Annotated in this window: 50 protein-coding genes and 1 pseudogene (1 of these 51 running past the window's edge); 22 read left to right on the forward strand and 29 right to left on the reverse strand. The window is 74.1% G+C overall.

Annotation, left to right across the window (positions count from 1 at the left end):
• The 8 genes and pseudogenes from ACQZ2A_RS14205 to ACQZ2A_RS14240 all read right to left on the reverse strand — a co-directional run.
• A pseudogene (locus ACQZ2A_RS14205) lies at positions 1-642 on the reverse strand (hypothetical protein); the annotation flags it as partial.
• Between the two features lie 105 nt (positions 643-747).
• The gene (locus tag ACQZ2A_RS14210; protein WP_430212259.1) at positions 748-1242 is read right to left on the reverse strand and encodes a dsRBD fold-containing protein; all 495 of its coding nucleotides are present in this window, start codon (positions 1240-1242) and stop codon (positions 748-750) included.
• 120 nt (positions 1243-1362) lie between these two features.
• Positions 1363-3150 (reverse strand): glycoside hydrolase family 3 protein, encoded by a 1788-nt coding sequence (locus ACQZ2A_RS14215; protein WP_430212459.1) that lies wholly within the window; start codon positions 3148-3150, stop codon positions 1363-1365.
• Positions 3151-3242: 92 nt separating this feature from the next.
• On the reverse strand, positions 3243-4871 hold the full coding sequence (locus ACQZ2A_RS14220; protein WP_430212262.1) for a glucoamylase family protein: 1629 nt from the start codon (positions 4869-4871) through the stop codon (positions 3243-3245).
• Between the two features lie 50 nt (positions 4872-4921).
• Entirely contained in the window at positions 4922-5746 is an 825-nt protein-coding gene (locus ACQZ2A_RS14225) for a carbohydrate ABC transporter permease (RefSeq protein ID WP_430212264.1), read from the reverse strand.
• Positions 5746-6693 carry a carbohydrate ABC transporter permease gene (locus ACQZ2A_RS14230; protein WP_430212267.1) on the reverse strand — a complete coding sequence of 316 codons (948 nt, stop codon included), beginning with the start codon at positions 6691-6693 and terminating at the stop codon, positions 5746-5748. The genes ACQZ2A_RS14225 and ACQZ2A_RS14230 overlap by 1 nt, the downstream gene beginning before the upstream one ends.
• Before the next feature lies 1 nt (position 6694).
• Complete coding sequence (locus ACQZ2A_RS14235; protein ID WP_430212269.1) at positions 6695-7966, reverse strand: sugar ABC transporter substrate-binding protein; 1272 nt, start codon at positions 7964-7966, stop codon at positions 6695-6697.
• 46 nt (positions 7967-8012) lie between these two features.
• Complete coding sequence (locus ACQZ2A_RS14240; RefSeq protein ID WP_430212270.1) at positions 8013-9062, reverse strand: LacI family DNA-binding transcriptional regulator; 1050 nt, start codon at positions 9060-9062, stop codon at positions 8013-8015.
• A gap of 371 nt (positions 9063-9433) precedes the next feature.
• Between ACQZ2A_RS14240 and ACQZ2A_RS14245 the strand changes: the two genes are divergently transcribed.
• Positions 9434-9901, forward strand: coding sequence for an SRPBCC family protein (locus ACQZ2A_RS14245; protein WP_430212273.1), 468 nt, complete (start codon positions 9434-9436; stop codon positions 9899-9901).
• 66 nt (positions 9902-9967) lie between these two features.
• Here the strand turns inward: ACQZ2A_RS14245 and ACQZ2A_RS14250 are convergent, their stop codons facing one another.
• Complete coding sequence (locus tag ACQZ2A_RS14250; RefSeq protein ID WP_430212275.1) at positions 9968-10660, reverse strand: hypothetical protein; 693 nt, start codon at positions 10658-10660, stop codon at positions 9968-9970.
• A 141-nt stretch (positions 10661-10801) separates the two neighbouring features.
• On the opposite strand from ACQZ2A_RS14250, the gene ACQZ2A_RS14255 reads away from it, so the two are divergent.
• From ACQZ2A_RS14255 to ACQZ2A_RS14270, 4 genes are all read left to right on the forward strand, one after another.
• On the forward strand, positions 10802-12058 hold the full coding sequence (locus tag ACQZ2A_RS14255; protein WP_430212277.1) for a YibE/F family protein: 1257 nt from the start codon (positions 10802-10804) through the stop codon (positions 12056-12058).
• A gap of 89 nt (positions 12059-12147) precedes the next feature.
• Positions 12148-13401 carry an arginine deiminase gene (locus ACQZ2A_RS14260; RefSeq protein ID WP_430212279.1) on the forward strand — a complete coding sequence of 418 codons (1254 nt, stop codon included), beginning with the start codon at positions 12148-12150 and terminating at the stop codon, positions 13399-13401.
• A gap of 13 nt (positions 13402-13414) precedes the next feature.
• Positions 13415-14557: a glutamate--cysteine ligase gene (locus tag ACQZ2A_RS14265; RefSeq protein ID WP_430212281.1), complete on the forward strand. Its 1143-nt coding sequence runs from the start codon at positions 13415-13417 to the stop codon at positions 14555-14557.
• 54 nt (positions 14558-14611) lie between these two features.
• Complete coding sequence (locus ACQZ2A_RS14270; protein ID WP_430212283.1) at positions 14612-15559, forward strand: aminoglycoside phosphotransferase family protein; 948 nt, start codon at positions 14612-14614, stop codon at positions 15557-15559.
• A 1-nt stretch (position 15560) separates the two neighbouring features.
• On the opposite strand, the gene ACQZ2A_RS14275 is transcribed toward ACQZ2A_RS14270, so the two are convergent.
• From ACQZ2A_RS14275 to ACQZ2A_RS14295, 5 genes are all read right to left on the reverse strand, one after another.
• Entirely contained in the window at positions 15561-16229 is a 669-nt protein-coding gene (locus tag ACQZ2A_RS14275; RefSeq protein ID WP_430212285.1) for an SDR family oxidoreductase, read from the reverse strand.
• 183 nt (positions 16230-16412) lie between these two features.
• Entirely contained in the window at positions 16413-16838 is a 426-nt protein-coding gene (locus ACQZ2A_RS14280) for a hypothetical protein (RefSeq protein WP_430212287.1), read from the reverse strand.
• A complete protein-coding gene (locus ACQZ2A_RS14285) occupies positions 16835-17632 on the reverse strand; it encodes a YqjF family protein (RefSeq protein ID WP_430212289.1) in 798 nt (265 codons plus the stop codon). Before ACQZ2A_RS14285 ends, ACQZ2A_RS14280 begins: the two co-directional genes overlap by 4 nt.
• A 77-nt stretch (positions 17633-17709) precedes the next feature.
• Positions 17710-17901 (reverse strand): hypothetical protein, encoded by a 192-nt coding sequence (locus tag ACQZ2A_RS14290; RefSeq protein WP_430212291.1) that lies wholly within the window; start codon positions 17899-17901, stop codon positions 17710-17712.
• A 59-nt stretch (positions 17902-17960) separates the two neighbouring features.
• Entirely contained in the window at positions 17961-19664 is a 1704-nt protein-coding gene (locus ACQZ2A_RS14295; protein ID WP_430212292.1) for an FAD-dependent oxidoreductase, read from the reverse strand.
• A 134-nt stretch (positions 19665-19798) separates the two neighbouring features.
• Here ACQZ2A_RS14295 and ACQZ2A_RS14300 point away from each other — a divergent pair, with 134 nt between their 5' ends.
• Positions 19799-20080, forward strand: coding sequence for a DUF4287 domain-containing protein (locus tag ACQZ2A_RS14300; RefSeq protein ID WP_430212294.1), 282 nt, complete (start codon positions 19799-19801; stop codon positions 20078-20080).
• Positions 20081-20088: 8 nt separating this feature from the next.
• Positions 20089-20640, forward strand: a complete 552-nt coding sequence (locus ACQZ2A_RS14305; protein WP_430212296.1) for a dihydrofolate reductase family protein — start codon at positions 20089-20091, stop codon at positions 20638-20640.
• A 6-nt stretch (positions 20641-20646) separates the two neighbouring features.
• Here the strand turns inward: ACQZ2A_RS14305 and ACQZ2A_RS14310 are convergent, their stop codons facing one another.
• The 3 genes from ACQZ2A_RS14310 to ACQZ2A_RS14320 all read right to left on the reverse strand — a co-directional run bounded on the left by ACQZ2A_RS14310 (position 20647) and on the right by ACQZ2A_RS14320 (position 23053).
• Positions 20647-21546, reverse strand: a complete 900-nt coding sequence (locus tag ACQZ2A_RS14310) for an NAD-dependent epimerase/dehydratase family protein (protein WP_430212298.1) — start codon at positions 21544-21546, stop codon at positions 20647-20649.
• Between the two features lie 49 nt (positions 21547-21595).
• Positions 21596-22510, reverse strand: a complete 915-nt coding sequence (locus ACQZ2A_RS14315; protein ID WP_430212300.1) for an SDR family oxidoreductase — start codon at positions 22508-22510, stop codon at positions 21596-21598.
• A gap of 132 nt (positions 22511-22642) precedes the next feature.
• Entirely contained in the window at positions 22643-23053 is a 411-nt protein-coding gene (locus ACQZ2A_RS14320; protein WP_430212302.1) for a nitroreductase/quinone reductase family protein, read from the reverse strand.
• A gap of 218 nt (positions 23054-23271) precedes the next feature.
• Here ACQZ2A_RS14320 and ACQZ2A_RS14325 point away from each other — a divergent pair, with 218 nt between their 5' ends.
• A complete protein-coding gene (locus ACQZ2A_RS14325; RefSeq protein WP_430212305.1) occupies positions 23272-24903 on the forward strand; it encodes an HNH endonuclease signature motif containing protein in 1632 nt (543 codons plus the stop codon).
• A gap of 6 nt (positions 24904-24909) precedes the next feature.
• On the opposite strand, the gene ACQZ2A_RS14330 is transcribed toward ACQZ2A_RS14325, so the two are convergent.
• Both ACQZ2A_RS14330 and ACQZ2A_RS14335 read right to left on the reverse strand, forming a co-directional pair.
• Positions 24910-25323 carry a VOC family protein gene (locus tag ACQZ2A_RS14330; RefSeq protein WP_430212307.1) on the reverse strand — a complete coding sequence of 138 codons (414 nt, stop codon included), beginning with the start codon at positions 25321-25323 and terminating at the stop codon, positions 24910-24912.
• Positions 25324-25385: 62 nt separating this feature from the next.
• Entirely contained in the window at positions 25386-26777 is a 1392-nt protein-coding gene (locus ACQZ2A_RS14335; RefSeq protein WP_430212310.1) for a DUF429 domain-containing protein, read from the reverse strand.
• A gap of 98 nt (positions 26778-26875) precedes the next feature.
• On the opposite strand from ACQZ2A_RS14335, the gene ACQZ2A_RS14340 reads away from it, so the two are divergent.
• Positions 26876-27859, forward strand: coding sequence for an NAD(P)-dependent alcohol dehydrogenase (locus ACQZ2A_RS14340; protein WP_430212313.1), 984 nt, complete (start codon positions 26876-26878; stop codon positions 27857-27859).
• A gap of 76 nt (positions 27860-27935) precedes the next feature.
• Here ACQZ2A_RS14340 and ACQZ2A_RS14345 read toward each other — a convergent pair whose 3' ends face one another.
• Positions 27936-29333 (reverse strand): cation:dicarboxylate symporter family transporter, encoded by a 1398-nt coding sequence (locus ACQZ2A_RS14345; RefSeq protein WP_430212314.1) that lies wholly within the window; start codon positions 29331-29333, stop codon positions 27936-27938.
• A 117-nt stretch (positions 29334-29450) separates the two neighbouring features.
• Here ACQZ2A_RS14345 and ACQZ2A_RS14350 point away from each other — a divergent pair, with 117 nt between their 5' ends.
• Together ACQZ2A_RS14350 and ACQZ2A_RS14355 are read left to right on the forward strand one after the other, a co-directional pair.
• Positions 29451-31085 carry a sensor histidine kinase gene (locus ACQZ2A_RS14350; protein ID WP_430212316.1) on the forward strand — a complete coding sequence of 545 codons (1635 nt, stop codon included), beginning with the start codon at positions 29451-29453 and terminating at the stop codon, positions 31083-31085.
• The gene (locus ACQZ2A_RS14355; protein WP_430212318.1) at positions 31082-31786 is read left to right on the forward strand and encodes a response regulator; all 705 of its coding nucleotides are present in this window, start codon (positions 31082-31084) and stop codon (positions 31784-31786) included. Before ACQZ2A_RS14350 ends, ACQZ2A_RS14355 begins: the two co-directional genes overlap by 4 nt.
• On the opposite strand, the gene ACQZ2A_RS14360 is transcribed toward ACQZ2A_RS14355, so the two are convergent.
• Complete coding sequence (locus ACQZ2A_RS14360; RefSeq protein WP_430212321.1) at positions 31753-32337, reverse strand: dihydrofolate reductase family protein; 585 nt, start codon at positions 32335-32337, stop codon at positions 31753-31755. The two genes, ACQZ2A_RS14355 and ACQZ2A_RS14360, sit on opposite strands and share 34 nt — an antisense overlap.
• A gap of 172 nt (positions 32338-32509) precedes the next feature.
• Here ACQZ2A_RS14360 and ACQZ2A_RS14365 point away from each other — a divergent pair, with 172 nt between their 5' ends.
• Complete coding sequence (locus ACQZ2A_RS14365; RefSeq protein ID WP_430212324.1) at positions 32510-34927, forward strand: FdhF/YdeP family oxidoreductase; 2418 nt, start codon at positions 32510-32512, stop codon at positions 34925-34927.
• 2 nt (positions 34928-34929) lie between these two features.
• Here ACQZ2A_RS14365 and ACQZ2A_RS14370 read toward each other — a convergent pair whose 3' ends face one another.
• Positions 34930-35742 carry a TetR/AcrR family transcriptional regulator gene (locus tag ACQZ2A_RS14370; protein WP_430212326.1) on the reverse strand — a complete coding sequence of 271 codons (813 nt, stop codon included), beginning with the start codon at positions 35740-35742 and terminating at the stop codon, positions 34930-34932.
• A gap of 114 nt (positions 35743-35856) precedes the next feature.
• Between ACQZ2A_RS14370 and ACQZ2A_RS14375 the strand changes: the two genes are divergently transcribed.
• Positions 35857-37347: an MFS transporter gene (locus ACQZ2A_RS14375; RefSeq protein ID WP_430212328.1), complete on the forward strand. Its 1491-nt coding sequence runs from the start codon at positions 35857-35859 to the stop codon at positions 37345-37347.
• A 95-nt stretch (positions 37348-37442) separates the two neighbouring features.
• Here ACQZ2A_RS14375 and ACQZ2A_RS14380 read toward each other — a convergent pair whose 3' ends face one another.
• A complete protein-coding gene (locus ACQZ2A_RS14380) occupies positions 37443-38921 on the reverse strand; it encodes an MDR family MFS transporter (RefSeq protein WP_430212331.1) in 1479 nt (492 codons plus the stop codon).
• A 117-nt stretch (positions 38922-39038) separates the two neighbouring features.
• On the opposite strand from ACQZ2A_RS14380, the gene ACQZ2A_RS14385 reads away from it, so the two are divergent.
• Positions 39039-40067, forward strand: a complete 1029-nt coding sequence (locus ACQZ2A_RS14385; RefSeq protein WP_430212333.1) for a sigma-70 family RNA polymerase sigma factor — start codon at positions 39039-39041, stop codon at positions 40065-40067.
• Positions 40068-40069: 2 nt separating this feature from the next.
• A complete protein-coding gene (locus tag ACQZ2A_RS14390) occupies positions 40070-40651 on the forward strand; it encodes a maleylpyruvate isomerase family mycothiol-dependent enzyme (RefSeq protein WP_430212336.1) in 582 nt (193 codons plus the stop codon).
• Between the two features lie 10 nt (positions 40652-40661).
• On the opposite strand, the gene ACQZ2A_RS14395 is transcribed toward ACQZ2A_RS14390, so the two are convergent.
• Genes ACQZ2A_RS14395 through ACQZ2A_RS14405 form a run of 3 tightly spaced genes read right to left on the reverse strand, consistent with a single transcriptional unit; the run spans position 40662 to position 42978 of the window.
• Positions 40662-41543 (reverse strand): biotin-dependent carboxyltransferase family protein, encoded by an 882-nt coding sequence (locus tag ACQZ2A_RS14395; protein WP_430212339.1) that lies wholly within the window; start codon positions 41541-41543, stop codon positions 40662-40664.
• Complete coding sequence (locus ACQZ2A_RS14400; RefSeq protein WP_430212340.1) at positions 41540-42187, reverse strand: 5-oxoprolinase subunit B family protein; 648 nt, start codon at positions 42185-42187, stop codon at positions 41540-41542. The genes ACQZ2A_RS14395 and ACQZ2A_RS14400 overlap by 4 nt, the downstream gene beginning before the upstream one ends.
• Positions 42188-42210: 23 nt before the next feature.
• Entirely contained in the window at positions 42211-42978 is a 768-nt protein-coding gene (locus ACQZ2A_RS14405; RefSeq protein ID WP_430212343.1) for a LamB/YcsF family protein, read from the reverse strand.
• 123 nt (positions 42979-43101) lie between these two features.
• On the opposite strand from ACQZ2A_RS14405, the gene ACQZ2A_RS14410 reads away from it, so the two are divergent.
• Positions 43102-48420, forward strand: a complete 5319-nt coding sequence (locus ACQZ2A_RS14410) for a peroxidase family protein (RefSeq protein ID WP_430212346.1) — start codon at positions 43102-43104, stop codon at positions 48418-48420.
• 72 nt (positions 48421-48492) lie between these two features.
• Entirely contained in the window at positions 48493-48915 is a 423-nt protein-coding gene (locus ACQZ2A_RS14415) for a PPOX class F420-dependent oxidoreductase (protein WP_430212348.1), read from the forward strand.
• A gap of 75 nt (positions 48916-48990) precedes the next feature.
• On the opposite strand, the gene ACQZ2A_RS14420 is transcribed toward ACQZ2A_RS14415, so the two are convergent.
• The gene (locus ACQZ2A_RS14420; protein WP_166123762.1) at positions 48991-49197 is read right to left on the reverse strand and encodes a cold-shock protein; all 207 of its coding nucleotides are present in this window, start codon (positions 49195-49197) and stop codon (positions 48991-48993) included.
• A 190-nt stretch (positions 49198-49387) separates the two neighbouring features.
• Positions 49388-49786, reverse strand: a complete 399-nt coding sequence (locus ACQZ2A_RS14425) for an SRPBCC family protein (protein WP_430212350.1) — start codon at positions 49784-49786, stop codon at positions 49388-49390.
• 31 nt (positions 49787-49817) lie between these two features.
• On the opposite strand from ACQZ2A_RS14425, the gene ACQZ2A_RS14430 reads away from it, so the two are divergent.
• The 4 genes from ACQZ2A_RS14430 (at position 49818) to ACQZ2A_RS14445 (ending at position 54634) form a co-directional block, all read left to right on the forward strand.
• Positions 49818-51071: an FAD-dependent oxidoreductase gene (locus tag ACQZ2A_RS14430; RefSeq protein ID WP_430212353.1), complete on the forward strand. Its 1254-nt coding sequence runs from the start codon at positions 49818-49820 to the stop codon at positions 51069-51071.
• Positions 51068-52555 carry a cryptochrome/photolyase family protein gene (locus ACQZ2A_RS14435; RefSeq protein ID WP_430212356.1) on the forward strand — a complete coding sequence of 496 codons (1488 nt, stop codon included), beginning with the start codon at positions 51068-51070 and terminating at the stop codon, positions 52553-52555. Before ACQZ2A_RS14430 ends, ACQZ2A_RS14435 begins: the two co-directional genes overlap by 4 nt.
• A 53-nt stretch (positions 52556-52608) precedes the next feature.
• Entirely contained in the window at positions 52609-54063 is a 1455-nt protein-coding gene (gndA, locus tag ACQZ2A_RS14440; protein WP_430212358.1) for an NADP-dependent phosphogluconate dehydrogenase, read from the forward strand.
• An 85-nt stretch (positions 54064-54148) separates the two neighbouring features.
• Positions 54149-54634, forward strand: a complete 486-nt coding sequence (locus ACQZ2A_RS14445) for a pyridoxamine 5'-phosphate oxidase family protein (protein ID WP_430212359.1) — start codon at positions 54149-54151, stop codon at positions 54632-54634.
• Between the two features lie 55 nt (positions 54635-54689).
• Here ACQZ2A_RS14445 and ACQZ2A_RS14450 read toward each other — a convergent pair whose 3' ends face one another.
• Complete coding sequence (locus tag ACQZ2A_RS14450) at positions 54690-55580, reverse strand: LysR family transcriptional regulator (protein WP_430212362.1); 891 nt, start codon at positions 55578-55580, stop codon at positions 54690-54692.
• Between the two features lie 118 nt (positions 55581-55698).
• Between ACQZ2A_RS14450 and ACQZ2A_RS14455 the strand changes: the two genes are divergently transcribed.
• Positions 55699-55922, forward strand: partial view of a hemerythrin domain-containing protein gene (locus ACQZ2A_RS14455; protein ID WP_430212365.1) — the 5' end (the start) only. The gene runs 406 nt beyond the window's last position; 224 of the gene's 630 nt are visible here — the first part of the coding sequence; its start codon is at positions 55699-55701; the stop codon falls past the right edge of the window.

Genomic DNA, 55922 nt, shown 5'->3' on the forward strand with positions numbered 1-55922 from the left:
GAGGACGGCGGCCTGCGTGCGGGCGGAGGCCGCTGCCCGCTCGGCGGCCTGCCGGGCCGCGGACGCACGCGTCGTCGCGGCCTGCTCGTCGGCCCGCGCGGCGTCGAGGAACGCGCTGCGCGACGTCGCGGCCGCCGCGGACTCGGTGGCCCGGTCGAGGGCCCGGCTCGTGCGCCGGGCGTCGGAGTCGAGGACGACCTGGGCGTCGGCCATCGACCCGGGCGAGCCGGCGAGCACGAGCTCGAGCTGCGAGACCTCCCCGGTGGTGGTCCAGGCGCGGAACGCGGCGTCGGAGACGGCCCGGTGGGCCTGCTCGGCGTCCGCGCGGGCCGCGACGAGGGAGGCCGCGGCCTTGTCCGCCACGGCGGCGGCGCGGACGAGGTCCTGCTCGGCCGCACGCTGCGCGTCGACGGCCCGGGCGACCTCGAGCTGCAGCCGGGTCAGCCGGGCGCCGAGGGCGGCTTGGCGGGTCGTGAGGGCGGCCGCCTCCCGGTCGGCCGTCGCGGCGGCCGACCGGGCGGCCGCCACCGAGCCGGCGCTGGGCACGACGGGGTCGTCGGCCACGGCCGCGGGTGCCGCCGCCAGGACGAGGGTGAGGGCGGCCACGACGGGAGTCGCGCGCGCGACGGTTCGTCGGAGCACGCGTCGAGTGTCACATCCGTCCCACCAGTCCCGATGGTTCCGTGGCGTACCGGTCCTCAGCCGACGGTCAGGTGGAGCCGGACGTCGCCGGGAACGCGTCGTCCGTCAGCGGGGGCGCAGGTGCACGTCGTGCTCGCCGGTGGACCGCTCGATGTCGGCCTCGGCGTCGGCCGTGAGCCGGTCGGCGAGGCGGCGCAGCGCCCGGGCCACGGCCACCTCGTCGCCGATGTGGCTGCTCGGGGCGTCCTCGCCCGCCCGGCGGCTGGTCCCGCGCGCGGTCAGGGCGTCGGGGGAGTCCGCGAGCAGCGCGACCGTGGCCGTCGTGTCGTCGCCCTGCTCGAACAGCGTGACCCGGACCGTCCACTGGCGCAGCGTGCCGACGTCGGAGGTGCCGTCCGTCGCGGCGAGGGGCTCGGTGGTGGCGTCGACCCGCAGGACCGAGCCCGGCCCCGGGTAGATGCTGCTCGTGCGCCCGTCGTCCCACCGCACGGTGTACGGCGGGCCGTCGCCGGTCCCCGTCGCCACGACCACGCCGGAGCGCACCGGCTGGTCGACCTGTTCTCCGGCGAGGACGATGTGGTCTCCTGCACGTGCCCTCACGGCCGCCTCCTCGGGCCGGCGCCACCCGTGGGTGCGGCGCCGCGGCGGTGGCGAGGGCCGCCGGCGCCCACCCCGATCATCCTCCGCCGAAGGCTCGGGCGACAGGGGTGGGCGGTGGCCTCAGGCCAGGGTGAGTCCGTCCCCGAACCGGAAGAGGGCGTCCTCGCCGAAGCCCGGGACGTCCTCGGGGTGCCGGCGGACGGCCTCCATCGAGACCGGGACGTCGAAGGGCAGCCGCCCTTCGGGCGGGACCTGCCCGGTCAGGGCGGCCACCAGGGCGGCGTCGCTGCTGCCGTACGTCGCCGTGAGGCCGGCGCACAGCGGGACGAGCGGGGTGAGCACGGCCGGCCGGTCGAGGGAGACGTCGACGACCAGCGGGCAGGCGTCCGCCACCCGCTCCAGTCGCGAGACGAGCCCCGGGGGGAAGTCGAGCGACCCTTGGTGGAACCAGGCCTCGAGGAAGAGGTCGTCGCGGGGTTCGAAGGGGGCGCCGAGCCGGACCAGGGTGACCTCGGCCTCCGCAGGAGTGGCCACCGGTACGAGGCCGGCGACGACGAGCGCCTCGGGGGCGACACCCTCCGCGTGCACCCGGGTACCCGGGCGGAGCGGCAGGACGGGGCCCGCCCCGCCGACCGGCTCGTTGCGCAGCACGGTGACCGAGCGCGCCTGCGCCTCGAAGCCCGCGCGCCGGAACTCGTCGTTGCCGACCACGAGGGCGGCGGCGTCCTCGTGGACGAACGGGTCGTCGAACAGGCCGAGGCGGAACTTGACCCGCAGCAACCGGCGGGCGGAGTCGTCGATGCGCTCCTGCGTCACCCGCCCGGCCCGGACGAGGTCGAGCAGCAGCTCGACGCACTCCTCCCCGCCGAACTGGTCGGCGCCGGCGTGCAGGATCAGCTCCATCCGGCCGGCGGGGTCGAGGTGCTCGACCCCCCACGCCCGGGCGGGGAGCACCTGGTCCCCGACGTGGTTGTCGTTGACCAGCTCCCAGTCGGTGAGCACGACGCCGTCGAAGCCGAGGCCCTCGCGGAGCATCCCGGTGACGACCTGCCGGTTGTAGCCGAAGCCGACCTCCTCGACCGGCTCGCCGTCGACCTCGAGCCCCACCGGCATCCCGTAGTACGGCATGACGGCCGCGGCACCGGCGTCGACGGCGCGGGGGAACGGCTCGAGGTGGTCGGCGAACCGCCCTCCCTCGTAGACCTGTTCGCGTCCGTAGGGGAAGTGGGCGTCCTCGCCGTCCTTCTGCGGACCGCCACCGGGGAAGTGCTTGACCACGCAGGCCACGGCCTCCGGACCCAGCTCCGCACCCTGCTGGAAGCCCTCGAGGTAGGCCACGCCGAGGTCCCCGGCCAGCTGCGGGTCCTGCCCGAAGGTGCCGCACTGGCGCGCCCACCGCGGCTCGGTGGCCAGGTCGAGGGTCGGGTGCAGGGCCTCCCGGATGCCCACCGCCGTGTACTCGCGCCGCGCGATGTCGGCGAAGCGGCGCACGGCGTCCGCGTCGCGCAGGGCGGCCAGGCCCAGCGGCTCAGGCCACTGCGAGAACGACCCCGCCGCGAACGATGCCCCGGCGTTCTCGATGAACGCGTGCCGCGGGTCGGTGCTGACCGTCACGGGGATGCCGTGCGGCGTGCGCTCGGCCAGCCGCTGGAGCGCGTTGCTCCACCGGGCCGCCTGCCGGGCGTCCTCGAGCGCGTGGACGTTGAAGTGCGACAGGTGCTTCCGCAGCACCACCTCGCTCGTCGGTGACTTGCTGATGCGTCCCGGCTGCTCGAGCACGTCGCCGTCGGCACCGGCCTCGATGACCGTGTGGAACATCAGGCCGACCTTCTCCTCGAGCGAGAGCCGCCCGAGCAGGTCCTCGACGCGCTCCTCGACGGGCAGGCGCGGGTCCTCGTAGGGGTCCATCACGCCGTTGCCGTTGAGGTCGCGCCAGGCCGGGGTGTCGCCGTCGCCCGGGTGCGCGGCGACGGGGGCGTCGTGGAGGGTGGAGCCGGCCGTCACGCGAGACCCGCCCCGAACTCCTCCATGGCCAGCACGGGGCGCAGCCGCTTCTCGACCGACCTGGTGGAGAACGCCTTCCGCAGCACGTCACCGGCGAGGACGTTGCCGAGCGCGCCCATGACCATCGCCTGGTCGAGCGAGAGGTAGCGGCGGGCGATGGTGCCCGAGCGCACGGCCACGGCGTCGAAGAACCCGCCGCGGTCGTAGGCGCCGAGCTCGTGCTCGATCCTGGCCAGGTTGGCGAAGGCCTCGCGCGGCTCGTGCATCATCGCGAGGAACGCGGCGTGCGGCGTGACGACGCCGTCGCCGAAGGTCGGCGTCGCGTTCGTCGCCGGGCGGCACTCGCCGAAGCCGGGGTCGTAGTTGGTCATCTCCTGGTCGCTGAAGTAGCCGTCCGGGTTGAGGCCGAGCGCGTCGACGCCGTACTCGCGGTAGCCGCCGGCCGGGTTCGAGGCGGGCGAGAAGCCCCAGAAGCCGTACTTCGCCTCGAGCAGGCCGTGCTCGCGCTGGGCGCGCACGTGCAGCGGGTGGTTGCGTCCCCACGAGCGCGGGGCCCACCGGGCCTCGTCGACGAACACGTCGGGCATCAGCTCCTCGAACATCGACCCGCCCCACCCGGGGACGACGTGCATCCCGCGGTAGGTGTAGGCGCCCTCGAAGACCTCGAGCCCGAGGTAGGTGCGGGTCTCGCCGACCGGCTTCATCTCCGGCCAGGACCAGTCGCAGGTGTCGGGGAAGGTGCGCCACATCGCGAAGTACTGGCGCGCCGGGATCTGCCCGGTGAGGATGCCGAGGTAGCTCGTGATGCGGGTCTCGGACACGGTGGTGTCGTAGTGGTGGGTGGTCAGCCACACCGGGTCGCCGCCGATGTGGGTGCCCTGGTAGGTCCCGCCGGGTCGGCCGTCCTCCTTGGGGTAGAAGCCGCCGTGGATGAGGCCACCGGCCCGGACCTGGTGGGCCGGGTCGCTGTTGTCGTTGTAGAACGCGTCCCACCGCATGCGGCCGAAGACCTTGCGGGCCAAGGGCGCTGCGCCGCGGTCGGCGGACGCGACGACGAGCAGGGCCGCGCCGAGCCAGCCGTTGTCGATGCTCGAGCAGAACGGGACGACCGTGTCGCCGGAGTCCGGCCAGGTGGTGAGCGCCTCGCCCGTGGCCTCGTCGTACCAGTTGTAGTACATGCCGCTGGGGGTGTGGTGCTCCATCCGATCGACGCTGCGCAGGGTCTGCAGCAGCCGACGGGTGCACTCGCCCCGGCTGATGAGACCGAGCTCGCGCGCGACGACCGCGCTCCAGAGGTAGCCGCCGATGTTCGTCGGCGAGGTGTAGCCGCTGCGGTCGCCCCCGGCCAGGGACGCCTCGATGTTGTCGGCCGGCAGCCCGGTGCGCTCGTCGGTCATCGCGACGAGCGAACGCCAGGTGTCGGCGGCCCACCGGCGGGCGGTGCGGGTGCTCCACGCACCGTGCTTGCCCTCGCCGCGCAGGAACGCCGGTGCGGGAGAGCCGGTCAGGGCGTGGGCGGGCTGGGCCGCCGCGCCGCTGACGACGAGCCCGCCGAGGGCGGCCGCGCCGCCGACGAGCAGCTGGCGGCGCGAGGCCGCGGGGACGGAGAGGGTGCGAGGGGTCATGCGGGTGTCTCCAGACGGGGTGGTGGGGTGGGGTCCGGGGTGGCCGGGCCTCACTTGATGCCGGTCGTCGCGATGCCCTCGATGAAGCGTCGCTGGAAGACCATGAACACGACGAGCACGGGCAGGACGACGACGGTGGCGCCGGCGAGCAGGAGCCCGTACTGCGTGCTGTTCTGCCCGGTGCTGTAGAGCGCGAGCGCCACGGGCAGGGTGTAGGTGTCCTCGGTCTGGGCCACGACCAGTGGCCACAGGAAGTTGTTCCAGCTGCCGAGGAAGGTGAGGATGCCGAGCGTCGCCAGCGCGGGCCCGCACAGGGGCAGGATGATCCGCCCGAAGATGCGCAGCTCGCCCGCGCCGTCGACGCGCCCGGCGTCCACGAGGTCCCTCGGCAGCCCGAGGATGAACTGGCGCATCAGGAACACGCCGAACGGGCTGACGAGGAACGGCAGGAACAGCCCCGGCAGGGTGTTGACCAGGCCGGCGTTCGCGACGAGCACGAACAGCGGGACGAAGGTGACCACACCGGGGATCATCAGCGTCGTCATCACGACGACGAACAGCGCTCTCTTGCCGCGGAAGTCGAGCATCGCCAGGGCGTACCCGAGCGCCGAGCAGAAGAGCAGGTTGCCGGCCGTCACGACGACCGCGACGACGACGGAGTTCGTGAAGTAGCCGCCGAAGTCGAGCCGGCTGAACAGCTGGGTGTAGTTGTCCAGGCTCGCGGACTCGGGCCACCACGTGGGCGGCGCCGACCGCAGCTCGCCCTCGGACTTGAACGAGCCGAGGACCATCCAGGCGAACGGGGCGATGACGGCGACGAGGGCGACGGTCAGGACGCCGTAGAGCCACCAGGTGGAGCGGCGGGAGCCGAGCATCACTTCTCCTCTCGCAGCAGGCGGAACTGGATGGCGGTGACGACGGCGACGAGGACGAAGATGATGTAGCTGATCGACGCCGCGTAGCCGTAGTTGCCGAACCCGAACTGCTCGTACGTGTACATGGACATCGACTTCGTCGAGTTCAGCGGGCCGCCGCTCGTGAGAACGTAGGGCTCCTCGAAGAACTGCAGGTAGCCGATGCCCGTCGTCACGGAGACGAAGAGGATGGTGGGTCGCATCAGCGGAAGGGTGATGTACCGGAACCGCTTCCACGCGGACGCACCGTCGATGGCCGCGGCCTCGTGCAGGCTCCACGGCACGGCCTGCAGCCCGGCGAGGAAGATGATCATCCCCGTGCCGAAGTTGCGCCACGTCGCCATGAGGATGAGCGAGGGCATCGACCAGCTCGGGTCGCCGAGCCAGTTCGGGCCGTCGATCCCCACCCAGCCGAGCACGGTGTTGATCAGCCCGTAGTCGGTCTCGAGGAGGAAGCGCCACACGACGGCGACGGCGACGATCGAGGTGATGACCGGCGTGTAGAAACCGAGCCGGAAGACCCCGCGCAGCCGGGTGATGCCGCGGTCGAGCGCGACCGCCGCGGCCAGGGCCACGAGCAGGGTCAGCGGCACGCCGACGAGGACGAAGTACGCCGTGTTGAGCATCGCCTTGCGGAACACGGGGTCCGAGAGGGCCCGCGTGTAGTTCTCGAGGCCGACGACGTCGACCGCGAACGGCGTGCGCAGGTCGCGCGACCGGGTGTCCGTGAAGCTCATGAAGAGCGACTGGAGCACCGGCCACAGCGTGAAGGTGAGGAAGAGCAGGCAGAACGGGAGGGCGAGGAGCCACGCAGCCCGCCCCTCCGCCCGGGCGGCGGCGCGACGGCGCCGTCCGCCCGGGGCGGTGGTCTCGCCGGCGGGGGCCGGCGGGGCGGTGGTCGTGGTCATCTCACTGACCGGTGCCGATCGAGTCGGCCTGCTGCTGCACGGTCTTCAACGCGGCGGCCGGGTCGGCGCCGGTCTTGGTGACCTTCTCCATCTCGGTGTCGAGGTTCGCGACGACCTGCTCCCACGTCGGGAACGACGGCGGGGCCTTGGCGGTCGTCAGCTGCTCGCCGAACACCTTGAGCTTGTCGTCTCCGGCCAGCGCGGAGTCCTCCCACGCGGACTGCACGGACGGCAGGTCGGTGGACATGCCGTACCACTTCGCCTGGGTCTTGGGGTCGGCGAGGAACTGCACGAACTTCCAGGCGGTGTCGCGCTGCTTGGAGTTCTTGAAGACGACGAAGTCGGAGCCGCCGACGAACGAGGAGGACTGCTTGTCGGCCGGGATCTTGGCGACCGCGTACTTGTCCTTGAAGCCGGCGCCGCCGACCTTCTCGACGGCGGACATCATCCAGGGGCCGGAGATGAACATCGGGACCTTGCCGCTGGCGAAGTCGGGCTCGGTGGTGGGCTGCACGGGGGCGGCCTTGTCGGCGATGCCGTCGGTGAAGAAGGACTGGTAGTACTGGGCGGCCTTGAGCAGCTCGGGGTTGTCGAAGGAGTACTTGCCGTCCTTCTCGAGCGAGGCGCCGGCCGACCAGGCGAACGGCATGAGGGTCTGCCACGAGCCGGTGCCGCCGGCCTGCAGGCCGATGCCGTACTTCGCGCCGGCCTTGTCCTGCATCGCCTTGGCCATGTCCTTCAGGCCCTGCCACGTCGTCGGCGCGGCGTCGTAGCCGGCCTTCTTCGCGAGGTCGGTGCGGTAGTAGAGCAGGCGGGTCTCGACGTACCAGGGGATGCCGTAGGAGGTGTCGCCGACCTTGGTCGTCTCCTGCGCGCCGGGGAAGAAGCCGGAGGCGTCGATGTTCTTCGGCAGCGGGTCGAGGGCGTCGAGGCCGGCGAACTCGCCCATCCAGGTGGTGCCGACCATCGCGGCGTCCGGGGTGCTGTTCGCGGTGATCGCCGTCGTGAACTTGTCGTGCGCCGCGTCCCACGGGATGGCGGTGACGTTCACCTTGGCGCCGGGGTTCTGCGCCTCGAAGTCCTTGGCGAGCTCGGGGAGCTTCTCGCCCTCGGCGCCCATCGCCCAGACGGTGATGGTGCCGGTCGCCTTGCCGGCGGCGACGTCGGTGGCCTGCGCGGCTCCGGCCCCGGAGTCCTCGCTGCGACCGCAGGCGCTCAGGGTCAGGGCGGCGGTGGCCAGCAGGGCCAGGGCCGTCGTCGGCGTGCGTCTCATCTCGTGCTCACTTCCTGGTGGGGGTGGGGATGGTCGGGGTGGTGGGTCAGGGGGTGGGTGCGGCCGGCGTGCGGGCCGGCTCGGGGCATCCGCACGAGCCGCGCAGGACGACGCGCGTGGCGAGGACGCCCGGCTCGTGGGGGTCGGCGCCGGTGACCCGCTCGTGGAGGCGGCGGGCGGCCAGTGCCCCGAGCTCGCGGACCGGCTGGCGCACGGTGCTCAGGCCGGGGCGCACGTAGCGGGCGGCCATGATGTCGTCCCAGCCGGTGACGGCCAGGTCGCCCGGCACGCGCACGCCGGCGGTGGTCATCCGGTCGATGAAGCCGAGGGCGACCTCGTCGTTCGCGCAGACGACCGCGTCCGCGGGGATGCCGTCCTCGAGCAGGCGCTCGGCGACGGCGGCGCCGTCCTCCTCGCGCAGGCCGGTGCCGAGGGGTTCGGGGACGGCGAGCCCGCGCTCGGTGAGGGCCCCGGCGAAACCGTCGAAGCGCTGTCGGACGTCGGGGGCGATCCCGGGGTCGCCCAGGTAGACCGGGCGGGTACGGCCGTGGTCGTCGATGAGGTGGGCGGTGAGCGCGGCCGAGCTCGTCGTGTTCTCGGCGGCGAGGTGCTCGAAGCCGTCGGTGCCACCGCCGGCCACGACCAGCAGCGGGCGCTGCCGGGTGGCGCGGCGCAGGACCGGCTCGGGCAGCAGCCCGCCGAGCACGGCGACGCCGTCGACCGCCGCGACGAGCCGGGCGAACCGGGCGGCGTCGAGGTCGCGGCCCCGCTCGACGAGGGTGAGGACGACGCTGAGGTCGAGCTCGGCGGCGGCCTCCTCGAAGCCCATGAGCAGCTCGGAGAAGTAGGGGCCCTCGAGCTCGGGGAGGACGAGGCCGAGCGCCTCGTGCTGGCGCACGGCGAGCGAGCGGGCGGCGGCCAGGGGGGTGTAGTCGAGCCGGTCGATGGCCTCGAGCACCTTGGCGCGGGTGCGGGCGGAGACGGCTCCGGTGCCCTGGACGACGCGGGAGACGGTGGCGATGGAGACACCGGCGGCCTCGGCCACCGAGTAGATGGTCGGGCCCGAGGGCTCGCGGGCCGGAGTACGGACCACCATCCACGCCACCTCCTTGTAAGCGCTTCCAACGTCGTTGTGAGCGCTTACATTGCCACGGCGGGCCCGCGCGGTGGGCTTTGGGTGCGCAGAAAGTTGTCGGGCCCGACCCGCGCTCGGGCGTGTCGCGGGGTGCGCTCGCGCGGCCGGGGTCGGGCTGCCTGGCCGGTGCGGTGCTGCCGTGCCGGGGTCCTCCCGCCTCGCCGGGGAGATGCTGCCTGGCCGGGGAGATGCTGCAACGCCGGGGCGCGATGGCACACCGGTGAGGCGCGCAGGCACCGGCGGGGCACGCAGGCACCGGCAGGGCATCCCGACCCGGCGCGGCGAGACGCGCGGGGTTCCCCGCGGGCGCGGGCGCCGCCAGACTGTCCGGCATGGGCACCCCGTACACCGTCTCGCGCACCACCACGGTCGACGCCGCCCCGGAGGCGGTGCGCGCGCTGCTCCGCGACTTCCGGGAATGGCCCCGCTGGTCACCCTGGGAGGACCTCGACCCCGCGATGCGCCGCACGTACACCGGCGCCGACGCCGGGGTCGGCGCCCGCTACGCCTGGGAGGGCAACCGCAAGGCCGGCCGCGGCACGATGGAGGTGGTCGGCGACGCCCCGCACGAGGTCGACGTCGCGCTGTCATTCGAGAAGCCGTTCCCCTCGCGGTCACGGGTCGAGTTCGTCCTCACGCCGCAGGGGTCGGGCACGGGGGTCGAGTGGCGGATGGTCGGCGAGCTGAGCCCGGTGATGCGCCTCTTCTCCGTCGTGAAGTCGATGGACTCGCTCGTCGGGCCGGACATGGAGAAGGGCCTCGCGCGGCTGCGGGCCGCCGCGGAGGCCTCACCGGCCTGACCGGCCCGGTCCCCGACCCCTCGAGGTCGGGCGACACGCAGACCATCGAGCGGGTCGCCGCGCCTGTCACCCGATCTCGGGACGGGTGCGACCGCCGAGGCCGGGCAGCACGGCCCGTCCCAGGGCGGCCGCGAGGAGCGCCTCGCCGGTCACCGCCGGCACCAGCACCGTGGTGAGGGCGGGGTCCGTCCCCGGGAGGAGGCCCGCGACGAGGGCGAGCGCGCCGCACAGCGCCATCGCCGTCGACCCGATGCGGCCCGCGAGCCCGGACTGCCGGAGCGCGACCGCCGCCGCGACGAGGTGGAGGCCGAGCACGCCGAGCGCGTCGGACCAGTGGCCGCGGAAGGCCTCCGCTCCGGCGTCCCCCTGCGCGAGGAGCAGCACCGCCCCGACGGCGACGAGCAGCGCGTACCCGGTCCTGGCCAGCAGCGCGGCCCAGGCGGCGGGCCGCGCGCGGTCCCGGGTGAGCGTCCACAGCGTGCGGGCGAGGACCACCTCGAGGACCGCCACGACGAGGAAGCTCGCGACGACGTCGATGCCCGAGGAGCGCGACCCGAGCCCGTCGAGCTGGGCCACCGCGGGGACCGACAGCGCGAGGCTGCCGAGCCCGGCCGCGAGAGCGAGCCCGGCCGTGCGGACTGCGGGGCGCCGCGTGGCGGCCGCACGGACGCGGGCGCCGGGCGCCGGGGCCCGGAGGTCGTGTCGGGCCGTGGGCACGGGGTGGACCCGGTGGGCGGGCCGGGCGGCGGTCGTCGTCATGAGGTCGAGACTGGCCGCGCAGGTCGGCGCTGTCTGTCGGGGTGAGCCCTGAGCCGACCCCGACCGGTCCCCGGGATGCGCTGCTAGGGTCCGGACGCGTGATGCGCCGCGCCCCCGACGCCCCGTCCGCGCAGGCCTGACGTGGGCCACCACCACCCGCTCCCCGAGGCCGCCGCCCATGGCGCCACCCCCGGCGAGCGGCCCGACCCGGCGCCGACCCCGCTCGTCACGCGCGTCGTGGTCGTGCTGCTCGTGGCGCTCACCGCCGCGGCGACCCTCGTCGGCCTGGTCGCCCTCTGGCCGCGCGGCGAGGTGCCGACCAACCCCGACCTGGACTACGCCGTCGCCGGCGCGACCTTCCCCCAGGGCAGTGTCGTCTCGCTCACCGAGCCCTGCCCGGCGGCCGCCCCGGACTCCACCGACGGCGGGCCGGTCGGGTCCCCGGACTGCGGCCAGCTGGCGGTCCGTCTCGACGACGGGTCGACGCAGACCGTCCGCATCCCGCCGGAGGTGAGCCGCTCGGGCCTGCGCGCCGGCGACACGGTGACCCTCCTGAAACTCCCCGACGACGCGCTCGCCGACGCCGCCGACCAGGGGGCCGTCATCGACGGGGCCTACTCCTTCGCCGGTGTCGACCGCGACCCCCCGCTCCTCGTCCTCGCCGGGGTCTTCGTCGTCCTCGTGCTGCTCGTCGCGCGATGGCGCGGGCTCGCGGCCCTGGTCAGCCTCGGGTTCGGCGGCTACGTGCTCCTCGGCTTCGTCGCTCCCGCGCTGCTGCAGGGTGCGGACCCGGTCGCGGTGGGGCTCACCGCATCCGGGGCCACGATGCTCGTCGTGCTCTACCTGACACACGGCCTCAGCCTGCGCACCTCCACCGCGCTGCTCGGCACCGTCGTCGGTCTCGGCCTCACCGCGGTGGCCGGCGTCTGGGGGTCCGACGCCGCCCGGCTGACCGGTGTCGGGGACGAGAACGGCGGTCTGCTGCAGGCCCTCGGCACGGAGGTGCGCCTGCACGACCTCGTCGCCTGCGGCGTGCTCATCGCGGCCTTCGGCGTCCTCAACGACGTGACCATCAGCCAGACCTCGGCGGTCTGGGAGCTGCGGGCCGCCGACCCCGCCCGCAGCAGGGCGGCGCTGTTCGCGTCGGCGATGCGGATCGGCCGTGACCACCTCGCCTCGACCGTCTACACGATCGTGTTCGCCTACGCCGGAGCGGCGTTGCCGATCCTCCTGCTCATCTCGCTGTCCGGCCAGGGCATCGACAAGCTGTTCCTGTCCGAGGACATCACGGCCGAGGTGGTCCGCACGCTGGCCAGCGCGGTCGGCCTGGTCCTCGCCATCCCCGCGACCACGGCCGTCGCGGTGCTCGTGGCCCCGCCTCCGGCGCGCCCGGCCTGACCGGCGCTGGTGCCTCCCACCGGCCTGTGGTGGGATCGGGGGCAGCAGCGGGACGCCCGTCCCGCCGCCGCCGACCCGAAGGCCCGAGCATGCCCGAGCCCCGACCCGCGACCTACGGCGTCCACTCCGAGGTGGGTCGGCTGCGCAAGGTCCTCGTCTGCCGTCCGGGCCTCGCGCACCGTCGGCTGACCCCGACGAACTCGGGCGACCTGCTCTTCGACGACGTCCTGTGGGTCGAGCAGGCCGAGCGCGACCACGCCGAGTTCGTCGCCGAGCTGACCGCTCGTGGGGTCGAGGTCGTCGAGCTCCACGACGTGCTCGCCGAGACGATGGCCGTGCCCGGCGCCCGCGACTGGCTGCTCGACCGCAAGGTGGTCGCCAACCACGTCGGGCTCGGCCTGGTCGAGGGCACCCGGGCCTTCCTCGAGAGCCTCGCGCCGCAGCGGCTGGCCGAGTTCCTCATCGGCGGGCTGGCCATCCCCGACCTCCCGCGCGAGTTCGGGTCGCCCTTCGCCGTGCTCGCCCGCGAGCAGACCGGCGCGCGCGAGTACCTCCTGCCGCCGCTGCCGAACACGCTCTACACGCGGGACACCACGTGCTGGGTGTACGGGGGCCTCACCTTGAACCCGCTCTACTGGCCGGCGCGCCAGAACGAGACGCTCATCTACAAGGCGGTCTACCGGTTCCACCCGGACTTCGCCGGCTCGCCCATCTGGTGGGGCGACCCCGAGACCGACTGGGGCGAGGCCACGCTCGAGGGCGGCGACGTCATGCCCGTCGGCAACGGCGTGGTCCTCATGGGGATGAGCGAGCGCACCTCGCGCCAGGCGATCACCCAGGTCGCCGCCGCGCTCTTCGCGCAGGGGGCCGCCGAGAAGGTCGTCGTGGCCGGGATGCCCCGGCTGCGCTCGGCGATGCACCTCGACACCGTCTTCACCTTCGCCGACCGCGACGTCGTGACGCTCTACCCGACGATCATGGACGGCGTCCACACCTTCGTGCTGCACCCCTCGGACGCGGCGCCGGGCGTCGAGGTCGAGGACCGCGGCGAGGGGTCGTTCACCAAGGTCACGGCCGAGGCGCTCGGACTCGACGGGCTGCGGGTCATCGAGACCGGGGGCGACGCCTACACCTCCGAGCGCCAGCAGTGGGACAGCGGCAACAACGCGGTCGCCGTCGAGCCCGGGGTGGTCTTCACCTACGACCGGAACACGACGACCAACGCGCTGCTGCGCCGTGCCGGCATCGAGGTCGTCGAGATCCGCGGCGCCGAGCTCGGCCGCGGACGCGGTGGCGGTCACTGCATGACCTGCCCGCTCGTGCGCGACGCCGTCGACTACTGAGGGGGCCGCAGCGATGAGTCCGGACCGCACCTTCCGCCCCTCGGCGGGGCGCACCCTCGGGGTCGAGTGGGAGCTCGGCCTGGTCGACCCCGACACCCTCGACCTCGTCTCGCGCGCCCCCGAGCTCATCGAGTCCCTGGGGTCGAGCGAGGAGGGCGGGCGCCGGGCCGGCGCCGGGCGCTCGCTCGTCACCAAGGAGCTGCTGCGCAACACCGTCGAGATCGTGACGGGGGTGTGCGAGAACGCTGCCGAGGCGGCGACCGACCTCGACGAGGGGCTGGCGCGGGTCCGGCGCGCCGCCGACGACCTAGGGGTCGGCCTCTTCGCCGGCGGCACGCACCCGTTCAGCCGGTGGGAGGACCAGGAGGTCTCGCCCGGCCTGCGCTACGAGACCCTCATCGACCGCACCCAGTGGTGGGGGCGGCAGATGGTGATCTACGGGGTGCACGTGCACGTCGGGGTCACCTCGGCGGCCAAGGTCTGGCCGCTGGTCAACGCCCTGCTCACCTACCACCCGCACCTCACCGCGCTCTCCGCCTCCTCGCCCTTCACCGGCGGCGTCGACACCGGGTACGCGAGCAACCGCACGATGCTCTTCCAGCAGCTGCCGACCGCGGGCCTGCCCTTCCAGTTCGAGACGTGGGCGCAGTACCGGGCCTACCTGCACGACGTGTTCACCACCGGGGTCGTCGACGACGCCAGCGAGCTCCGCTGGGACATCCGCCCCTCGCTGCGGCTCGGCACCATCGAGGTCCGGGCGTGCGACGGGCTGATGACCGTGGCCGAGGTCGCCGCCATCGCGGCCTTCGTGCACTGCCTCCTCGTGCACCTCGAGGAACGGCTCGACGTCGGCCGGCTCCCCGAGCCGCTCCCGCCGTGGCACGTGCAGGAGAACAAGTGGCGCGCAGCGCGGTACGGGCTGGAGGCCATCGTCATCGCCGATGCACGCAGCCGCGAGGTGCCGGTCGTCGAGGACGTGCTCGCCCTCCTCGACCGCCTGGAGCCCGTGGCGGCACGGCTGGGATGCCTCGACGAGCTCGCCGGCATCGAGCGGCTGGCCCTCGGGGGCGCCGGCTACCTGCGGATGCGGGCCGCCGCGGCGGAGGCCGGCGGCGACCTGCGCGAGGCCGCGCGTGCCGCGCTGGTCCCCGTCTGAGCCGGAGCGCAGAACTCCGGTGCGTCGCGCCACGCGGGCTCGTACGGTGACGACGTGCAGTCCCCACCGCTCGACCTGACGCCCGAGGCCGTCCTCGCCGTCGTCCGCGACGGATGGCTGCCGGACGCGCGGTCGGCGGAGTACCTGCCCGTCGGGTTCGGGAGCCACCACTGGCGAGTCAAGGACGGTTCCGGCACACCGTGGTTCGTGTCGGCCGACGACGTCGCGGCGGCCGGCGCGCAGGAGCGCCTCGCCGGGGCGTTCGGGGCCGCGGTCGCCGCCGTGGCGCTCGGGGTGCCGGGCGTGCACGCGCCGGTCCCCTCGCGCGACGGCGACGTCGTGGTCCGCACCGGTCGGTGGGGTGTGTCGGTGCAGCCCTGGCTGGACGGCAGTGCCGGACGGTTCGGGGACCGGTGGTCGGACGACGACGCGGTGGCCCTGGTGCGGCGGCTGGCGGCGTTGCACGCCGTCGACGCGCAGGGAGTTCCGCTCGAGGACAACGAGATCCCGGGGCGGCTCGACCTCGAGGCCGTCCTGGCCGGGGTGCGCGCCGGCCGGCCGCCCGAGGGCGGGCCGCCGGCGGACCGGGTGGGTGGGTTGCTGGCGGGCTCGCTCGCCCGCCTGCGCACGGCGCTCGAGGACGCCGACGGACGGCCGGCGCCGGACGCGTCGCGGCTCGTCGTCACCCACGGGGAGCCGCATCCCGGCAACGTCGTGCGGACGGCCGACGGCCCGGTCCTCGTCGACTGGGACACCGCGCGGCGCGCGGAGCCCGAGCGGGACCTGTGGCTCGTCGCGGCCCGCACGGACGTCGACGTCGCGGCGCTGTACGAGCAGCTCACCGGCCGGCGCGTCGACCGCGAGCGGTTCGCGGACCGGGCCCGGCACTGGCTGCTGCTCGACGTCGTGTCCTTCGTCCCCGACCTCCTCGCGGCGGAGGAGGACAGCGCGGACACGGCGTGGCAGCTTGCCGCCCTCGGGGAGACCCTCGAGGCGCTCTGACTCAGGCGTTCGCGGCGGCCTCGACGGCGTCGAGCTCGGCGGCCACGGGGGTCTCGCCGCCGTTGAACTCGATGACGGCGCCCGCCGTACCCGGCCGCTCGAGGACGTCGGCGACGACGAGGGCGACGTCGGCGCGGGGCACCGAGCCCTTGCCGGCGCCGGTGCGCGAGGTCTCGACCGCCCCTGTGCCGGGGTCGTCGGTGAGTGCGCTCGGACGGACGAGCGTCCAGTGCAGGGCGGACTCCTGCAGGTGCGCATCGGCCGCGGTCTTGGCGTCGGCGTAGGCGAAGAACGGGTCGTCCTGCGGCACACCGTGGTTCGGGCCGGCCCCGTAGTACGACACCATCACGTACCGCTGCACGCCGGCCTGGGCGGCGGCGTCCATCGAGCGGATGGCGGCGTCCCGGTCGACGGCGTAGGTGCGCTCGGGGCTGCCGCCGCCGGCGCCGGCGGACCAGACGACGGCGTCGTGGCCGTCGAGCAGGTCGGCGAGCTCCTCGGTCGAGAGCGACTGGACGTCGGCGACGAGCGCCGTGGCGCCGTCGGCCTCGACGTCGGCCGAGTGCTCGGGGTTGCGGATGACCGCGGTGACCTCGTGGGAGCGCTGGGCGAGCAGGGGCGTGAGGTGACGGGCCACCTTGCCGTGGCCGCCGATCAGGAGGATTCGCATGTCCGGGCCAACACCGCCGCCGGGACCGCTGTTCCGCGGCTACCCGGAGTCGAGTGCGGAGGTGGTCGCGGGGGCAGCCTGTTCCGCACTCAACCCCGGATGGGTCCGCGCCTGCCTGGAGTCGAGTGCGGAGGTGGTCGCAGGGGCAGCCCTTTCCGCACTCGACCCCGGGAAGGGGTGGGGTCAGGGGAGGGCGGCGACCGCGGCCACGACGGCCGCCGCCAGCCCGGCGAGCGCCGCCCCGGCGCGCACCCTGTCGGCGACCAGGAGGCGGCGGAGCAGGGCGGGGGCCGGGCCCTCCCGTCCCAGCGCGCCGTGGGTGGGCGCGGCCACGAGGGCGGTCGTCCCGAGGGCGAGCGCCTGGGCGGCCAGGGCGACCACCACGGCCGGCCCCAGCGGCGCGGCGACCAGCACCCATCCACCGGCGAGCAGGACCGCGAGGTAGACCGCCCCGACGAGGGGCACGATCCGGCGGGAGTGCGCGTCGTGCGCGGCCGCGAAGGAGCCGGCCGGCTGCGCGGCCAGCACCGGGTAGACCAGCGTCGTGACCGTCACCTGGAAGCCGGCGTGCAGCGCGGACGCGATGGCCAGGGCGGCGAGCGGGGTCATCGGGCGAGGGCGCGCGCACCCGGTCGACGTCCGAGGGAGCGGGGCATCCCGAACGCCGTGGCCGTGCCGGCCGAGTGGAGCACGCTGTCCGGCGCCCGGTCGGCCAGGGACGGGAAGCCGGCGGCGGCCAGCAGCTCGTCGTCGAGGTCGAGCAGCGTCGCGCGCCGCAGCGGCCACGGCTCGTGCTCGTTGGCCACCCACCGCGTCCGGCCGAGCATCCGGGTGTGCAGGCCGTATCTGGCGGTGAGGAAGTGCTCCAGCGGTCCGGGCTCGGCCACTGCCTCGCCCACCTCGACGACCATCCGGCTGCGGGCGCCGCGGGGCGCGGGCCAGCGGCGCACCGAGCCGTACTCGAGCCGGTCCCCGTCGTGGGCGCAACGCATCCGGGCCCAGGTGTAGGGCGTGCCGAACACCGCGCGGGCCGCGAGCGAGACGAGGAGGCGCGAGGCCTCGAGGGAGCCGAAGACCACGCCGCGCCGGCCCTGGTCGTCGACGGAGTAGAAGCGCACGTTGGTCTCGAGGAAGGTCCCGAGCCACGGGACCGCCGGCCCGGCACCGAACCCCGCGCCGACCATCCGGAACGGGATGAGGCCGACGTACGTGGCGCCGCCGATCGTGTCCGGACGGGTGCCGGCCGGCAGCAGCGGGGCGACGAGCTCGGGCTCGACCGCCCAGTGCACGAACGTGATGTCGAGCCACTGCTGGCGCATCGAGCGGGGACCGGCGAGCGGCGGGGCCACCGGGTCGGGGGCGTCGTGCGGGGTCACCGGGAGGGGGGTGGGCGGCTCGGTCACCCTCCGAGTCTCCGGACGGGTGGGCCCGCCGCGCGCTCGAGGTGACCCCTCTCACCCGGGGCTGTCGAAGCTCGGGGTCAGCGGCCGGCGGGTCGGCGGCGGCGCAGCTCGCGCACGATGCCGGCCTGGCGCCGAGCCACCCGGCCGCGCTCGACGGCCGAGCCGGCGGCCAAGCCCTCGCGCAGGGCGTCCTCGGTGCCCGCCAGCTCGGCGATGAGCTCGCGGACCGATCGCCCGGAGGGGGTGGGGAGGGTCGGTGCCGTGGTCATGGGCACCACCCTGTCCCGCGGTCCTCCGAGGTCGGTCGGAGGACCCTGTGGGGTTCCTGTCAGCCGGTGGCGCCGGTGGCTCCGGCCGCCTCGGCGGCCTCGGCCGCGCCGCTCACCTGGTTCGGGCGCCGGGACGCTGCCTCGCGGGCCTTGCCGGCGCGGTAGTCGGCCAGGCGCTGCTCGGCGCGGTCGCCGAACAGGATGCGCGCCACCTCGACCAGCCCCTCGGAGGACTCGATGTCCTCGTCGCGGACCACGAGGTCGATCTTGCTGCGCCGGCGCATGAAGTCGTCGAGGGTCACGACCATCTCGTGCTCGGCGGCGGTGTACAGCTCGGCGCGCAGGTAGTCGGCGGAGCCCATCACGTCCTCGCCCATCGACGGGTCGGCGCGGATCGCCTCGAGCAGGTCGAAGGCGCGCCGGCCGTAGCGTCGCCACAGGCGGTCGGTGAGCGGCTCGACGTCGGGCTTGTCGCGCAGGGCGTCGAGGCGCATGAGCCGCGCCTGCCGGTAGAACTCGGAGCGGGTCTGGGCGGCCGGCTCGCCGTACCAGTTGGCGAGGTCCTTCTCGAGCGGGATGCCGAGCGCCTCGACCTCGGCCGCGACCTCCTCGCCGACGTTGAGGCAGTCGGTGAGCTTGCCGCCGAGCACGGTGACGACGGCCCGCTGGTCGTCGCGCTCGATCTCGTGCTTGCGCGACAGCGAGGTCCAGTCGGCCTCGGCGTGGTCGTCCGCCCCGCGCCGCACGACGAGCGGGCGCACACCGCACCGCTCGGCGATGACGTCGTCGGCGGTCAGCGGCTGCGGCAGGTCGAGGCGGGCGTTGATCTGGTCGAGGAGGAACTGGCGGTCCTCGTCGGTGACCTCGGTGTACGGCGAGTCCACGCGGGTGTCGGTGGTGCCGATGACCGAGCGCCGGCCCATCGGGATGACGTAGAAGAGGCGCTGGGTGTCGTCGAAGAAGGCCAGGACGCGGTCGTGGTGGACGGTGGTGAGGCGGGGCACGACGAGGTGGATGCCCTTGGAGCAGACGATCCGGTGGTCCGTGCGCAGGTCCCAGGAGGTGTTGAGGTCGTCGACGAACGGGCCGGCGGCGTTGACCACCACGCGCGCCGCCGTGGTGACCTCCTCGCCGGAGTCGGTGTCGCGGAGGCGGCAGACCCACCGGTCGCCGATGCGCTGGGCGGAGACGAGCTCGACGTAGTTGGCGACCGCCGCCCCGGCCTCGAGGGCGGAGCGGACGAAGGAGAAGACGAAGCGGGCGTCGTTGTCGACGAGGTAGGCGTCGCGGTACTCGATGCCGCCGCGGACGTCACTGACGTCGATGGCGGGCTCCTGCTCCTTGACGCCCTCCTGCCCGTAGAGGTGCGGGCGCTCGGTGCCGAACAGGCCGATGCCCCAGTAGGCGGTCGCGCCGAGGCCGGCGAACCACGGGGCGTACGGGGCGGAACGGCTCAGCGCGGCGAGGAAGCCGATCTCGCGGATGTTGTCGGGGTAGGCCTTCATCAGCCGGTTGCGGCTGCGGCACAGGCCGAAGACGAGGGGCAGCTCGTAGTTCTCGAGGTACTTGAAGCCGCCCCAGACGAGGTTGGAGGACTCCTGGCTGGTGAAGCCGCCGAAGTCCCCGCGGTCGATGAGGGCGACCGAGGCGCCCCGGCCGGCGAGGGCCGCCGCGGACACGGCGCCGTTGATGCCGGCGCCCACGACGAGGACGTCGAACAGGCCGCCGTCGATCCGCTCGATGTTCGCCGACCGCAGGCTCATGCCCCCCAGCGTAGGCGGAGCGCGGGTCGGCGGGGTCGGGCGGTCCACACCCTCGACCGGGCACCGCGATGAGTTCGGGCGCCCGCACCGGTCAGACTGCTCGACACACCACCGACCCCAGGAGCCGTGACCCGATGTCGTTCCAGGCCTACCTCGACACCATCGAGAAGAAGACCGGCAAGATCCCCCAGGAGCTCGTCGACGAGGCGCACGCCCGCGGCTACGGCGCCGACACCAAGGCCGGCGAGATCGTCGCGTGGCTCGCCGACGAGTACGGGCTCGGCAAGGGCCACGCGATGGCGCTCGTGCACGTCGTGAAGAACGGGCCGGGGATCAGTGACAAGCACGTCGGCACGACCGGGACCCACCGCGACGAGTCGAACGTCCTGCGCCTCGACGGCCTCGCCAACCGCTGAGGGGTCCCGTGCGCACCCTCGCCGTGACCCAGAACATCACCCTCGACGGCCGCATCGACATGCTCGGCGACTGGTTCGACTCCCAGGCCGACGACCCGGCGCTGCGGTCCGAGAGCGCCCGACAGATGGCGGCCGCCGACTCCCTGCTCGTCGGCCGCGGGACGTTCGAGTCCTTCCGCGGCCACTGGCATGACCTCGAGGGCGACACGACCGGGGTCAGCGCGTACCTGGACCGGGTCGACAAGTACGTCGTCTCGTCGACACTCGACGACCCCGGCTGGGCCGGCACCACCGTGCTGGGCGGGGACTGGCTGGACCGCGTCGCCGCGCTCCGCGATGAGGAGGGCGGCGACATCGTGTGCACGGGGTCGGTGACCCTCGTGCACGCGCTGTTCGAGGCCGACCTCGTCGACGAGGTGCGGCTCTTCCAGTACCCCGTCGTCCAGGGGGAGGGGCGCGGCCTCTTCCCGGACGGATGGTCCACGCGGGCCCTCGAGCTCGCCGAGACGCAGGTGTACGGCACCGGCGGCGGCTACCAGCGGTGGGTCGTCACCCGCTGACCGGCGTCAGCCCCCAGCGGTCTGCCCCAGCTCCTCGCGCCACGAGTGCACCGGCTCGTAGCCGAGCATCCGCCGCGCCTTGTCGATGCAGAAGAACGTCTCGTCCTCGCCCATCTCGCGGCGGACCTCGACCCCGTCGTAGAACTGCTGGATGAGCTCGGAGGTGCTCGCCCGCACCGAGTGGCCCGCGTTGGCGATGTTGAACACCTCGAAGCCGAGGTCGTCGGTGGCCAGGCAGCGGTCGATGGCCTGGGCCAGGTCGCGGACGTCGATGTAGGCGAAGATGTTCCGCCGCCGCTGCGCCGGGTCGTCGACGAAGCCGGGGAACTTCTCGGCGTACTCGTGCGGCTCGATGACGTTGTTGATGCGCAGCCCGTAGACATCGGCCCCGGTGCGCCGCTGCACCGAGCGGGCAGTGGTCTCGTTGACGACCTTCGAGGTCGCGTAGGCATCCTCGGGCACAGTCGGGTGCTCCTCGTCGACGGGCAGGTAGTCGGGCCGCCGCTCGCCGCGGGCGAAGCAGATGCCGTACGTCGTCTCGGACGAGGCGAAGACGACCTTGCGGATGCCGAGCACCGCCGCCGCCTCGAGCACGTTCCACGTGGAGACGACGTTGTTGGCGTAGGTCTCGTTGTCCGGGCGGAGCAGGATGGCCGGCACCGCGGCGAGGTGCACGATCGCGTCGTAGGCCTGCTCCCGGGGCTCGTCGAGCTCGTCGAAGGAGGCGGGCATCCGGAGTGCGGAGAGGACCTGCCCGAGGTCGGTCAGCTCGACGTCGAGGTCGGTGACGCCGGCCAGGCCCAGGGGCGCCCGGTCGGCGTTGGTGACCGTGTGGCCCTGCTCGAGGAGGTAGGGGACGACGTGCCGGCCGGCCTTGCCGCTGCCGCCGGTGAGGAAGATGCGCATGGCCGCATCCTCACACCACGGCGGGGGCGCGCAGGGTGCGAGGCACGCCTCAGAACGAGAAGCGCACCCCGGTGAGCTCCTCCGAGCGGTCGAACAGCAGCCCGGCGAGGGTCTCGTCGCGCGCCCACTGCGAGCGCCGGGCCTCACCGACCGGGCCGCGCGTCTCGCCGATGCCGGTCGGCCCGGAGTACGTGCCGGGCCGGGCCGCCGTCGCTGCGAACACCGTTCCCTCGGCGCCCTTCTCGGGCCCGGGGAAGAGGAGCTTGACCCCGAGGCCGGCGACCGCGCCGATGACCGGCATGCCGCCCATGCCGTCCTTGCTCGTCACGAGGTTGGTGGCCGAGACGCCCGGGTGGGCCGCGGTCGACGTCAGCGACGACCCGGCGGCGGCGGCGCGGCGCTGGAGCTCGTCGGCGAAGAGGAGGTTGGCGAGCTTGGACTGCCCGTAGGCCTTCTGGGTGTCCCAGCCGTCGCGCGGGTTGCCCTCGCACACGGAGCCGTCGCCACGGTGGTGGGCGATGGACGACACCGTCGTGACGCGGGCCGCCGGCGCCTCCAGCAGGTGGGGGAGCAGGCGCCCGGTGAGCGCGAAGTGGCCGAGGTGGTTGGTGCCGAACTGCAGCTCGAAGCCGTCCTCGGTCTCGCGGTAGCGGGGCGGGGTCATCACGCCGGCGTTGTTGACGAGCAGGTCGAGCGGACCGTCGAAGCGGTCGGCGAACGCCGCCACCGACGCCTGCGAGGCGAGGTCGAGCTCCTCGACGGACACCGCTCCCGCGGCACCGGTGCGGCGGATGCGCTGGGCGGCCTCCTCGCCGGCCGTGGTGTTGCGCACGGCCAGCACGACGTCGGCGCCATGGCGGGCGAGCTCGCGGGCCTCGACCAGGCCGATGCCGGAGTTGGCGCCCGTGACCACGGCCCGCTTCCCGGTGAGGTCGGGCATCTCGGCGTACGTCCAGCGGCTCATCGGGGTGCCTCTCGTGGCGCGGTCGGGGTGGTGGCGGTGTCGCCACCCTCTCGTCGGACCGAACGAGCGAGGTGCCGGCACCATTCCGCCCGTACGTCCGGCTCGGTGTGCGCGGTGGCGACGCGCGGCTCGTCAGCGGCGGGTGAGCGCGACGACCGGGATGACCCGGCTCGTCTTCTCCTCGTAGCCGCGGAAACCGTCCGACATCTGCTTGAACCGCTCCCACACGGCGTCGCGCTCCGCGCCCTCGAGCACCGTCGCGCGCACCTCGACCGTGCCGTCGTCGGGCGTCTCGATGCGCACGTCCGGGTGGGCCCGCAGGTTGTGGAACCAGTCGGGGTTGTCCGGCGCACCGCCCTTGGAGGCGGCCAGGTACCAGCGGTCGTCGCTGTCGCGGACGGCCGCGAGCGGGGACACGCGCTCGGTGCCGGAGCGGGCTCCTGTGTGGTGCAGCAGGACCAGGCCGCGGCCGAACCCCATGGTCTGCACCGTGCCGTCGTTCGCGCGGAACTCGTCGATGATCTGCTGGTTCCAGTCGGACATGCGCTGGCCTCTCCGTCGGTCGGGACGTCGGGTGAACACCACCGGGGCGGGGGGTGTTCCACGGTCGAGCGGGCTGGGTTCGGAGGGTGTCCTTAGTGGTGGCAAAAACGTTGTGCCGCAGCCAATTCAGTCCGTATCGGGTCTTGCCGTAGAACGTGTGTTCGGGTAGGATCGGGGGTACGAGGGGAGGGGGGCCGATGGCCGCCACGAGCGTTCTGATGGATGCCGCGCGAGCGGCTCGCGAGCTCCTGGTCGAGGCCCTCGATGCCGGTCCGGTCGTCGGGTCGCAGAGCCTGTGTGCCGAGCTGCTGGGTGAGCTGCAGGCGCTGGTCGATGTCGCCTCGGCGGCGCAGGACGAGGCGATCGTGGCGTTGGCCGCGGTGGAGACCGAGTGGTGCGAGGACGGGACGGTCGTGGAGGTGCGGCGCGCGCCTGGTCACGTGGCGCTGGATGCTCCGGCGCTGGTCTCGGGGGTGCTGAAGGTATCCGCGGTGCACGCCGAGCGGCGGGTGCGGGATGCGGTGCGCCGCGCTGCCGACGGACCCAACGGGTCGGCGTCGTGCACCGGGCTGGGCGGGCTGTACGCCGCGATGCGGGCTGGGCGGTTGGACGGGTACCGGGCACAGGTCGTGGCCTACGAGCTCGAAGAGGTCCTCGCCCCGCTCGCCGAGACCGTGGTCGCCTCGCTGCAGGAGTGGTTCGACGTCGAGGACAGCAGCCACCTGCGGCGGCGGACCCGGCGGCTGCTGGCGAGGATCTCTCCGGACCTGCTGCGCCAGCGGGCGGTCCGCGCCCGTGAGGCCTCCGGGTTGCGGCGGTGGGTCGACGAGCCGGGTGTCGACACGTGGCTCGGCACCTTCCCCTCCGAGGAGGCGTGCACCGCGTGGGCCGCGATCGACGCCCTGGCCCAGCAGTACCTCGCCGACGGGGTGTGCCCGCGCATCGACCGGGCCCGCGCGAAGGCGCTGACCGACCTCGTGACGAGCAACGCGACCATCGACGTCCAGGTCGTGCTCACCACCCCGGTCGAGGGCGGAAGCGTGCCCGCATCCGCCGCAGGCGCCGGGATCAACGGGTTCGCGGTCACTGCCGCGGACCCGTCCGAGAACGCGGCTGCCGGGGTCGCCGGCCGGGCGGCCACCGACCTCGTCCAGGTCGACACGGGCCGCGCCGGTGAGCCGCTGCTCGTCGAGCGCGGCTGGCTCGAGCGCGCTGTGGCCGCCACGGCCGTCACCGGACGGGACCGTCTCGGCCGGCCGCGGATCCTGCCCTGCGACACCGGCACCGGCGCCCCGCTCGACCCCGACGGCGAGCTGAGCACCAGCGCCTACCGACCCAGCCCGCGGCTCGCCGCGTTCGTCCGGGCCCGGGACCGGCACTGCCGCTTCCCCGGCTGCACCACCGCCGCCCGCTACTGCGACCTCGACCACGTCCGACCCCACCCGGCCGGACCCACCAGTGCTGCGAACCTGGTCTGCCTCTGCCGGCGCCACCACCGCATCAAGCAACGCCCCGGCTGGCGCGCCGTGCTCCACCCCGACGCGTCGATGACCTGGACCGACCCCACCGGACGCACCCGCACCACCCATCCACCCGACCAGCTCCACCCGGTCGTCCTCCCCGACGCCGGGACCGACCCACCCCCGCCGGAACCCGGCAACCCCTCCTTGGCGCTGCCCGACGGCCCCCACTCCGCCCTCGAGCACCACCTCGAACACGCCGACCCCGCCACGAGCTGGACCTGCCGCGTCCACGTCAGCCGACCCCGCGTGCCGATGACCCTCGACACCCTCCCGACCCACCGCCGTCGACCACGGCTGCCGCAGCAGGACGACCGGCCGCCGTTCTGAGCCGCCTCAGACGGCGGGCTGCCAGCCCTCGCGCCCGGCCTCCGCGTCACTGCGCAGGATGCAGAACTCGTTGCCCTCGGGGTCGGCGAGGATCACCCAGCCCGTGCCCGGCCCGTACTGCCCCCGGTGGTCGGTCACCTCGACGGCGCCGTGCGCGAGGAGGCGGGCCAGCTCGTCGTCGCGGGTCCCCTGGGTCGGGACGAGGTCGAGGTGGATGCGGTTCTTGCCGACCTTGGTCTCCGGCACCTCGATGAAGAGGAGGTGGTGCGAGCCGTCGCGGGCGAGGATCGCGCACTCGTCGTGGCCCGGCTCGTTCGGGTCGCCGGCCACGTCGACGTAGTCGAGCACCCCCTTCCACCACTCGGAGAGCTCGTAGGCGTTGCGGCAGTCGACGGTCGTGTGCGAGACGCGGGAGGTCATCCGGCCACCCTGTCAGCCCCGCCCGGCCCCGGCCACCCGTTTCCACGCCACCCCGCGTGCCGTCAGACGTGGATGGCGGCGGCGATCCCGTCGGAGAAGACCTCGGGCCGCTCCGGCAGCGAGCGCGACAGGCCGGCCGCGCGCCGCGCCGCGGTCCACGCCACGGCGCACGCGTCGAGCACGTCGTCGGCCCCGTAGCCGCGACCCTCGAGCACCGACGGCCGGGCGATGCCCACCGCGGCGAGGGCGTCGAGCCGTGCGGCCCGACCCTCGTCGGTCTTCTTGCCCGGCGTCAGCGGTGCGCCGGCCATCGTCGCGAAGGAGACCTCGGGGTGGACCTCGAGCACCTCGACGGTGGGGCGGGCGCGGACCCACGCGTCGACCTCGAGGATCTTCTCGCGCAGGGCGAAGGCCTGGGCGCCGACGCCCTGCCCGCTGAGCGAGCGGTTCACGGCGTCGGCCGCGGCGCGGTCCGCAGCGCCGTAGGCCGCCCGCGTCAGGGTCGTGAAGACGGACGACGCCTTTCCCGGCAGCGCACGCCGCGCCAGGGCATCGGCCTGACGGGTCGTGCTGTCGGGCAACCCGATCGGGATGTCGATGCCCACCACCCTCACGTCGGCGGACTCTCGCACAGCCTCAACGAGCTCACCGATGGTCGCGGCCACGACGATGCGGGGGCGCGGGGCGCCTGGCTCCAGCAGGGCGCCCACCCAGCCGGCCCGGCAGCCGTCGACGCCGAGCACCGGCACCGACACCTCGACCGGCGGTGGCGCTGTGCCCTCGGCGTCCGGGGTGCGCTCGTCGACGAGGCCGGCCACCGCGTCGAGGACGAGGTCCAGGGTCACCTCGAACTCGGCCCCGAAGGACCATCCCGGGCGCAGGGCGTGGTCTCGGGCGAACTCGGTGAAGTGCGGGTACGCCGCCGCCGTCGCCTCGTCGACGAGGTCGGCCTCGATGACGGCGAGCTCGTCCTGGTCGTCGAACGGGAGGGCGAGCTCCTGGAGCAGGAAGCCGTAGAGGTGCGCGTCGACGAGGGCGAAGAGGTGGCCGGTCGCGGCGAGGGAGAAGCCCGCCGTCCGCGCGCAGCCGAGGACCGCGTCGTGGTGGGCGACGGCCTCGGGACCCGGGGAGCGGCGCGAGTCCATCAGGCCGACCGCCCAGCGGTGGCGCAGCAGCGCCTCACGCGCCGTGACCGACCGGCGGCGCAGCTCCGCACGCCACGGCGCGCCCACGACGGGCGAGTGGAACTCCGCGAAGACGGCGTCGACCATCGCGTCGAGCAGGGCGTCCTTGTGCGGGACGTGGTGGTAGAGCGACATCGCCTCCACGCCGAGCCGCTTGGCCAGGGACCGCATCGAGAGCGCCGCCAGGCCGGACCCGTCGGCGAGGGCGACCGCCTCGGCGACGATCCGCTCGCGGGTGAGCGACGGGCGGGACGGGCGTCCGGTGGGCACGGGTCGGGCTCCTCGAGGGTGGGGGACTTGCGCGATCTTACGGCGTAAGGCTACCGTTCGGCGCAGCAGAACAGACTTACGGTGTAAGGGAGACAGTGGTGCGAGCGGTCGTGCAGGACGAGTACGGCGGGCCGGAGCGGCTGCGCCTCACGGAGGTGCCCGACCCGGTCGCGGGGTCCGGCGAGGTGCTCGTGCGGGTCGGCGCGGCCGGCATCGACCGCGGGACCGTGCACGTGATGACCGGCACCCCGCGGGCGGCACGGCTCGCCCTGGGCGTGCGGCGGCCGCGTGCCGCCTACCGCACTCCCGGACGGGACGTCGCCGGCACGGTCGTCGCGCTCGGTCCCGACGTCACCGGCTGGGTGGTGGGGGACCGGGTGTACGGCACCGCCGACGGGTCGTGCGCCGAGCTGGCGGTCATCCCGCTGAAGCGCCTCGCGCGGCGGCCCGAGGGCCTCGGCGTCGAGGCGGCCGCCGCCGTCCCGGTCTCCGCCCTCACCGCCCACCAGGCGCTGCGCGGAGCCGGCGTCGGGCCCGGGCAGCGGGTACTCGTCGTCGGGGCCTCCGGCGGGGTCGGCTCGTTCGCGGTCCAGCTGGCCGTGGCCGCCGGCGCGACGGTGACCGGCGTGAGCAGCGCCGCCAAGGCGGACCTCGTCCGCGCGCTGGGCGCCGCCCACGTCGTCGAGCACGAGCACGCCGACATCGATGCAGAGGGCGTGCGGTACGACGTCGTGCTCGACATCGGCGGACACCGGCCGGTGCGCCGCCTCCGACGCGTCCTGGCCCCACGCGGCACCCTCGTCGTCGTCGGCAGCGAGACCGAGGGCCGCTGGCTCGGCGGGCTGCAGCGCTCGATGGGCGCCGCGCTGCTCTCGCCGTTCGTCCGCCAGCGCCTCGTGATGCACGTCGCCAAGGAGCGCGGTGCCGACCTGGACCAGCTGCGGCCGCTGCTGGAGTCCGGCGCCGTCCGCCCGCACGTCGAGCGGACCTGGCCCCTGGCGGAGGCGGCGGCCGCCATCGCCCACGTCGCAGGCGGGCGGGCCCGGGGAAAGGTCGTCGTGTCGGTCGACCCGGACGCCTGACGGCCCGGCCCCGGGCGGGCGACCCCCTCCGGGGCCGTCGTCCGCCCGGGACCGGGCCGGGTCGGTGCGGGTCCGCTCAGCGAGCGGCGGGCTCGGCGACCGGATCGGCGCCGGCCGCGTCGTGGGCCGAGTCGTCCGGTCCGTCGTCGATCATCCTCGCCTCGTCGAACGGCCGTCGACCCGCGAGCACCTCGTCCATCTGCTCCCGGTCGATCGCGTTCACCCAGGTGCCGATGAGGACCGTGGCGATCGAGTTGCCGGCGAAGTTGGTCAGCGCGCGCGCCTCGCTCATCAGTCGGTCGATGCCGACGATGAAGCCGACGCCGTCGACGAGGTCGGGGCGGTGGGACTGCAGGCCACCGGCCAGTGTGGCCAGGCCCGCACCGGTGACGCCCGCGGCGCCCTTGCTCGCGATGATCATGAAGACGAGCAGGCCGATCTGCTGGCCGATGCTGAACGGCTTGTCGAGCGCCTCGGCGATGAACAGCGAGGCCATCGTCAGGTAGATCGCGGTGCCGTCGAGGTTGAAGGAGTACCCGGTCGGCACGGTGATGCCGACGACCGGGCGGGAGACCCCGAGGTGCTCCATCTTGGCGATGAGCCGCGGCAGGGCCGACTCGGACGAGGACGTCGAGAGGATGAGGAGGAACTCGCGGCCGAGGTACTTCAGCAGCGACCAGACGTTGACGCCGGCGACGACCTTGAGGATGGCGCCGAGGACGCCGAAGACGAAGATCGCGCAGGTGGCGTAGAAGGCGACCATGATCAGGCCGAGGCTCTTGAGGGCGTCGAGGCCGGTGGCACCGACGACGGCGGCCATCGCCCCGAACGCGCCGACGGGCGCGACCCACATGATCATCGCCATGAGCCGGAAGACGAGCTTCTCGAGGTGCTTGATGCCCTTGAGGATCGGCTCGCCCGCACCGCCCATCTTCTGGAGCGCGAAGCCGACGAGCACGGCGACGAGCAAGGTCTGCAGCACCGAGCCGGAGGTCAGCGCCGAGACGAGGGTGTCGGGGATGAGGCCGAGGAGGAACTCCGTCGTGGTCTCCGCCTCCGCGGCGACCTGCGACTGGCCCGACTTCGCGAGCTCGTCGGTGAGGTTGAGGCCGGCGCCCGGCTGGACGATGTTGCCGACGACCAGGCCGATGGCCAGGGCCACGGTCGACATCGCGAGGAAGTAGCCGAGGGCGAGCCCGCCGACCTTGCCGACCTGGGCGGCCTTCCGGACCGAGCCGATGCCGAGGACGATCGTCACGAAGATGATCGGGCTGATCATCATCTTGATGAGGTTGACGAAGAACGTCCCGAGGGGCTTGAGCTCGACCCCGAAGTCGGGGAAGAGGAAGCCCACGGCGATGCCGAGGAGCATCGCGACGATGACCGCGATGTAGAGGAAGTGCGTGCGGTCCCGGCGGGGGGCCGCCGGTTCCGTCCCACCCTGGGTGGGCTCGCTGGGCGCGGCTGCGGTCATGCGTGACTCCTTTGTCCCGGGGCGCAGGGTGCTGCGCTCCCCCGACAGGGTGGCCGCCCGCGCCGTTATCGTCACCGTTGTGTACGCAGTGTTCACGCGGGTGACCGGATCCGCGCGGTGAGCGTCGGCCCCGCGTCCCCGGTCGCGGCCGCCGGCCCCGACGACGAGGGAGCCCGTCGCGGGATGAGCGTCGCCGGGCAGACCACGCTGCTCGTCGTCGCGCTCGTCTTCGGCGTCATCGCGGCGGGCCTCGGCGCCGCGTACGTGCAGGCCCGGCGGGCGGTGACCGACGAGTCGAGCGCGCGCGTGCTCGCCGTCGCCCAGTCGGTCGCCGCCGAGCCCGACGTCGTCGCGGCGGTCGCGGCGGGCGACCCCGACGGCGTCCTGCAGCCCCTCGCGGAGGGCGTGCGGCGCAACACCCGGACCGACTTCGTCGTCGTGATGAGCCGCGAGGGCATCCGCTACAGCCACCCCAACCCCGACCAGGTCGGCAAGCCGTTCGTCGGGCACGTCGAGGCCGCGCGGGCCGGCGGCGAGGTCCTCGAGGACTACACCGGCACCCTCGGCCCGAGCCGTCGCGCGGTCGTCCCGGTGCGCGATGGCGGCGCGGTGGTCGGGATGGTGGCCGTCGGCATCGGCAAGGAGGCGGTCAACGCCCGGCTCGCCGACGAGCTGCCTCCGCTGCTCGTGGCCGGCGCGGTCGCCGGCCTGCTCGCCGCGGTCGGGACCACCCTCATCGCCCGCCGGGTGCGCCGCCAGACCCGGGGGCTGCGGGCCGCCGAGCTCCAGGCGATGCACGACCACCACGACGCCGTCCTGCACTCGGTGACCGAGGGGCTGGTCCTCGTCGACCCCGAGGGGCGGGTGCGGCTGGCCAACGACGAGGCCCGCCGGCTGCTCGGGCTCGCCGACGACCCGACCGGTCGCGAGGTCGCCGAGCTCGGCCTGGCCGGGCCGCTCGTCGCGGCGATGACCGACGCCGATGTCCGCGAGGACGACCTGCACGTGACCGGCCAGCGGGTGCTCGTCCTCAACAAGGCCCGGGCGCAGCGCGACGGCGAGGACCTCGGTGCGGTCGTCACCGTCCGCGACCGGACCGACCTCGAGGACCTCACCGGCGAGCTCGGCGCGGCCCGGGGGCTGGCCGAGGCGCTGCGCTCGCAGGCCCACGAGTCCGGGAACCGGCTGCACACGATGGTCTCGCTCATCGAGCTGGGACACCCCGACCGGGCCGTCGCGTTCGCGACCGAGGAGCTCGAGCGGGCGCAGCGCCTCACCGACGTCGTCGTCACGGGGGTGGACGACCCCACCGTGTCGGCGCTCCTGCTCGGCAAGGCCGCCGAGGCGCACGAGCGCGGTGTCGACCTCGTCGTCGACCCCGGGCTGCGCTGGCCGGCCGGCGTCGGCACGGCGCGCGACGTCGTGACGGTCGTCGGCAACCTGGTCGACAACGCCGTCGACGCGGTGGCGGGCACGCCCGGGGACCGTCGTGTCGAGCTGACCTCCCGCGACCTCGGCGACCGGGTCCAGCTCGTCGTCGCCGACACCGGCCCGGGCATCCCGCCCGAGCTGCGCGAGCGGGTGCTCGAGCGCGGCTTCTCGACGAAGTCCGGTGGGACGCAGGGCGGGCGGGGCATCGGGCTGGCGCTGGTACACGCCACGGTCGAGCGGCTCGGGGGGTCGCTCACCGTCGACGAGCCGCCGGGTGCGACGGTCACCGTCACCCTGCCGGTGCACGGCGGTGGCGCGTGAGCGGCGAGCGACCCGACATCCGGGTCCTCGTCGTCGAGGACGAGCCGGTCGCCGCCGAGGCGCACGCGACCTACGTGGGACGGGTGGACGGCTTCGTCGTGTCGGGGGTCGTGCACACCGCCCGGGACGCGTTGCAGCACCTCGGGGCCGAGCCGGTGGACCTGGTCCTGCTCGACATGGGGCTGCCCGACCTCCCGGGGCTCGACGTCGTCCGGGCGATGCGGGCCGGCGGTCACCGGGCCGACGTCGTCGCCGTGACGTCGGTGCGCGACCTCGAGATGGTGCGCGCCGCCGTCTCCCTCGGCGTCGTGCAGTACGTCCTCAAGCCGTTCGTCTTCGGGATGCTGCGCGAGCGGCTCGTCGCCTACCGCGACTACCGGGACGACGTCGGCGGCGGGCAGGTCGACACCCAGGCCCAGCTCGACACGGTGTTCTCGCGGCTGCGGCCGACCGGGGCGTCGACCGTCCCGAAGGGGATGACCGAGGAGCTGCTCGCGCGGGTGTCGGCCATCGTCCGCGAGGCGTCGGACCCGGTGTCGGCGGCGGAGATCGGGGCCGGTGCCGGCGTCAGCCGGGTGACCGCCCGGCGCTACGCGGAGCACCTCGTGGAGGCCGGGCGCGCCCGGCGCGGCAACCGCTACGCCGGCACGGGCCGCCCGGAGGTCACCTACGCCTGGGAGGCCTCGCGCACCACGTCGTAGACGGCCAGCGTCACGCCGTTGGAGTACGCGGCGTGCTCGACCAGCCGCAGCGCCGACGGGCCGGTGTCGGCCGCGCGCGTGAACAGCCGCTTGCCCTCGCCGAGGACGAGCGGGAAGACGAGCAGGTGGTAGCGGTCGACCAGTCCGGCCGCCGCCAGCCCGCGGGCCAGGGTCGGGCTGGCGTGCACGATGATCGGGCCGCCGTCGCCCTCCTTGAGCCGGGCCACGTCGTCGAGGGAGGCCAGCACGGTCGTCGGCTGCCAGGCCGGGTCGGTCTCGGTGAGGGTGCTCGACACCACGTACTTCGGCATGGCGTTGTAGGCGGCGAACTCGTCCTCCATCGAGGGCCAGACCGGGGCGAACTCCTCGTAGCTGACCCGGCCGAGCAGCATCGCGGACGCCTCCTCCTGCTCGCGGCCCTTGATCTCGTAGGCGGCCGGGTCGAACTCGACCTCTTTGAAGCTCCAGCCGGCGCGCGGGTGCTCGCCGCCCCCGGGGGAGTCGACGACTCCGTCGAGGCTGATGAGCTCGGTGACGATGATCTGACGCACGGGGTTCTCTCCTGGGTTCGGTGGGGAATCACCCTGTCAGACCGGCGGGAGCACCGGGACTCATCGCTCGCCGGGCATCGCGCAGGAATTCCTGAGTACGACCTGCGACGGCTCGCCAATCGCCCTGCACCCCGCAGGCCGGAGGTGCGGCCCCGGGTGACAGGGTGAGGCAATGCCCGACTCCTCCCGCCTGACCCGGATGCTCGAGCCCTGGCGCGGCGCGCCGGCGAGCGACGTCGACGCCACCGACGTCGACGTCCACCACCGCCGCACGGCCGCCGCCGGGCTCGAGGCGGTGGCCGTCTCGATGAACCGCGGTGTCGGCCAGATGGGTCCGGTCCGCACCCTGAACACCCTGCGCCGGCTCAACCAGGTGCACGGCTTCGACTGCATGGGCTGCGCCTGGCCGGACCCCGACCCCGAGCACCGCTCGTTCGCCGAGTTCTGCGAGAACGGCGCGAAGGCGGTCGCCGAGGAGGCCACGAAGCGGCGCGCCGACCGCGCCTTCTTCGCGCGCCACTCCGTGGCCGAGCTCGCCACGTGGAGCGACTACCAGCTGGGCCAGCAGGGGCGCATCACCGAGCCGATGCTGTTGCGCGAGGGCGGTACCCACTACGAGCCGGTGTCGTGGGAGGAGGCCATCGGGGTCGTCTCCGAGTCGCTGCGCGGTCTGGACTCGCCGGACGAGGCGGTGTTCTACACGAGCGGACGGGCCTCCAACGAGGCGGCGTTCACCTTCCAGCTGTTCGCCCGCGCCTTCGGCACCAACAACCTGCCGGACTGCTCGAACATGTGCCACGAGTCGACGTCCGTCGCGCTCGCGGAGTCCATCGGCATCGGCAAGGGCTCGGTGAGCCTGCAGGACGTCCACGAGGCCGAGCTCGTCGTCATCGCCGGTCAGAACCCGGGCACGAACCACCCGCGGATGCTCAGCGCGCTCGAGGCGTGCGTGCAGAACGGCGGCACGGTCGTGGCGGTGAACCCGTTGCCGGAGACCGGGTTGCTGAAGTTCGACAACCCGCAGAAGGTCCGCGGGCTCACCGGCGTGGGCACCGACCTCGCGAGCGAGTTCCTGCCCATCCGGCTCGGCGGCGACCTCGCGCTCTTCCAGGCCCTCGGCGCCCTCCTGCTCGAGCGGGGCGCGATCGACCAGGAGTTCGTCGACCGCCACACCACGGGCTTCGAGTCGTGGAAGCAGCACGTGGCCGACCTCGACTGGGAGGCCGTCGACCGCGCCACCGGCCTGCCGCGCGAGCAGATCGAGCGCGTCGCGGACCTGCTGGCTGCCTCGTCCCGCACCGTCTTCTGCTGGGCGATGGGCGTGACGCAGCACAAGCACGCCGTCCTGACCATCAAGGAGATCACGAACCTCGCTCTCCTGCAGGGGAACATCGGCAAGCCGGGCGCCGGCCTGTGCCCGGTGCGCGGCCACTCCAACGTCCAGGGCGACCGCACGATGGGCATCTGGGAGAAGCTGCCCACCCACTTCGCGGAGTCGCTGCGCCAGGAGTTCGGGTTCGACCCGCCCACCGAGCGCGGGCACGACGTCGTCAACACCATCCGGGCCCTCCAGGAGAACAAGGTCAAGGTGCTGGTCGGCCTCGGGGGCAACTTCGCCGCCGCGACGCCCGACTCCGAGCTGACCCACGAGGTGCTGCGCTCGGTCGACCTCGGCGTCCAGGTCTCCACCAAGCTCAACCGCACGCACGTCCTGCCGGGCCGGCAGATGCTCATCCTCCCGTGCCTCGGGCGCACCGAGCGCGACATCACCACCGAGGGCTGGCAGGGCGTCACCGTCGAGGACTCGATGAGCTCGGTCCACCTGTCGGTCGGGCGCAACGAGCCCGCCGGCGAGCAGCTGCGCGGCGAGCCGTGGATCGTCTGCCGGATGGCCGAGGCCGTCCTGGGTGACGGCCCCGAGGGCTCGCGCATCGACTGGGCGGCGATGGCCGAGGACTACGCGGCGATCCGCCGCCACATCGCCCGCGTCGTCCCGGGGTGCGACGCCTACGACGAGAAGGTGCAGCGGCCCGGCGGCTTCGTGCTCCCGCACCCGCCGCGGGACACGCGCACGTTCGAGACCCCGTCCGGGAAGGCCGAGATCGCGGTCAACCCGATCCAGGTCCTCGAGGTGCCGGAGGGGCACCTGCTGCTGCAGACCCTGCGCAGCCACGACCAGTTCAACACCACGATCTACGGGCACGACGACCGCTACCGGGGGCTCGCCGGCGGCCGCCAGGTCGTCATGGTGCACCCGGACGACATCACGGCGCTGGGCCTGGCCGAGGGTGGCCTCTACGACGTCGTGTCCGAGTGGACGGACGGCTCGGAGCGGGTCGTCCACGGCTTCCGGGTCGTGTCCTACCCGACGCCCCGGGGGTGTGCCGCGGCGTACTACCCGGAGTGCAACGTCCTCGTGCCGCTCGACCACGTCGCCGAGGGCAGCAACTGCCCGGCGTCCAAGGCCGTCACGGTGCGGTTCGCCCCCGTCGGGTCGTGCGGTCGCATCGACTGCGACCCCGAGAGCCGGGTGAAGTCCGGCAGCGACCGCGAGCACCGCAGCGAGGTCGAGCCGCACCACCTCAGCTGAGGTCAGCCGCCGGCCTGGAGGCGCAGCCCGGCGAGCAGGAGGTCCAGGCCCGACCGGAACTGGTCGGTGTCGTCGTGGCCCTCGAACTCGTCGGCGATCTCGTGGAGGTAGGGGAACTCCGTGGTGTCCAGCTCGCGCCACTGACCGACGGTGGCGGCGAGGTAGTCGTCGCGCCCGACCTCACCGGACAGCACCTCGGCAGGAGGCTCCTGGCCGAGGTCGGCCGCGGTGCCCACGACGAAGCCGATGACGGCCGAGACGGCGTGGAAGCGCTGGCGCGGTGTGAGGTCGAGCCGGAGCGCCTGCTGGCCGAGCTTCTCGAAGAGCCGCAACGCGTTCGGCTGCACCAGCGTGTTGCGCATGAAGTAGGCGCCGAGCCAGGGCCGGTCGACGATCGCGTCGAAGAGGGTCAGGGCGATGGTGCGCATGTCGTCCACGGGGTCGCCGCCGCCCACGTCCCGCACGGCCACGAGGACGTCGGCGAGCACGTGGTCGGAGGCCCGGTCGAGCAGCTCGTCCTTGCTGGAGACGTACCAGTAGATGCTGCCGACGCCACCGCCCAGCCGGCCGGCCAAGGCCCGGAAGTTCAGCCCGGACTCGCCGTGCTCGTCGAGCAGGGCGACCGCCTCGGTGAGCACCGACTCCAGTGAGTGCGAGGCCCGTCGCCGTCCCGTCTGCGGGCCCCGGCCCGCCCCGCCCCGTCCCGCCCCGGCCCGGCCCCCGCGCACCGCGCCCTCGGCACCGCCGCGGGCCGCACCGGCGCCGGCGCGCGGGCTGCGGACCGGGCGGCGGGGGCGCTGGGGAGGCGGCGTCATGGACCCATGAGACCACAGCGGGAGGGCCGGGGTTGCGCCGGACCGAACATCGTTCTATCGTACCGAACAGCGTTCGACAACCGAACGACGTTCGACTCCCGGGAAGGAGGAGCCATGACCGCCACCGCCGTCACCGCCCCGCCCCGCACGTACCCCTCGCTCCGCGCCGCGTGGATCCCCCTCGCGGCCCTCTGCCTCGCCTTCTTCGTCGAGATGGTCGACAACACGCTGCTGACCATCGCCCTGCCGACCATCGGCCGCGACCTCGGCAGCGGCACCACCGCCCTCCAGTGGGTCACCGGCGCCTACTCGCTGACCTTCGGCGGGCTGCTGCTCACCGCGGGCTCGATGGCCGACCGGCTCGGCCGGCGGCGCGTGCTGCTCGTCGGGCTCGCCGTCTTCGGCACCGTCAGCCTCGCCGTCGCGGCCGTCTCGACCACCGGCGAGCTCATCGGCCTGCGCGCCGCCCTCGGCCTGGCCGCCGCCGCGATGGCCCCCATCACCAACTCGCTCGTCTTCCGCCTCTTCGACGACCAGGCCCTGCGGATGCGCGCGATGACGGTGATGATCGTCGTCGGCATGTCCGGCTTCGTCCTCGGCCCGCTGCTCGGCGGCACCGCGCTCGCCCACGTCCGCTGGGAGTGGCTGCTCCTCGTCAACGCCCCGATCGCGCTGCTCGCGTGGGTCGGCGTGCGGCTCGGGGTGCCGGCCGACTGCCCCGAGGACCTCACGCACGACCGCCTCGACCTGCCGGGCGCCGTCCTGAGCATCGCCACCATCGGCCTCGGCTGCTACGCCCTGACGAGCGGCGTCGAGCACGGATGGCTCTCGCCCGTCACCCTCGGCGCGGTCGCCGGGTCCGTGCTCGCGCTCGTCGCGTTCCTGCGGCACGAGCGCCGCACCCCCGAGCCGATGCTCGACCTCTCGCTCTTCGCCGGAGGGACCGTGCGCGGCGCGACCATCGCCCAGGTCGGCACGTCGATCGTGATGGCCGGGGTCATGTTCGGCCTCATCCTGCACTTCCAGTACGCGTACGGCTGGAGCCCGGTCCGGGCCGGCTTGGCCAACCTGCCGATGATCGCGACGATGCTCCTCGCGACGCCGCTCGCCGAGGGGCTGGTGCGCCGGTTCGGTCACCGGGTCGCCTGCCTCGTCGGCGCGGTCCTGCTCGCCGTCGCGCTCGCGGGGATGGCCTTGGGTGTGCCGCACGGCTACCCGGCGATCGCCGCCGCGATGGTCGTGATGACGGCCGGCCTGCGCATCGTCATGACCATCTGCGCCGTCGCGCTCGTCGAGGCGATGCCCGAGAACCGCACCTCCATCGGCACCGCCCTCAACGACACCGCGCAGGAGGTCGGGACGAGCATCGGCACGGCCGTGGTCGGCACGCTCGTCGCCCTTCTGGTGACGACCGTGCTTCCCGCAGGGACGTGGAGCCCCGCGCTCGTGGCCTCCTTCTTCCACGGTGAGCAGGTCACCTACGCGCTGCTCGCCGTCGTGGTCGGGGCGCTCGGGGTGGCCGGGGCCCTCGCCCTCACAGACTCCCGCAGCGTCGAGGAGCACCCGGAGGAGGAGGCCAGCGCGCAGACGGCCGGCGTCCGCTGACGCCGGGCCATCGAGCGACGCTGCACGTGCGGGGTTGTCGCTGTCAGGACGTCGGACCGACAGCGACAACCCCGCACGTACCGGATCAGCGTGGGTCAGTGCGGGAGCGGTGCGGGCGCCTCGTCGTCGGCGCCGGCCGGCAGGCGGTTCGGCAGCATCGCGGCGAGCACGACCACCCCGACGGCCAGCACCGCCGACACGGCGAAGGCCATCCGCACGCCACCGACGTAGGCCGCGGCCTCCCCGGCCCCGTCGGCCGCCAGCTGCGCCGAGCGCCACGACAGGACCGTCACGGTCAGCGCGGTGCCGACCGCCGCCGCCACCTGCTGCACCGACCCGAGCAGCGCGCTGCCGTGCGCGTAGAGGTGCGGCGGCAGGGCCCCGAGGCCGAGGGTGAAGGCCGGCGTGAAGAGCATCGCGAGGCTGACCATGAGCAGCACCTGCACACCGAGCAGCAGGGCGTACGGTGTCGTCTCGTCGATGCGGGAGAGCACCGCGAGCGCGGCCAGCACCCCGACGGCGCCGGGCACGACGAGCGGCCGGGCGCCGACGCGGTCGAAGACGCGGCCGACGACCGGGCCGAGCAGGCCCATCGCGAGGCCTCCGGGGGCGACGAGCAGGCCGGTCTGCAGCGGGGTGAGGCCGCGCAGGTCCTGCAGGTAGAGCGGGAGCAGGATCATCGCGCCCAGCATCGTGAGGAAGGCGAGCGACTGCATCGCCAGCGACACCGCGAACACCTTGTGCGCCAGGGCCCGCAGGTCGAGCAGCGGCTCGGAGCGGCGGGTCAGCCGGCGCTGGCGGAGCACGAAGGTCGCGACGACGGCCAGGCCGCCGACCACCCAGACGGGGGCCGGAACCGAGCCCGCGTGCTGCTCGCCAATGCGGCTCAGGCCGTAGACGAGGCCGCCGAAGCCGAGGGCGGAGAGGACGACGCTGACCACGTCGACACCGCCGGCGCGGGTCTCGCCGACGTTCTCCAGCCGCCGCAGCCCGAGCACCGACACGAGGACGACGACGGGCAGCACCAGGCCGAACAGCCAGCGCCACCCGGCGACCGCCAGCACGACACCCGACAGCGCCGGGCCGAGGGCGGGCGCCACCGAGATCGCCAGCGTCACGTTGCCCATGACCCGCCCGCGGTCGCGCTCGTGGACGACGGTCATCAGCGTCGTCATGAGCAACGGCATCATCACCGCGGTGCCGGCCGCCTGCACGACCCGGCCGCCGACGAGCACCGGGAACGTCGGGGCGAGGGCGCACACGACCGTGCCGACGCCGAACACCGACATCGCGACCGTGAAGGCGGTGCGGGTCGTGACCCGCTGGAGGAACCAGCCGGTGACGGGGATGACGACGGCCATGGTCAGCATGAAGGCGGTCGAGAGCCACTGCGCCGCACGGGCGGAGACCTCGAACTGGGCCATGAGCCGCGGGATCGCGTTGACCATCACGGTCTCGTTGAGGATGACCGTGAAGGTCGCCAGCACCAGCCAGCGCAGGACGGGGTAGGAGCCCGGCGCCCCGGCGGCGGCGGGTCCCGCGGCGGGGGCGGTGGTGGTGTCGGTGGCAGTCATGGTGGGATCGACCCGACGGTACGGTGAAAGTCATCGCGGTCGCGCGATGATTTCCGGCCGCGCCGCCGGTCGGTACGGGTGAGGCACCACGAGGGTGCCGGGAGGAGGACCCCGATGATGTCCACGCCCACGGGCACGCAGGCCGCGCCCGAGCAGGACTTCGACGACGCCGTCGCCCGCTACCGCCGCGAGCTGCTCGCCCACTGCTACCGGATGACGGGCTCGCCGAGCGAGGCCGAGGACCTGGTCCAGGAGGTCTACCTGCGGGCCTGGCGCGCGTACGGCTCCTTCGAGGGCCGCTCCTCGCTGCGCACCTGGCTGCACCGCATCGCCCACAACGTCTGCCTCACCGCGCTCGAGGGCAAGGAGCGCCGGCCGCTGCCCTCCGGTCTCGGCACTTCCTCCTCCGAGGGTGGCGACCCGCTCGACGAGCGCACCGAGGTGCCCTGGCTGGGTCCGATGCCGGATGCCGCCCTCCTCGGCACCGCCGACCCCGCCGACGTCGTCGCCGAGCGCGACACGATGCGCCTGGCCTTCGTCGCCGCCCTCCAGCACCTGCCGGCGCGCCAGCGCGCCGTCCTCGTCCTGCGCGACGTCCTCCGGTGGAGCGCGGCCGAGGTCGCCGAGGCCACCGGGGCGTCGGTGGCCTCCGTCAACAGCGCGCTCCAGCGGGCGCGGGCCACCATCGAGCAGACCGCCCCGACGCCCGAGAGCTCCTCGCGCCCCGACCTCGACGACGAGCAGCGCGCCCTCCTCGACCGCTACGTCGACGCGTTCTGGCGCAAGGACGTCGACGCCATCGCCAAGCTCTTCACCGAGGACGCCGTCTGGGAGATGCCGCCCTTCGCCGGCTGGTACCAAGGCCCGCGCACCATCGCCGAGCTCGTCGACACCCAGTGCCCCGGTGGCTCCTACGACATGCCGATGGTCGCCACGACGTGCAACGGCCAGCCGGCCTTCGGGCTCTACCTGCGCGAGGACGGCCCCGACGGCGACGTCTACAAGCCGTTCCAGCTCCAGGTCCTCGAGCTCGACGGCCCCCGCGTCGGCCACGCGGTCGTCTTCTTCGACGTCGAGTACTTCGAGCTCGCCGGGCTGCCCGCCCAGCTCGGACCCGACGACGTGCCCGCCCGACCGGGACGGTGACCGTGGGTCCCGCGGACGTCCGTCCCGGGGTCGACCTCGAGCTGCTGGAGCGCTCGCTCGCGTGGACGCGCGGCGCGCTCGCGGGCATCGGCGACGACGAGGCCGGGGCGCGCACGCCCTGCGCCGCGTGGACGCTCGCCGACCTCCTCGTGCACATGGTCGACTCCCTCGAGGTCGTCACCGAGCTCTCCCTCGGGCGGCTGGCGCTCGCCGGCCCGCCGCCGGCCTCGCGGCGACCCGAGGTCCTCGCCGAGCACCTGCGCCTCCTCGGGTGCGCCCTGCTCGAGGGGTGGCTGCGCGCCGACCGGCCGAGCGCTGCGGATGTCGGGGGCGCGCTCCTCGATGCCGACGTCGCCGTCGAGGTCGGGGCGCTGGAGATCGCCGTGCACGGCTGGGACGTCGCCCGGGCGCGGGGTCTGGCGACGCCCTTCCCGCCGCTGCTCGCCGCCGCCCTCCTCCCGGTGGCGGTGCGCCGGGTCCCCGCCGTGGGGCGCCATCCGCGCTTCGCTCCGCCGCTGCGACCCGCCGGCACGGGCCCGGCCGCGATGCTCCTCGCCCACCTCGGCCGGGCCTCCGGGCCCTGAGGCGTCGGCGTCAGCAGCGGGTGGGGGCCGCGCGCAGGCGCACCGGGTCCCCGGGGCGCAGCTGGGCGGCCCGGTCGGACGAGGCCTCGGTGAGCACCGCGACGACGGGGTAGCCGCCGGTCACCGGGTGGTCGGCGAGGAACAGCACCGGCTCGCCGCCGGGCGGCAGCTGCACGGCGCCCCGGACCATCCCCTCGCTGGGCAGCTCGCCGTCGCTGACGGCGTCGGCCCACCGGGGCGGTGCGGCGTCGACCGGCGCGAGGCGGACCCCGATGCGGTCGCTGTCCGGGCCGACGACCCAGGACCGCGTTGTCAGGGCGCGTACCCCGTCCTGCGCCCAGTCGGCGCGCGGCCCGGGCAGGAGGTCGAGGACGGCCGGGCCCGGCGCGGCCGGCGGGACGGAGTCGACCACCGGGTGCCTGCGGGGTGCCGGACCGACCGGCAGGACGTCACCCGCCGCGACCGGCGCCGGCCCCAGGCCCGACAGGGTGTCGGTGGAGCGCGACCCGAGCACCGGCTCGACCTCGAGGCCGCCGCGCACGGCGAGGTAGGTCCGCAGCCCGGACGGCGGCGTGCCGAGGGCGAGCTCGGCGCCGTCGAAGAGGTGGAGGACGGCGTGGTCGGCGACCGGGCGGCCGTCGAGCCGGGCGGGGGCGGGTGCGCCGGTGAGCGCGACGGTCAGGGCTCCGCGCGCCCGCACGACCAGCCCGCCGAGCAGCACCTCCAGCGCGGCCGGGTGGTCGTCGTGCCCGACCAGCCGGCAGGCCAGACCGTACGCGCCACGGTCCGCGGCCCCGGAGCGGCCGACCCCGACGGCGGCGAACCCCGGCCGGCCGAGGTCCTCGACCAGCGCCAGGGGTCCGGTCCGCACGACCTCGAGCGCGGGCGTCATCGTGGGCCCCCGTCGACCACGAAACGGACCACGACCCCGGGGCGCAGCAGGGCGGGTGGGTCGCGCCGGGAGTCCCACAGCACGAGGTCCGTGCTCCCGACGAGCCGCCACCCACCGGGGGAGGACCGCGGGTAGACGCCCGAGAACTCGCCGGCCAGCCCCACCGACCCGGTCGGCACCGAGGGGCGTGGGGCGGCGCGGCGCGGGACGGCCAGCCGCGGATCGCCGCCGACGAGGTAGGCGAACCCGGGGGCGAAGCCGCCGAACGCCACGCGCCACGGGGTGCCGGTGTGCGCGGCGACCACCTCGGAGGGGGACAGGCCGGTGAGCCTGGCCACGTCGTCCAGGTCGGGACCGTCGTAGCGGACCGGCACGACGACCTCCTCGGAGGCCGGCGTGGGTCCACCGCCGGGATGCAGGCCGCCCGCGAGCTCGCGGACCGCGCGCCCGAGGGTGTCTGTGTCGCCCGCGCGGCCGCCGTCGAGCGTCAGCAGGAGGGTGCGCGCCGCGGGGACGACGTCGAGCACCCGGCCCCACACATCCGCACCGGACCCGACGAGCGGCCGGACCGCCGCGTCGAGCGCGAGGACGGCGTCGAGGTCGGCGAGCTCGACGAGCACCGCGTGCTCCCCCGCGGGGAGCACCCGTACCGGGGGTCCGCCGCCGCTCACGGGTCGGTGAACGCGCGCACGGTCACGCCGGCGGAGGCCAGGGCTGCCCGGACCGCCGTGGCGAGCGCGACGGCCCCCGGGGTGTCGCCGTGCACGCACACCGACCCGGGGTGCACGGCGACCTCGGTGCCGTCGACCGCCGTGAGGACGCCGTCGCGCACCATCCGGACGACGCGGGCGGCCACCTCGTCGGCCTCGACGAGCAGCGCGCCGGGCTCGGTCCGGGGCACGAGGTGCCCGGCCGCGTCGTAGCCACGGTCGGCGAAGGCCTCGGCCACGGTCGGCAGCCCCTCCGCGGCTGCGATCCGCAGCAGCGCCGACCCGGGGAGGCCGAGGACCGTCATCGAGGCGTCGTACGCGAGGACGGCCCCGACGACGGCCCGCGCCTGCCGCTCGTCGTCCACGACGGCGGTGTAGAGGGCCCCGTGCGGCTTGAGGTAGCGCACCCGGGTGCCGGCCGCGCGGCACATCGCCTCGAGGGCGCCGAGCTGGTAGAGGACGTCGGCGGCGAGGTCGTCGGGGGCGACGTCCATCCGGCGCCGCCCGAACCCGGCGAGGTCGCGGTAGCCGACCTGGGCCCCGACCGCGACCCCGGATGCCGACGCGCGCGCCACCGTGCGCCGCAGGGTCGTGGGGTCACCGGCGTGGAAGCCGCACGCGACGTTGGCGCTCGTGACGACCCCGAGCATCGCGTCGTCGTCCCCGAGCACCCAGGCACCGAAGGACTCGCCGAGGTCGGCGTTGAGGTCGACGGTCGCGCTCACCCGGACGACGCTACCGGCGGACCGGACCCGGGGGCCCCCGCCGCGACCCCAAGGGAACCCCAAGGACGGGACGGGAGCCTGCCCGGATCAGCGGTTTCGGATGTCTATTGGCAGGTGGACACGATGAGCGGACGGTTTGGCGTGCAGGCGCCGAGGACGACAGCAGGTCTGACGAACGGGCGGGGTCGTGCGCGACGCCGGCTGCGGGGGCTGGTGGTGGCCGTGGTCACGGCCACGGTGGCAGGCGGTGCCGTCCCGGCGCTCGTGACCCCCGCCGCCGCCGCGACCGTGGGCGCAGGGTTCACCGTGACCACCGGTGACCTGGCCTACATCCTCAAGCAGATCAAGATCGCCGAACGGCACAGCACGACCTTCACCGCCGCCGACCCGTGCGGCACGCTCGTCAACAAGGCCGGGGACGGCATCCCCGACGCCGAGCAGGTGCCCGACATCCTCACCGCGTACGGCCTGCGGACCGTCGACGGCTCGTGCAACAACCTCAAGAGCCCGGGGACCTTCCGCGTCGCCGCGGCCGACCAGCTCTTCCCGCGCCTCACGACCCCCGTGTTCCGTGACGCCGACCCGATCACCCCGAGCCTGCCCGTCGGCGCCCCCGGCCCGACGAGCTACACGCAGAAGACCGGCAACGTCGTCGACGCCCAGCCGCGCGTCATCAGCAACCTCATCGCCGACCAGACCTTCACCAACCCCGCCGCGGTCGCCGCCGCCGGCCACCCGGTGCGCTCGCAGAGCTCGTCCGCGACGGCCGTCCCCTGCACCACCGACCCCGACCCCTCGACGGACCCGCCGATCGTCGCGGACCCGCCCGGCTGCACGCCGAGCCACCAGACGCTCTTCATCCCCAACATCACCACCGACGTCGGCCTCTCGCCGCCGTACAACAGCCTCTTCACCTTCTTCGGGCAGTTCTTCGACCACGGCATCGACCAGACCGTCAAGGGCGGCGCGAGCGTGTTCGTCCCCCTCAAGGCCGACGACCCGCTCGTGACCCTCGGCCCGGACGGCCGTGCCGGCACCGGTGACGAGGTCCCCGCCTCGCAGCGCTTCATGGTGCTGACCCGCGCGCGCAACCAGGCGGGCGACGACGGGGTGCTCGGCACCTCCGACGACGTCCAGGAGGCCGCGAACACCGACACCCCGTGGATCGACCAGAGCCAGACCTACACCTCGCACGCCTCGCACCAGGTCTTCCTGCGCGAGTACCGCGCGGCCACCGGCGCGGTCGGTTCCACCAGCCCCGCCGCCGTCGCCACCGGCAGGCTCCTCGACGGCCTCACCGCCGGCCTGACCTACGACGGCTCCCCGGACATGACCGGCGGCGAGTCGACCTGGGCCGCGGTCAAGCGCCAGGCCCACGACCTGCTCGGCCTCGAGCTGGCCGACCGCGACGCGCTCGACATCCCGATGCTCGCCACCGACCCCTACGGCAACTTCCTCCCGGGCCCGGCCCGCGGCCTGCCGCAGTACGTGACGGCGAGCGGCCTCGTCGAGGGCGACACCGCGAACCCGGTGCCGGTCCCCGCGGACGCCGCGCACTTCGACACCCCGTTCCTCACGGACATCGCGCACAACGCCGACCCCTCCCAGATCGACACCGACCACAACGGCTCCCCCGACACCTGGCCGACGCCCGACGCGGACAACATCGTGACCCCCGGCCCCAAGGCCGCGGGCACCTACGACGACGAGCTGCTCGCCTCGCACGCCGCGTGCGGTGACGGCCGGTGCAACGAGAACATCGCTCTCACCGCCGTGCACCAGGTCTTCCACTCCGAGCACAACCGGCTCGCCGACTCCATCCGCGCCACCCTCGAGGCCGACACCAGCACCACCGGCCGCGCGGCCCTCGCGCAGTGGCAGGCCACCGGCGTCGCCGGCGCCGGCGGCACCGGCTCGTGGAGCTACGGCCAGCGGCTCTTCCAGGCCGCCCGGTTCGTCACCGAGATGGAGTACCAGCACCTCGTCTTCGAGGAGTTCGGCCGCAAGGTGCAGCCGGCCATCCGGCCGTTCCGTGTGTACTCGCCGGACGTGAACCCGGCCATCAGCGCCGAGTTCGCCCACGCCGTGTACCGCTTCGGCCACTCGATGCTCGACGAGACCGTCTCCCGCCACGTCGTGGCCACCGACGGCTCCACGACCGACACCTCGCTGCCGCTGCTCGACGCCTTCCTCTCCCCGCCCTCGCTCTACGACGGCGGCCCGGTCGGGACGATGAGCGCCAAGGCGGGCGCCGGGGCCATCTTCATGGGCTCCTCGGACCAGACCGGCAACGAGATCGACGAGTTCGTCACCGAGACGCTGCGCAACAACCTGCTCGGCCTCCCGCTCGACCTCGCGACGCTCAACCTCACCCGGGCGCGGGAGGCCGGTGTGCCCCCGCTCAACGACGTGCGGCGGCAGATCTTCAACCGGACGCACGACGCCGCGCTGACGCCCTACGAGAGCTGGAGCGACTTCGGCCAGCACCTCAAGCACCCCGAGTCGCTGGTCAACTTCGTGGCGGCGTACGGGCGGCACCCGAGCATCACCTCCGCGACGACGGCCGCCGCCCGGCGTGACGCCGCCCGCGCGATCGTCGACCCGACGCCGACCGACGTGGCCCCGGCGGACGCCGCGGACTTCATGTTCGGCACCGGTGACTGGGCCAACACGGCCGCGGGTGTCACGACCACCGGCCTCGACGACGTCGACCTGTGGATCGGTGGCCTCGCCGAGCTGACCAACCTCAACGGCGGCATGCTCGGGAGCACGTTCAACTACGTCTTCCAGAACCAGATGGAGGACCTGCAGGACCACGACCGGCTCTACTACCTGCTCCGCACCCCGGGCATGAACCTGCGCACGCAGCTCGAGGGGAACTCGTTCTCCGAGATCATCATGCGCAACACCACCGGCACCCGGACGCTCAAGGCCGACGCCTTCGCCCGCGCCGACTGCAAGTTCGAGCTCGCCAACCTCGCGGGCACTCCCGCCGGCTACGCGGCCAACGGGTCCACGGTGGCCGACGACCCGGCGTCCGAGTGCAACGAGAACAAGCTGCTCCTGCGTCGCCCCGACGGCACCATCCAGTACCGCTCGGTGAACACCGTCGACCCGCCCGGCATCAACGGCCAGGCCGTGTACGACGGCACGGACGGTGTGGACCGGATCGCCGGTGGCGTGGACAACGACACCTTCTGGGGTGGCGACGGCGCCGACGTGATCGAGGGCGCCGGCGGTGACGACATCGCCCTCGGCGGTGACGGCAACGACATCATCACCGACACCGACGGTGCGGACGTGCCCAAGGGCGGTCCGGGCAACGACGCCATCGACGCCGGTCCCGGTGACGACATCGTCCACGGCAACGACGGCAACGACCTGCTCAACGGTGGCGCCAACGACAACGAGGAGTTCGCCGGTCCCGGCAACGACCTTGTGATCGCGGGCCAGGGTGCCGACGCCGTCTTCGGCGGTGGCGGCGACGACTGGATCCAGGGCGGCACCGGCCAGGACCTGCTCCAGGGCGACCACGGCGCACCGTTCTTCGACGACCCGGCCGAGACGGCCCCCGGCAACGACGTCTTCGTCGGCCAGGTCGGTGAGAACGACTACGACGCCGAGGGCGGCGACGACATCATGGCGCAGAACGCGGCGGTCGACCGCAATGCCGGCTCGGGCGGCTTCGACTGGGCCATCCACCAGTACGACACCGTCGCCGCCGACGACGACCTGATGATCAACAACAACCTCGGTGGGCTGCCCATCCAGGTGATCGTCAACCGCGACCGGTGGGCCGAGACCGAGGCCGTCTCCGGCGGCCCGCTCAACGACCGCATCAAGGGCACGACGAACGCCGTGGCCTTCCCCCGCCTCGTCGGCGGTGGCGGCTTCATCGGCTGCAACGCCATCGACCAGGACGGCCTGGCCCGCATCGACGGCCTCGCCGGGGTCCTCCCGCCGGTGGCCACCTGGCCGGGGACGGCGGCCGAGACCGCCTCGCTCTCGGCGAGCGGCACCTGCCCCCTGACCGGCCCGGTCTGGGGCGAGGGTGACATCCTCCTCGGCGGCGGTGGCAGCGACACGTTCACCGGCCGCGCCGGCGACGACGTCATCGACGGCGACAAGGAGCTGCGGGTCGCGCTGAGCGTCCGCACCAACCCGGCCGACCCGGCCACCGAGCTCGGCTCGACCGACCTCATCGAGAACACCGCGCGCACCGGCACCTTCGGGCCCGGCACCGCGGGGATGACGCTCCAGACCGCGATCTTCAAGGGTCTGGTCGACCCCGGCAACGTGGTCGCGGTCCGCCGGATCACGACCCCGACGACGCCGGCCGCCGACTGCGGCACCGCCGCACCGGTCAACTGCGACGTCGCGACGTTCCTCGGCACCCGGGGCACGTACGTCATCACCTCGAACGCGGACGGCACGCTGAGCGTGAGCGACACGACGAGCACGCCCCCCGCCGTGGGTGGCGCGACCCGTGGTGACGGCACCGACCGGCTGCGGAACATCGAGGCGCTGCAGTTCAGCGACCAGCGGGTCGTCGTCCGCACGCCGGCCGCGCCGGCCACCGTCACCGCCACGGCGGGGACCAACCGCAACGCGACCGTCACCTGGTCGGCCCCGCCGGCCAACGGCTCCCCGGCGATCACCAGCTACACGTTCGTCGTGAAGTCCGGTGGCGTCGAGGTCAGCCGGACCACCGGTCTCGGCACGGGCATCCGGGCGCGGACCGTCACCGGCCTCACCGCGGGCCAGTCGTACACCTTCGTCGTCAACGCCGTGAACCTCTTCGGCGCCGGTGCGGCGACGGAGTCGAACGCGGTGACGGCCGTCGGGCCGCCGCTGCCGCCCACCGCCCTCGTGGCGGCCCGGGCCAACGCGTCGGCACTGCTCAGCTGGACCCCGCCGAGTGACACCGGCGGCCAGCCGATCACCGGCTACCAGCTGCAGATCCGCACCGGCGCCACGGTGGTAGAGACGCGGCCGATCACGGGCGCGGTGTCCAGCACCACGGTCACCGGCCTGACCAACGGCACCGCGTACAACTTCCGTCTCCAGGCGGTCAACGCAGGGGGCACGAGCGCCCTGTCCACGGCCTCCAACACCGTCACCCCCGCCGGGGTGCCGGGGAAGGCGGGCATCCTCGCCCCGGCCCAGGGACCGGCCGGCGGTGGCCTCACCGCGGTCGCCAACTGGGATGCCCCCGCCACCACCGGAGGGTCGGCCATCACGGGTTACCGCGTGACCGCCCTGCGGATGGACACCGACGGTGTCACCCCGGTCGGTGCGCCCACCACCGCCGTCGTCGGGGCCGCGGCCCGGACCCGGTCGTTCACCCTCCCCGCGGGGAACTACCGGTTCGAGGTGGTCGCGTTCAACTCGGTCGGCGACGGACCGGCCTCGGACCGCTCGGCACTGGTGTCGCCGCGGTGAGGCCACCCGCCGGCGCCCCGGGACCCCGAGGGGTCATCCCGCCCGGGGCGTCGGCGGACCTACGCTGAGGGGATGAGCACCGCCCATCCCCTGGCCACCGCGAAGTACGCCTCGCTGACGACCTTCCGTCGCAACGGCACCGCCGTCGCCACCCCCGTGTGGGTGGCGGCGGCGGTCGACGGTTCGGACCACCTCGTCGTCATCACCGTCGATGAGACCGGCAAGACCAAGCGCCTCGGCCACACCCGCCGGGTCGAGCTGCGGCCGTGCGACATGCGCGGCCGGGTGGCCGACGACGCACCCACCTACCGGGGGGAGGGCGTCGTCGTCCGGGCCCCGGAGGAGGTGGCGGCGGTCCGGGCCGCGGTCGTCGCGAAGTACGGCCTGCCGGCGCGCTTCTCCGACCTCGTCGACGCCGTGACGTCGCGGGTCGGCATCCGGCGCAACGCCCGCGCCGGAATCGTCCTCACGGTCGAGCCCGAGCCGGTGGCCTGAGGCCGGACGCACGAACGCCGCCCGGCGCTGCCGGACGGCGTTCGTGGTGCGCCTCGCGGCGCGGGGTACGGCTGGTCAGCCGATGACGGTGATGTTCGCCGCCTGCGGGCCCTTCTGGCCCTGCGTGGTCTCGTACTCGACCTTGGCGTTCTCGTCGAGCGAGCGGTAGCCGCTGGAGTTGATCGCCGAGTAGTGGGCGAAGACGTCGGCGGAGCCGTCGTCGGGGGCGATGAAGCCGAAGCCCTTCTCGGCGTTGAACCACTTCACGGTGCCAGTAGCCATGGGATGGCCTTTCTCTCTGAGCGAGGACCCCACGACTGCCGTGGGGCCCGGCGTTGGTGATGCCTGGTGCGTACCTCTGCTCAGAAAGTGCTGGGACCCGGTGGGCCCGTGGTGCAACTACTTCACAACGGAAAGCTCAACAACAGGTCCGAGCCTAGCGGGTGGAGGGCCCGGTGCGCGCATCGAGCCCTCAGGCGCGGACGAGCCGGCCGAGGGCCAGCCGGGCGAGCGGGGCGTAGCCGAGCGCCACCGGCCACAGCGCGCGGACGACGACCCAGGCGCGGCTGCCGCCGGCGACCGCGTCGACGCCGTGGTCGAGGGCGAGGCGCACGGGCCCGGACCGCACGCTCCAGGACCAGGTGCGCGTGTCGTGGTCGACGGCGTCGACGCGGAAGAGGACGACGAGGCCGCCGACGCCGGTGACGCGCCCCGAGGTGCCCGGCCGCACGACGTCGTGAGGGTAGTCGACGTCGCGGATCTGCGGGGACCACCCGGGCCAGTGACGCGGTTCGGTGAACCGGGCCCAGGCCTCGTCGGGCGGCAGCGGGCCGTCGGCCGAGAGGCGCAGGGCGCCGTCGAAGGTTGGCACGAGACCCAGTGTCGCGCACTAGGGTCGAGAGGTGGACGCGGACGTCATCGTCATCGGGGCCGGGCTGGCGGGGCTGCGCTGCGCGGACCGGCTGGCCGAGGCGGGGCGCCACGTCGTCGTCCTCGAGCGTGAGCCCGTGGTCGGTGGCCGCCAGCGCACCGACGAGGTCGACGGCTTCCTCCTCGATCGCGGCTTCCAGGTGCTCAACCCCGCCTACCCGGCCGTGCGCCGGTGGGTCGATGTCGACGACCTCGCTCTGCGACCGTTCGGGGCGGGCCTCCTGGTGCGCCGCGAGCGCGGCCTGGTCGAGCTCGCCCACCCCGTGCGAGAGCCGCTCCGGCTGGCCGCGACACTGCGCAGCGGGCTGCTCGGGCCCGGGTCACTCGCCGGCGTCGCCCGGTGGGCCGCACCGGGGCTCGCGGCTCCGCGGCGGGTCGTCACCGGGCCGGACCGTCCCCTCGCCGCCGGGCTGGACGCCGCCGGCGTGCGCGGCCCGCTGCGCGACGAGGTGCTCGAGCCGTTCCTCGCCGGGGTCGTCGCCGAGGACGCCGGCGAGACGTCCGAGGCCTTCGTCCGGCTGCTCGTGCGGATGTTCGCCCTCGGGGTGCCGGGGCTGCCGGCGCGGGGCATCAGGGCGCTTCCGGAGTGGCTGGCGGACCGGGCGCGTCGCCGCCCGGCCGGTGTCGACCTGCGGCTCGCCACCGGCGTGGTCGGGGTGCGGGCCGGTGCCGAGCCGTCCGTCGAGTGCCTCGACGGGTCGCGCGTCACGGCGCGGGCCGTCGTGGTCGCCGTCGGCCCCGAGGCGGTCGCGGGCCTCGTCGACCTGCCGGCCCCCCGCACCCGGGGTCTGCGGACGTGGTGGTTCGCCGCCGACGAGGCACCGACCACCTCCGACAAGGTCGTGGTCGACGGTCGCCGGCGCGGCCCGATGGTCAACGCCGCCGTCGTCAGCAACGCCGTGCCCTCCTACGCCCCACCGGGGTCGCACCTCGTCGAGGTGACCACCCTGCTCGGCGACGGGCGCGACCCGTCCGAGGAGGAGGTCCGGCGCCAGGCGGCCGAGGTCTTCGGGGTCCCGACCACCCGGTGGCGCACGATCCGGCGTGACGACGTCCACGATGCCCTGCCCGCCCAGCCGGCCCCCCTGCGGGTGACGTCGCCGGCCCGCGTCGACGACGGCGTCTTCGTCGCGGGGGACCACCGGGACACCGCCTCCATCCAGGGGGCGCTCGTGTCCGGGCACCGGGTGGCCGGCGCCGTCCTCGATGCGTTCGGCGCCGCGTGAGCACGCGGCTGCGGCTGGTCTTCCCGCACCAGCTCTTCGAGTCCCTCCTCGACGAGCCGGCGGGGACGCGCTTCGTGCTCGTCGAGGACGACCTGCTCTTCCGCCACCAGCCGGTCCACGCCCAGAAGCTCGTGCTGCACCGGGCGTCGATGCGACTCTTCGCGGAGCGGCTGCGCGAGAAGGGTTTCGACGTCGACGTCATCGAGACCGACTCCCGGCGCAAGACCCGCACCCGGCTCACCGAGCACCTGCGCGACCTCGCGCCGGACGAGGTGCGCCTGCACGACGTCGTCGACGACTGGCTGCTCCGCGACGTCCGGAAGGCCTGCCACGACGCGAAGGTCGACCTCGCGCCCGAGGACGTCGAGGAGACGCCGAACTTCCTCACCACCCGACCCCAGCTGGTCGAGTGGTTCGGGGGGCACCGTGCCCGGATGGCGTCGTTCTACGAGTGGCAGCGGCAGCGGCTCGACGTGCTCGTGGAGGGCCGCGGGCACGATCGTCCTGTGGGTGGGCGCTGGTCCTTCGACACCGAGAACCGCAAGAAGCTGCCGAAGGGCCACCACGTCCCGCCCCGGGCGGCGGTCGAGCGGCTACCCGAGGTCGAGGAGGCGATCGCCTGGGTCGGTGAGGCCTTCCCCGACGCGCCGGGCCGGGCGGAGACTTTCGACTGGCCGGTGACCCACGAGCAGGCGCGGGCCGCCCTGCGCGAGTTCGTGTCCGAGCGGCTCTCACAGTTCGGCCCGTACGAGGACGCCGTCTCCACGGAGCACCCGTTCGTCTTCCACGCGGCCATCACGCCGGCGCTCAACTGCGGTCTGCTCTCGCCGCGGGAGGTTCTCGACGCCGTGCTCGAGGCCGCCGACGAGCAGGACGTCGACCTGCCCTCGCTCGAGGGGTTCGTCCGCCAGCTCATCGGGTGGCGCGAGTACATGCGGGCCACCTACCACCTCTACGGCCGGCGGATGCGCAGCTCGAACCACCTGCGGCACACCCGGTCCCTCGCCCCGGGGTGGTGGGACGCCACGACCGGCCTCGACCCGGTCGACCACGTCGTCGAGGGGGTGCTCGAGCGCGGGTACGCCCACCACATCGAGCGGCTCATGGTCCTCGGCAACGCGATGTGCCTGCTGCGCACCGACCCCGAGGAGGTCTACGAGTGGTTCATGGCCTTCTTCGTCGACGCCTACGACTGGGTCATGGTGCCGAACGTCTACGCGATGTCGCAGTTCGCCGCAGGGACGGGCATCACCACCAAGCCGTACGTCTCCGGCAGCAACTACCTGCGGAAGATGACGGACTTCGGGCCCGGTGACTGGCGGGAGGACTGGGATGCCCTCTACTGGGGCTTCGTCGACCACCACCGCGAGGTCTTCGAGGGCAACGCGCGCGCCGGGATGGTCGTGCGCACCTGGGACGGCTTCGACGACGCCCGGCGCGAGGAGCTGCTGGCCCGCAGCCGCCGTGTCATCCGCCGCCTCTGACCACCTCACCCGAGGCACGCCTCGCACCCATCGCCGACGACAGGAGAAGCACCGTGCAGGAGAACGCATCGCGCACCGAGGGGCGTGCCCAGGTCGGGGTCACCGGCCTCGCCGTGATGGGCCGCAACCTGGCCCGCAACCTCGCACGCAACGGCATCCGGGTGGCGGTGCACAACCGCACCACCGCCAAGGCCGAGGCGCTGGTCGAGGAGTTCGGGGACGAGGGCGACCTCACCCTGGCCCGCTCTCTGGAGGACTTCGTAGCCGCGCTCGAGCGGCCGCGCCGCATCATCGTGATGGTCAAGGCCGGGGAGGGTACGGACGCCGTCATCGACGAGCTGGTCCCGCTGCTCGACGAGGGTGACATCGTGGCCGACGCGGGCAACGCGCACTTCGCCGACACCATCAGGCGTCACGAGGCGCTGGCGCAGAAGGGGATCCGGTTCGCCGGGGTCGGGGTCTCCGGCGGTGAGGTCGGGGCGCTCGAGGGCCCGTCGATCATGCCGGGCTGCGACGGCGACACCTACGCCGAGATCGGCCCGTTCCTCGAGATCATCTCGGCCCACGTCGACGACGAGCCGTGCTGCACGCTCGTCGGCCCGGACGGCGCCGGCCACTTCGTCAAGATGGTGCACAACGGCATCGAGTACGCGGACATGCAGCTCGTCGCGGAGTCCTACGACCTGATGCGCCGCGTCCTCGGCCTCGACCCGGCGGACATCGGTGGGGTGTTCCGCGGCTGGAACGACACCGAGCTCGAGTCCTACCTGGTCGAGATCGCGGCAGAGGTCCTCTCGCACACCGACGCCGGGACGGGTCGGCCCTTCGTCGACGTCGTGCGTGACGCCGCCGAGCAGAAGGGCACCGGGCGCTGGACGGTCCAGACCGCGCTGGACCTCGGCGTGCCCGTCACGGCCATCGCGGAGGCCACCACCGCCCGCGCCCTCTCGGGCGGGACCGCGCGGCGGGAGGCGGTGCGCGAGGCGCTGGCCGGGGCCGCGGACGCCGACCTGCCCTCCTCGCTCACCGTCGACGACCTTCGGGACGCGCTCTACGCGGCCAAGGTCGTCGCCTACGCGCAGGGCTTCGACATGGTCGCCGCCGGCTCGGAGGAGCACGGGTGGGACGTCGACCGGGCCGACGTCGCCCGCATCTGGCGCGACGGCTGCATCATCCGGGCCCGGCTCCTCGGCGACCTCGCCGACGAGGTCGAGGCGCACCCGGACGCCGCGAGCCTGCTCGCCACGCCCACGTTCGCGGCGGCCGTCGCCGAGCGGCTGCCCGCCCTGCGGCGGGTCGTCACCGCCGCCGTCGCGCAGGGCGTCCCGGCGCCGGTGTTCTCCTCGGTGCTCGCCTACGTCGACGCGCTGCGTGCCGAACGGCTGCCGGCGGCACTGGTGCAGGGGCTGCGCGACTACTTCGGTGCGCACACCTACGAGCGGGTCGACCGGGACGGCACGTTCCACACCCCCTGGGCCGGCGACCGGGTGGAGGTCGACGCCGGCTGAGCGCTCGACGGGCGCACGCCGTGTGGCGCGAGCGTGCGGCGGGTACTCCCCACACCACCAGCACCACGCAGACGAAGGAGCACGGATGACCCACCACGAGAACGGCGCCGCCCACGTCAAGGAGCTCGTCGAGGACCAGCGCACGGCGATGCTGACGACGGTGCACGCGGAGACCGGGGCCCTGACCTCGCGCCCGATGACGCTGCAGGAGGTCGACGAGGACGGCACCTTCTGGTTCCTCGCCCTGGCCGACAGCGCGACCGCGCACGAGATCCAGGCCCACGCCGACGTCAACGTCGCCTTCACCAAGGAGGGCGCGTGGGTCTCGGTCGCCGGCAAGGCCGAGGTGCGCCGGGACCCCGCGAAGGCGAAGGAGCTGTGGAACGAGTTCGCCAAGACCTGGTTCCAGAAGGAGCCCGAGGACCCGGCCGTCGCGGTCATCCGCGTCGACGGCGACACCGCGCAGTACTGGGACAGCCCCGGCCGCGCGGCGACCGTGGTCGAGATGGTCAAGGCACGGCTCACCGGCGACCGCCCCGACCCGGGGGAGAGCCGCACCGTCGACCTGTGAGCCGACCCGGCCGGGCCGCCTCGCGCGTCAGCCGGGGCGGCTCAGTCGGCGCGGGTCATCCGCCCGCACGTCCCGCCGCCTCGCGGGCCGCGTCGACGAACGTGTGGACCAGCGCGCGGTCGTCGGCCGTGCGCCGGCACACGCCGAGGACGGCCGGGGTCAGCCCCCGCACCGGGCGGGTCACGAGGTCGGCGCCGGGCAGCGTGGCCAGCGTCGACGCCGGTGACGCCGCGACGGCCAGCCCGGCCCGGACCGCCGCCCACGAGTCCTCGAACCCGCTGATCCGAGCGCCGACCCGCACCGGACGCCCGACGCGGTAGTCGGCGAGGGTCCAGTAGTCGCGCACCCGGGCGTCCATCTCGTCGATCCACACGAACGGCTCGTCGGCCAGGTCGGACGCCGCGACCTCGTCGTGGCGAGCGAGCGGATGGTCGACGGGGAGCACGGCCAACCGCGGGTCCTCGGTCAGGGCGACCGCGGTGATGCCCTCCGGGACCGGGAGCCAGACGAGCGCGACGTCGGTGTCACCCGAGGCCAGGCCGGCGCTCGCGTCGCCGAACCCGACGTTGCGCAGCGAGAGGTCGACGTCGGGGTGGGCCTCGCGAAAGGCCCGGACCACGCCGGCGGCCAGGTCGAGCCCGGAGACTCCGGCGAGCCCGACGACGAGCCGGGGCCCCGAGGCCGCCGTCGCCGCGCGCCGGGTCTCGGCGAGCGCCTGGCCCACGGACAGCAGGATGCCGGGCACGTGTTGCAGCAGGGTCCGCCCGGCCTCGGTGAGCGTGACCGACCGGGTGGTCCGCTCGAAGAGCGGTGTGCCGGTGCGCCGCTCGAGCTCGCGGACCTGGGCGCTCAGCGCCTGCTGGCTGAGGTGCAGGCGGGCGGCGGCGCGCGTGAAGTTCAGCTCCTGGGCCAGGACCTCGAACGCCCGCAGGTGGTGCAGCTCCACATCCACAACGACGGATTGTAGGTCCCCTCCGTCACCGGTGTTTCTCCGTCGCCCGGTCCCGCCCCCACGGTGGGGACCGGCGGGCATCCGGCCCGCCCCACGACCGAGGAGGACCCTGATGGGGACGACCGTCGACCTGACCGTCATGCACACGCTGCACGACGCCTTCCGCCGCGACCTCGAGGTCCTGACCCGCGCCGCGGCCCGCGCGCGGGAGGGGGACCCCGACGCCGCCGAGCGCCTGCGCATCGGCTGGTCCGTGCTCGCCGACCAGCTGCACCACCACCACGAGGTCGAGGACGACCAGCTGTGGCCGCTCGTGCGGGCGAGCTGGGGGCGCTC

Source organism: Phycicoccus avicenniae (assembly GCF_050496545.1).
Classification (GTDB): domain Bacteria; phylum Actinomycetota; class Actinomycetes; order Actinomycetales; family Dermatophilaceae; genus Phycicoccus; species Phycicoccus avicenniae_A.

What these genes read in the sequence shown, in the direction of transcription:
- ACQZ2A_RS14445 (WP_430212359.1), top strand. Translation starts at nt 54,149, where the DNA reads ATGACCCACCACGAGAACGGCGCCGCCCACGTCAAGGAGCTCGTCGAG.
- ACQZ2A_RS14370 (WP_430212326.1), bottom strand. Translation starts at nt 35,742, where the DNA reads ATGACGCCGCCTCCCCAGCGCCCCCGCCGCCCGGTCCGCAGCCCGCGC.
- ACQZ2A_RS14275 (WP_430212285.1), bottom strand. Translation starts at nt 16,229, where the DNA reads ATGCGAATCCTCCTGATCGGCGGCCACGGCAAGGTGGCCCGTCACCTC.
- ACQZ2A_RS14245 (WP_430212273.1), top strand. Translation starts at nt 9,434, where the DNA reads ATGGGCACCCCGTACACCGTCTCGCGCACCACCACGGTCGACGCCGCC.
- ACQZ2A_RS14395 (WP_430212339.1), bottom strand. Translation starts at nt 41,543, where the DNA reads ATGACGCCCGCGCTCGAGGTCGTGCGGACCGGACCCCTGGCGCTGGTC.
- ACQZ2A_RS14385 (WP_430212333.1), top strand. Translation starts at nt 39,039, where the DNA reads ATGTCCACGCCCACGGGCACGCAGGCCGCGCCCGAGCAGGACTTCGAC.
- ACQZ2A_RS14380 (WP_430212331.1), bottom strand. Translation starts at nt 38,921, where the DNA reads ATGACTGCCACCGACACCACCACCGCCCCCGCCGCGGGACCCGCCGCC.
- ACQZ2A_RS14250 (WP_430212275.1), bottom strand. Translation starts at nt 10,660, where the DNA reads ATGACGACGACCGCCGCCCGGCCCGCCCACCGGGTCCACCCCGTGCCC.
- ACQZ2A_RS14310 (WP_430212298.1), bottom strand. Translation starts at nt 21,546, where the DNA reads ATGCGCATCTTCCTCACCGGCGGCAGCGGCAAGGCCGGCCGGCACGTC.
- ACQZ2A_RS14420 (WP_166123762.1), bottom strand. Translation starts at nt 49,197, where the DNA reads ATGGCTACTGGCACCGTGAAGTGGTTCAACGCCGAGAAGGGCTTCGGC.
- ACQZ2A_RS14375 (WP_430212328.1), top strand. Translation starts at nt 35,857, where the DNA reads ATGACCGCCACCGCCGTCACCGCCCCGCCCCGCACGTACCCCTCGCTC.
- ACQZ2A_RS14300 (WP_430212294.1), top strand. Translation starts at nt 19,799, where the DNA reads ATGTCGTTCCAGGCCTACCTCGACACCATCGAGAAGAAGACCGGCAAG.
- ACQZ2A_RS14330 (WP_430212307.1), bottom strand. Translation starts at nt 25,323, where the DNA reads ATGACCTCCCGCGTCTCGCACACGACCGTCGACTGCCGCAACGCCTAC.
- ACQZ2A_RS14415 (WP_430212348.1), top strand. Translation starts at nt 48,493, where the DNA reads ATGAGCACCGCCCATCCCCTGGCCACCGCGAAGTACGCCTCGCTGACG.
- ACQZ2A_RS14320 (WP_430212302.1), bottom strand. Translation starts at nt 23,053, where the DNA reads ATGTCCGACTGGAACCAGCAGATCATCGACGAGTTCCGCGCGAACGAC.
- ACQZ2A_RS14230 (WP_430212267.1), bottom strand. Translation starts at nt 6,693, where the DNA reads ATGACCACGACCACCGCCCCGCCGGCCCCCGCCGGCGAGACCACCGCC.
- ACQZ2A_RS14260 (WP_430212279.1), top strand. Translation starts at nt 12,148, where the DNA reads ATGCCCGAGCCCCGACCCGCGACCTACGGCGTCCACTCCGAGGTGGGT.
- ACQZ2A_RS14345 (WP_430212314.1), bottom strand. Translation starts at nt 29,333, where the DNA reads ATGACCGCAGCCGCGCCCAGCGAGCCCACCCAGGGTGGGACGGAACCG.
- ACQZ2A_RS14235 (WP_430212269.1), bottom strand. Translation starts at nt 7,966, where the DNA reads ATGAGACGCACGCCGACGACGGCCCTGGCCCTGCTGGCCACCGCCGCC.
- ACQZ2A_RS14215 (WP_430212459.1), bottom strand. Translation starts at nt 3,150, where the DNA reads ATGGACCCCTACGAGGACCCGCGCCTGCCCGTCGAGGAGCGCGTCGAG.
- ACQZ2A_RS14365 (WP_430212324.1), top strand. Translation starts at nt 32,510, where the DNA reads ATGCCCGACTCCTCCCGCCTGACCCGGATGCTCGAGCCCTGGCGCGGC.
- ACQZ2A_RS14280 (WP_430212287.1), bottom strand. Translation starts at nt 16,838, where the DNA reads ATGACCCCGCTCGCCGCCCTGGCCATCGCGTCCGCGCTGCACGCCGGC.
- ACQZ2A_RS14290 (WP_430212291.1), bottom strand. Translation starts at nt 17,901, where the DNA reads ATGACCACGGCACCGACCCTCCCCACCCCCTCCGGGCGATCGGTCCGC.
- ACQZ2A_RS14410 (WP_430212346.1), top strand. Translation starts at nt 43,102, where the DNA reads ATGAGCGGACGGTTTGGCGTGCAGGCGCCGAGGACGACAGCAGGTCTG.
- ACQZ2A_RS14315 (WP_430212300.1), bottom strand. Translation starts at nt 22,510, where the DNA reads ATGAGCCGCTGGACGTACGCCGAGATGCCCGACCTCACCGGGAAGCGG.
- ACQZ2A_RS14225 (WP_430212264.1), bottom strand. Translation starts at nt 5,746, where the DNA reads ATGCTCGGCTCCCGCCGCTCCACCTGGTGGCTCTACGGCGTCCTGACC.
- ACQZ2A_RS14265 (WP_430212281.1), top strand. Translation starts at nt 13,415, where the DNA reads ATGAGTCCGGACCGCACCTTCCGCCCCTCGGCGGGGCGCACCCTCGGG.
- ACQZ2A_RS14295 (WP_430212292.1), bottom strand. Translation starts at nt 19,664, where the DNA reads ATGAGCCTGCGGTCGGCGAACATCGAGCGGATCGACGGCGGCCTGTTC.
- ACQZ2A_RS14240 (WP_430212270.1), bottom strand. Translation starts at nt 9,062, where the DNA reads ATGGTGGTCCGTACTCCGGCCCGCGAGCCCTCGGGCCCGACCATCTAC.
- ACQZ2A_RS14325 (WP_430212305.1), top strand. Translation starts at nt 23,272, where the DNA reads ATGGATGCCGCGCGAGCGGCTCGCGAGCTCCTGGTCGAGGCCCTCGAT.
- ACQZ2A_RS14220 (WP_430212262.1), bottom strand. Translation starts at nt 4,871, where the DNA reads ATGACCCCTCGCACCCTCTCCGTCCCCGCGGCCTCGCGCCGCCAGCTG.